General features: G+C 37.5%; 54 protein-coding genes, 1 pseudogene and 3 riboswitches. Of the genes and pseudogenes, 16 read left to right on the top strand and 39 right to left on the bottom strand.

The window, feature by feature from the left end; translation table 11 throughout:
• Nucleotides 1-33: 33 nt before the first annotated feature.
• Nucleotides 34-225: riboswitch (Lysine riboswitch) on the top strand.
• 141 nt (nt 226-366) lie between these two features.
• Nucleotides 367-1848 carry an amino acid permease gene (locus BIV60_RS19545; RefSeq protein ID WP_071357387.1) on the top strand — a complete coding sequence of 494 codons (1482 nt, stop codon included), beginning with the start codon at nt 367-369 and terminating at the stop codon, nt 1846-1848.
• 36 nt (nt 1849-1884) lie between these two features.
• Here BIV60_RS19545 and BIV60_RS19540 read toward each other — a convergent pair whose 3' ends face one another.
• The 4 genes from BIV60_RS19540 to asnS all read right to left on the bottom strand — a co-directional run bounded on the left by BIV60_RS19540 (nt 1885) and on the right by asnS (nt 4478).
• Nucleotides 1885-2154, bottom strand: coding sequence for a hypothetical protein (locus BIV60_RS19540; protein ID WP_071357390.1), 270 nt, complete (start codon nt 2152-2154; stop codon nt 1885-1887).
• Nucleotides 2155-2159: 5 nt separating this feature from the next.
• On the bottom strand, nt 2160-2543 hold the full coding sequence (locus BIV60_RS19535; RefSeq protein ID WP_071357386.1) for an SHOCT-like domain-containing protein: 384 nt from the start codon (nt 2541-2543) through the stop codon (nt 2160-2162).
• Nucleotides 2544-2915: a DUF2089 domain-containing protein gene (locus BIV60_RS19530; RefSeq protein WP_071357385.1), complete on the bottom strand. Its 372-nt coding sequence runs from the start codon at nt 2913-2915 to the stop codon at nt 2544-2546. It lies immediately after the preceding gene.
• A 171-nt stretch (nt 2916-3086) separates the two neighbouring features.
• Entirely contained in the window at nt 3087-4478 is a 1392-nt protein-coding gene (asnS, locus tag BIV60_RS19525; protein WP_071357384.1) for an asparagine--tRNA ligase, read from the bottom strand.
• Between the two features lie 402 nt (nt 4479-4880).
• Here asnS and BIV60_RS19520 point away from each other — a divergent pair, with 402 nt between their 5' ends.
• On the top strand, nt 4881-5111 hold the full coding sequence (locus BIV60_RS19520; RefSeq protein ID WP_071357383.1) for a hypothetical protein: 231 nt from the start codon (nt 4881-4883) through the stop codon (nt 5109-5111).
• Here the strand turns inward: BIV60_RS19520 and BIV60_RS19515 are convergent.
• A complete protein-coding gene (locus BIV60_RS19515; protein ID WP_071357382.1) occupies nt 5108-5578 on the bottom strand; it encodes a GNAT family N-acetyltransferase in 471 nt (156 codons plus the stop codon). The genes BIV60_RS19520 and BIV60_RS19515 overlap by 4 nt on opposite strands.
• Before the next feature lie 155 nt (nt 5579-5733).
• Between BIV60_RS19515 and BIV60_RS19510 the strand changes: the two genes are divergently transcribed.
• Nucleotides 5734-5877, top strand: coding sequence for a BA3454 family stress response protein (locus tag BIV60_RS19510; protein ID WP_071357381.1), 144 nt, complete (start codon nt 5734-5736; stop codon nt 5875-5877).
• A 45-nt stretch (nt 5878-5922) separates the two neighbouring features.
• On the opposite strand, the gene helD is transcribed toward BIV60_RS19510, so the two are convergent.
• Nucleotides 5923-8241: an RNA polymerase recycling motor HelD gene (gene helD, locus BIV60_RS19505; protein WP_071357380.1), complete on the bottom strand. Its 2319-nt coding sequence runs from the start codon at nt 8239-8241 to the stop codon at nt 5923-5925.
• Nucleotides 8242-8619: 378 nt separating this feature from the next.
• Between helD and BIV60_RS19500 the strand changes: the two genes are divergently transcribed.
• Both BIV60_RS19500 and BIV60_RS19495 read left to right on the top strand, forming a co-directional pair.
• Nucleotides 8620-9153 carry a YceI family protein gene (locus BIV60_RS19500; protein WP_071357379.1) on the top strand — a complete coding sequence of 178 codons (534 nt, stop codon included), beginning with the start codon at nt 8620-8622 and terminating at the stop codon, nt 9151-9153.
• A 603-nt stretch (nt 9154-9756) separates the two neighbouring features.
• A complete protein-coding gene (locus BIV60_RS19495; protein WP_083402337.1) occupies nt 9757-12159 on the top strand; it encodes an immune inhibitor A domain-containing protein in 2403 nt (800 codons plus the stop codon).
• Nucleotides 12160-12246: 87 nt separating this feature from the next.
• Here BIV60_RS19495 and BIV60_RS19490 read toward each other — a convergent pair whose 3' ends face one another.
• The 3 genes from BIV60_RS19490 to BIV60_RS19480 all read right to left on the bottom strand — a co-directional run bounded on the left by BIV60_RS19490 (nt 12247) and on the right by BIV60_RS19480 (nt 14765).
• Nucleotides 12247-12735, bottom strand: a complete 489-nt coding sequence (locus BIV60_RS19490; RefSeq protein WP_071357378.1) for a L,D-transpeptidase family protein — start codon at nt 12733-12735, stop codon at nt 12247-12249.
• A gap of 59 nt (nt 12736-12794) precedes the next feature.
• Nucleotides 12795-14297, bottom strand: a complete 1503-nt coding sequence (locus tag BIV60_RS19485) for an aminotransferase class V-fold PLP-dependent enzyme (protein WP_071357377.1) — start codon at nt 14295-14297, stop codon at nt 12795-12797.
• Nucleotides 14298-14417: 120 nt separating this feature from the next.
• Complete coding sequence (locus BIV60_RS19480; RefSeq protein ID WP_071357376.1) at nt 14418-14765, bottom strand: hypothetical protein; 348 nt, start codon at nt 14763-14765, stop codon at nt 14418-14420.
• A 374-nt stretch (nt 14766-15139) separates the two neighbouring features.
• Nucleotides 15140-15217: riboswitch (glycine riboswitch) on the top strand.
• A gap of 84 nt (nt 15218-15301) precedes the next feature.
• Between BIV60_RS19480 and BIV60_RS29235 the strand changes: the two are divergent.
• Nucleotides 15302-15391: pseudogene (locus BIV60_RS29235) on the top strand (ACT domain-containing protein); the annotation flags it as partial.
• A 196-nt stretch (nt 15392-15587) separates the two neighbouring features.
• On the opposite strand, the gene BIV60_RS19475 reads toward BIV60_RS29235, so the two are convergent.
• From BIV60_RS19475 to BIV60_RS19460, 4 genes are all read right to left on the bottom strand, one after another.
• Entirely contained in the window at nt 15588-16322 is a 735-nt protein-coding gene (locus BIV60_RS19475; protein WP_071357375.1) for a polysaccharide deacetylase family protein, read from the bottom strand.
• 165 nt (nt 16323-16487) lie between these two features.
• The gene (locus tag BIV60_RS19470; RefSeq protein WP_071357374.1) at nt 16488-16994 is read right to left on the bottom strand and encodes a GNAT family N-acetyltransferase; all 507 of its coding nucleotides are present in this window, start codon (nt 16992-16994) and stop codon (nt 16488-16490) included.
• 39 nt (nt 16995-17033) lie between these two features.
• Nucleotides 17034-17630 carry a TetR/AcrR family transcriptional regulator gene (locus tag BIV60_RS19465; RefSeq protein ID WP_071357373.1) on the bottom strand — a complete coding sequence of 199 codons (597 nt, stop codon included), beginning with the start codon at nt 17628-17630 and terminating at the stop codon, nt 17034-17036.
• A 21-nt stretch (nt 17631-17651) separates the two neighbouring features.
• Nucleotides 17652-18293, bottom strand: coding sequence for a VC0807 family protein (locus BIV60_RS19460; RefSeq protein ID WP_071357372.1), 642 nt, complete (start codon nt 18291-18293; stop codon nt 17652-17654).
• Nucleotides 18294-18463: 170 nt separating this feature from the next.
• Here BIV60_RS19460 and BIV60_RS19455 point away from each other — a divergent pair, with 170 nt between their 5' ends.
• Nucleotides 18464-19252: a Cof-type HAD-IIB family hydrolase gene (locus BIV60_RS19455; RefSeq protein ID WP_071357371.1), complete on the top strand. Its 789-nt coding sequence runs from the start codon at nt 18464-18466 to the stop codon at nt 19250-19252.
• A 48-nt stretch (nt 19253-19300) separates the two neighbouring features.
• Here BIV60_RS19455 and BIV60_RS19450 read toward each other — a convergent pair whose 3' ends face one another.
• Nucleotides 19301-20137: a DMT family transporter gene (locus BIV60_RS19450; protein ID WP_071357370.1), complete on the bottom strand. Its 837-nt coding sequence runs from the start codon at nt 20135-20137 to the stop codon at nt 19301-19303.
• A gap of 242 nt (nt 20138-20379) precedes the next feature.
• Between BIV60_RS19450 and BIV60_RS19445 the strand changes: the two genes are divergently transcribed.
• Both BIV60_RS19445 and BIV60_RS19440 read left to right on the top strand, forming a co-directional pair.
• Complete coding sequence (locus tag BIV60_RS19445; protein WP_071357369.1) at nt 20380-21345, top strand: MerR family transcriptional regulator; 966 nt, start codon at nt 20380-20382, stop codon at nt 21343-21345.
• 45 nt (nt 21346-21390) lie between these two features.
• Nucleotides 21391-21903 (top strand): MerR family transcriptional regulator, encoded by a 513-nt coding sequence (locus BIV60_RS19440; RefSeq protein WP_071357368.1) that lies wholly within the window; start codon nt 21391-21393, stop codon nt 21901-21903.
• 44 nt (nt 21904-21947) lie between these two features.
• On the opposite strand, the gene BIV60_RS19435 is transcribed toward BIV60_RS19440, so the two are convergent.
• From BIV60_RS19435 to BIV60_RS19425, 3 genes are all read right to left on the bottom strand, one after another.
• Nucleotides 21948-22967, bottom strand: coding sequence for an acyltransferase family protein (locus BIV60_RS19435; RefSeq protein ID WP_071357367.1), 1020 nt, complete (start codon nt 22965-22967; stop codon nt 21948-21950).
• A gap of 291 nt (nt 22968-23258) precedes the next feature.
• Entirely contained in the window at nt 23259-24515 is a 1257-nt protein-coding gene (locus tag BIV60_RS19430) for a DHH family phosphoesterase (RefSeq protein ID WP_071357366.1), read from the bottom strand.
• 137 nt (nt 24516-24652) lie between these two features.
• Nucleotides 24653-25138 (bottom strand): nitroreductase family protein, encoded by a 486-nt coding sequence (locus tag BIV60_RS19425; RefSeq protein WP_071357365.1) that lies wholly within the window; start codon nt 25136-25138, stop codon nt 24653-24655.
• Between the two features lie 157 nt (nt 25139-25295).
• On the opposite strand from BIV60_RS19425, the gene BIV60_RS30550 reads away from it, so the two are divergent.
• On the top strand, nt 25296-25424 hold the full coding sequence (locus tag BIV60_RS30550) for a hypothetical protein (RefSeq protein ID WP_256218470.1): 129 nt from the start codon (nt 25296-25298) through the stop codon (nt 25422-25424).
• A gap of 54 nt (nt 25425-25478) precedes the next feature.
• Here BIV60_RS30550 and BIV60_RS19420 read toward each other — a convergent pair whose 3' ends face one another.
• The 5 genes from BIV60_RS19420 to BIV60_RS19400 all read right to left on the bottom strand — a co-directional run bounded on the left by BIV60_RS19420 (nt 25479) and on the right by BIV60_RS19400 (nt 29781).
• Nucleotides 25479-25880: a hypothetical protein gene (locus BIV60_RS19420; protein ID WP_071357364.1), complete on the bottom strand. Its 402-nt coding sequence runs from the start codon at nt 25878-25880 to the stop codon at nt 25479-25481.
• On the bottom strand, nt 25864-26574 hold the full coding sequence (locus BIV60_RS19415) for an ABC transporter ATP-binding protein (protein WP_071357363.1): 711 nt from the start codon (nt 26572-26574) through the stop codon (nt 25864-25866). The genes BIV60_RS19420 and BIV60_RS19415 overlap by 17 nt, the downstream gene beginning before the upstream one ends.
• Entirely contained in the window at nt 26574-27656 is a 1083-nt protein-coding gene (locus BIV60_RS19410) for an ABC transporter permease (RefSeq protein ID WP_071357362.1), read from the bottom strand. The genes BIV60_RS19415 and BIV60_RS19410 overlap by 1 nt, the downstream gene beginning before the upstream one ends.
• Nucleotides 27657-27729: 73 nt before the next feature.
• Nucleotides 27730-29109, bottom strand: a complete 1380-nt coding sequence (locus BIV60_RS19405) for a sensor histidine kinase (RefSeq protein ID WP_071357361.1) — start codon at nt 29107-29109, stop codon at nt 27730-27732.
• Nucleotides 29110-29781: a response regulator transcription factor gene (locus BIV60_RS19400; RefSeq protein WP_071357360.1), complete on the bottom strand. Its 672-nt coding sequence runs from the start codon at nt 29779-29781 to the stop codon at nt 29110-29112.
• Nucleotides 29782-29964: 183 nt separating this feature from the next.
• Here BIV60_RS19400 and BIV60_RS19395 point away from each other — a divergent pair, with 183 nt between their 5' ends.
• Complete coding sequence (locus tag BIV60_RS19395; RefSeq protein ID WP_071357359.1) at nt 29965-31089, top strand: ABC transporter ATP-binding protein; 1125 nt, start codon at nt 29965-29967, stop codon at nt 31087-31089.
• Nucleotides 31089-32648 (top strand): ABC transporter permease/substrate-binding protein, encoded by a 1560-nt coding sequence (locus tag BIV60_RS19390; RefSeq protein WP_071357358.1) that lies wholly within the window; start codon nt 31089-31091, stop codon nt 32646-32648. Before BIV60_RS19395 ends, BIV60_RS19390 begins: the two co-directional genes overlap by 1 nt.
• 58 nt (nt 32649-32706) lie before the next feature.
• Here the strand turns inward: BIV60_RS19390 and BIV60_RS19385 are convergent, their stop codons facing one another.
• Nucleotides 32707-33327 carry a GntR family transcriptional regulator gene (locus BIV60_RS19385; RefSeq protein WP_071357357.1) on the bottom strand — a complete coding sequence of 207 codons (621 nt, stop codon included), beginning with the start codon at nt 33325-33327 and terminating at the stop codon, nt 32707-32709.
• 171 nt (nt 33328-33498) lie between these two features.
• Between BIV60_RS19385 and BIV60_RS19380 the strand changes: the two genes are divergently transcribed.
• Nucleotides 33499-34065 carry a DUF2238 domain-containing protein gene (locus BIV60_RS19380; protein ID WP_071357356.1) on the top strand — a complete coding sequence of 189 codons (567 nt, stop codon included), beginning with the start codon at nt 33499-33501 and terminating at the stop codon, nt 34063-34065.
• A 156-nt stretch (nt 34066-34221) separates the two neighbouring features.
• On the opposite strand, the gene BIV60_RS19375 is transcribed toward BIV60_RS19380, so the two are convergent.
• The 6 genes from BIV60_RS19375 to BIV60_RS19350 all read right to left on the bottom strand — a co-directional run bounded on the left by BIV60_RS19375 (nt 34222) and on the right by BIV60_RS19350 (nt 39230).
• Nucleotides 34222-35253 (bottom strand): ATP-grasp domain-containing protein, encoded by a 1032-nt coding sequence (locus BIV60_RS19375; RefSeq protein ID WP_071357355.1) that lies wholly within the window; start codon nt 35251-35253, stop codon nt 34222-34224.
• Nucleotides 35250-35936 carry a WbqC family protein gene (locus BIV60_RS19370; RefSeq protein ID WP_071357354.1) on the bottom strand — a complete coding sequence of 229 codons (687 nt, stop codon included), beginning with the start codon at nt 35934-35936 and terminating at the stop codon, nt 35250-35252. The genes BIV60_RS19375 and BIV60_RS19370 overlap by 4 nt, the downstream gene beginning before the upstream one ends.
• Nucleotides 35937-35942: 6 nt before the next feature.
• A complete protein-coding gene (locus tag BIV60_RS19365) occupies nt 35943-36785 on the bottom strand; it encodes a UDP-3-O-acyl-N-acetylglucosamine deacetylase (protein ID WP_141770495.1) in 843 nt (280 codons plus the stop codon).
• 19 nt (nt 36786-36804) lie between these two features.
• Nucleotides 36805-37767, bottom strand: coding sequence for a CgeB family protein (locus BIV60_RS19360; protein ID WP_071357352.1), 963 nt, complete (start codon nt 37765-37767; stop codon nt 36805-36807).
• 5 nt (nt 37768-37772) lie between these two features.
• Nucleotides 37773-38612 (bottom strand): GNAT family N-acetyltransferase, encoded by an 840-nt coding sequence (locus BIV60_RS19355; protein WP_177177344.1) that lies wholly within the window; start codon nt 38610-38612, stop codon nt 37773-37775.
• Between the two features lie 336 nt (nt 38613-38948).
• Nucleotides 38949-39230 carry a hypothetical protein gene (locus tag BIV60_RS19350; RefSeq protein ID WP_071357350.1) on the bottom strand — a complete coding sequence of 94 codons (282 nt, stop codon included), beginning with the start codon at nt 39228-39230 and terminating at the stop codon, nt 38949-38951.
• 114 nt (nt 39231-39344) lie between these two features.
• Here BIV60_RS19350 and BIV60_RS19345 point away from each other — a divergent pair, with 114 nt between their 5' ends.
• From BIV60_RS19345 to BIV60_RS19335, 3 genes are all read left to right on the top strand, one after another.
• Nucleotides 39345-40448 carry a DegT/DnrJ/EryC1/StrS family aminotransferase gene (locus BIV60_RS19345; protein WP_071357349.1) on the top strand — a complete coding sequence of 368 codons (1104 nt, stop codon included), beginning with the start codon at nt 39345-39347 and terminating at the stop codon, nt 40446-40448.
• The gene (locus BIV60_RS19340) at nt 40445-41398 is read left to right on the top strand and encodes a Gfo/Idh/MocA family oxidoreductase (RefSeq protein WP_071357348.1); all 954 of its coding nucleotides are present in this window, start codon (nt 40445-40447) and stop codon (nt 41396-41398) included. Before BIV60_RS19345 ends, BIV60_RS19340 begins: the two co-directional genes overlap by 4 nt.
• A gap of 380 nt (nt 41399-41778) precedes the next feature.
• Nucleotides 41779-42321, top strand: a complete 543-nt coding sequence (locus tag BIV60_RS19335) for a metallophosphoesterase family protein (RefSeq protein ID WP_071357347.1) — start codon at nt 41779-41781, stop codon at nt 42319-42321.
• Nucleotides 42322-42661: 340 nt separating this feature from the next.
• Here BIV60_RS19335 and BIV60_RS19330 read toward each other — a convergent pair whose 3' ends face one another.
• The 10 genes from BIV60_RS19330 to BIV60_RS19285 all read right to left on the bottom strand — a co-directional run bounded on the left by BIV60_RS19330 (nt 42662) and on the right by BIV60_RS19285 (nt 53130).
• Complete coding sequence (locus tag BIV60_RS19330) at nt 42662-44023, bottom strand: aspartate kinase (RefSeq protein WP_071357346.1); 1362 nt, start codon at nt 44021-44023, stop codon at nt 42662-42664.
• Between the two features lie 183 nt (nt 44024-44206).
• Complete coding sequence (locus tag BIV60_RS19325; RefSeq protein ID WP_071357345.1) at nt 44207-44821, bottom strand: NUDIX hydrolase; 615 nt, start codon at nt 44819-44821, stop codon at nt 44207-44209.
• A 122-nt stretch (nt 44822-44943) separates the two neighbouring features.
• Entirely contained in the window at nt 44944-45528 is a 585-nt protein-coding gene (locus tag BIV60_RS19320) for an O-methyltransferase (RefSeq protein ID WP_071357344.1), read from the bottom strand.
• Nucleotides 45529-45649: 121 nt separating this feature from the next.
• A riboswitch (SAM riboswitch) is annotated at nt 45650-45758 on the bottom strand.
• Between the two features lie 256 nt (nt 45759-46014).
• Nucleotides 46015-47178: a homogentisate 1,2-dioxygenase gene (locus BIV60_RS19315; protein ID WP_071357343.1), complete on the bottom strand. Its 1164-nt coding sequence runs from the start codon at nt 47176-47178 to the stop codon at nt 46015-46017.
• 21 nt (nt 47179-47199) lie between these two features.
• Entirely contained in the window at nt 47200-48117 is a 918-nt protein-coding gene (locus tag BIV60_RS19310) for a fumarylacetoacetate hydrolase family protein (RefSeq protein WP_071357342.1), read from the bottom strand.
• Nucleotides 48114-48737, bottom strand: coding sequence for a flavin reductase family protein (locus BIV60_RS19305; RefSeq protein ID WP_071357388.1), 624 nt, complete (start codon nt 48735-48737; stop codon nt 48114-48116). Before BIV60_RS19305 ends, BIV60_RS19310 begins: the two co-directional genes overlap by 4 nt.
• A 113-nt stretch (nt 48738-48850) precedes the next feature.
• Nucleotides 48851-49966 (bottom strand): 4-hydroxyphenylpyruvate dioxygenase, encoded by a 1116-nt coding sequence (hppD, locus tag BIV60_RS19300; RefSeq protein WP_071357341.1) that lies wholly within the window; start codon nt 49964-49966, stop codon nt 48851-48853.
• A gap of 231 nt (nt 49967-50197) precedes the next feature.
• The gene (locus BIV60_RS19295; protein WP_071357340.1) at nt 50198-50992 is read right to left on the bottom strand and encodes an ABC transporter ATP-binding protein; all 795 of its coding nucleotides are present in this window, start codon (nt 50990-50992) and stop codon (nt 50198-50200) included.
• On the bottom strand, nt 50967-52028 hold the full coding sequence (locus BIV60_RS19290) for an ABC transporter permease (protein WP_071357339.1): 1062 nt from the start codon (nt 52026-52028) through the stop codon (nt 50967-50969). The genes BIV60_RS19295 and BIV60_RS19290 overlap by 26 nt, the downstream gene beginning before the upstream one ends.
• A gap of 103 nt (nt 52029-52131) precedes the next feature.
• Nucleotides 52132-53130 (bottom strand): ABC transporter substrate-binding protein, encoded by a 999-nt coding sequence (locus BIV60_RS19285; protein ID WP_071357338.1) that lies wholly within the window; start codon nt 53128-53130, stop codon nt 52132-52134.
• Nucleotides 53131-53226 lie beyond the last annotated feature (96 nt).

Below are 53226 nucleotides of genomic sequence, written 5' to 3'. Positions count from 1 at the left end.
TATATTAACTTAATATTTAAATCCTCATCAAACCGATGGGGTAGAGGTCGCGGATTTTAATAGTAAGACGGACGAGATGTGAGAGACATCTTTGACTCCGTTTGAAAGGAAAAGCCGCCGAAGCATGCTTTTGTCTCTTAAAAAAACATGCTGGGTCTGTCTCCGAATAGGAACAGAACTGTCATGATTAGACCTACCAGCTAATCATGTTGAGCTATCTTTCGGAAGGTATGATGCGGGGTATTGATATGCCACTGAATCTGCTTCGGTGGCATTTTTTATATTCCAAACTCCTTCCCAACTAGAAAAGTGACTGCTTCTTTGTTAGAGCCATCACTTAACTGTAAAAGAAAAGGAGTTAAGATTATGCAAACCGCACGTGTATTAAAAGAAAATACGAATGCTGATATTCTTATTTCAAATGAAGAAAAATCAGGATTAAAACGCAGCTTAAAAGCTCGTCACCTTACCATGATTTCTTTGGGAGGAACCATCGGAACGGGGTTATTCCTTGCCAGTGGCGGTGCAATTGCTTCTGCTGGTCCTGGTGGTGCACTTCTTTCCTATCTAGTAATTGGTTTAATGGTTTACTTTTTAATGACAAGCCTTGCGGAAATGGGCGCCTATATGCCGGTTGCCGGCAGTTTCAGTACCTATGCAAGCAAATTTGTCGATCCTTCATTGGGATTCGCACTTGGATGGAATTATTGGTACAACTGGGCCATTACGATTGCCGCTGAATTAGCAGCTGTAACAATGATTATGAAGTTCTGGTTCCCGCACACTCCCTCGATTTTATGGAGTGCCATTTTCTTAGCCATTATGTTTCTATTAAACTTTATTTCTGTAAAAGGCTTTGGCGAGGCTGAATATTGGTTCTCCTTAATCAAAGTTGTTACGGTTATTATCTTTATTATTACTGGTACCTTAATGATTTTTGGTATTATGGGTGGACATGTGATCGGCTTTAAAAACTTTACTGTCGGTGATGCTCCATTCCATGGCGGTTTTATGTCCATGCTTGGGATTTTCATGGCAGCAGGCTTCTCCTTCCAAGGGACTGAACTTCTTGGAGTGGCAGCCGGCGAAACAGAAAATCCTGAAAAATCAATCCCTCGTGCTGTTAGACAAGTTTTCTGGCGTATTCTATTATTCTATGTGTTAGCGATTTTAGTTATTGGATTCTTAATTCCTTACACGAACAGCAACTTAGCAAATAGTGACGTTACAGTTAGTCCATTCACTCTTGTATTCCAAAAAGCAGGTATTGCGTTTGCAGCATCTGTCATGAATGCAGTTATTTTAACAGCAGTTTTATCAGCAGGAAATTCAGGTATGTACGCTTCAACCCGTATGCTTTGGGATTTAGCCCGTCAAGGTAAAGCGCCAAAATTCCTTGGAAAGTTAAATAAAAATGGTGTACCTGTTAATGCGTTAATTGTTACTACCTTAGTCGGTTGTCTTGCCTTCCTTGCCTCCCTTTTTGGAGACGGCACTGTATATGTTTGGTTATTGAATGCTTCCGGTATGTCCGGGTTTATTGCATGGCTTGGAATTGCGATTTGTCATTACCGTTTCCGTAAAGCCTATGTTGCACAGGGTAAAGACTTAAACAATCTTCCATATAGATCAAAGTTTTTCCCATTTGGTCCAATCTTCGCCTTTGTCGTTTGTGGAATTGTTGTTTTAGGACAAAACTACTCAGCATTTATGGGTAACCACATCGATTGGAATGGTGTCTTAGTCTCCTATATTGGATTGCCTTTGTTTATCATCTTATGGCTTGGGTACAAATTTACGAAGAATACAAAATTAATTCCTCTAAAAAAATGTGATTTGAATAACTAAAAGCACGCGTGCGTGCTTTTTTTATGCATATAAATATTACAGCCTCACAGTTACTTCTGTTCCATCCTTTAACCTAGTTTCGACCAATACTAATCCTTTTTGTTCAGAAAGCGCACGCAGCAGCGGCTTTAAATCTTTTCTGTCTATTTTCGGAACTTTAAAATGTTTGCCTTCTTTTTCTATAACTTTATTTACATACCTTAATATTCGTTTTGAGGTAAGGATTGCACTAATCATGGTTAATAAGGCGTAAGGTACCGGTACAGAAAAATTGCGGTCTTTTGTTTTAACTTTTACTTTTAGCATGGGCATCACTCGATCGTCACAAATACTTTTTCACCTTTGGGCGAGGTGATATCGACAATCTGACCATCCACTTCATTTTCAATTGCATCGATTAAAAGGTCAACATTTATATCCTTTACATATTTCTCTGCTTCGGGGATTTTTTCAGCAATGCTTGTTCCCACTTTTAATACAGCCTTAACTAGCTTAATTGTCAGATTCACATTCACATTGTCCCCTTCTTCGGAGGTAACTCTGATTTTGAGCATTTTATTAAGGTAGGCTGTTTCTTTTCTTAAGTAAACGGGAGTTTCTTTACCTTGCAACACATTAATTAATTCCGTTGCCTTCTCTTTATCCAGCTTCCCTTCCTCAACCATTGTTAACACCCGTGAAATTTCCTCTTTCATTTATGACTCCCCCTCTTTAATTAACTGAATGGCTTCTTCTGCGGAAATTTCTCCTTTTTCAAGCATTGAAACAATTTTTTTCTTATCAATTTGGGTGTTCTTTGCTGCGCTATAACCCAATGAACCTATTATTTCATCCAATTTTCCACGAACGGTTGGATAAGAAATCCCCAGTTCCTTTTCAACTTCTTTAATGTTTCCACGGCATTTTAGAAATATTTCAATGAAATGTAGCTGTTCCTGAGGAAGTGCAGCAAATTTTGATAACTGAAATTCATTCTCCACCGTAGTATGGCAATGAGTACATTGTAGTTTAGTTATGGTTAATTGTTTACTGCATACCGGACAATTCGAAATCAGTGGATAAGGCATATTAATCCCCTTTCCTAATTTAACCTTATCATACAACACCTTTTTTAAAAAATAAATTAATCAATTGAATTTATTTATAAATTTTAAAATATAAATTGATTTATTTAATATCATAATTAATTTTATTTTTGCTCCCCAAAAAAATAAGGAGCCAAACGGCCCCTTTTGCTATTAAAAATCTGCATTTCCTGTTGTTCTTGGGAATGGAATGACGTCTCTGATATTGGACATACCTGTTAGATACATGATTAAGCGTTCAAAACCTAAACCATATCCGGAATGTTTGGTTCCACCGTACTTGCGAAGCTCTAAATACCACCAATAATCTTCTTCATTCATTCCCATTTCCTTAATTTTTGATGAGAGAATTTCTTCTCGCTCTTCACGCTGACTTCCGCCAATCAGCTCGCCGATTCCGGGAACTAGTAAATCAGTTGCAGCAACCGTTTTTCCATCTTCATTCAATCTCATATAGAAAGCCTTAATTTCTTTCGGATAATCAGTAACAAATACTGGTTTCTTAAAGACTTTTTCACATAAGTAGCGCTCATGCTCAGTTTGTAAGTCAAGTCCCCACTCAACCGGATAATCAAATTTTTCTCCTGATTTTTGTAAAAGCTCAATTGCCTCCGTATAGGTTACACGGCCAAATTCAGCAGTATGAGCATTATTTAAACGATCTAACAAGCCCTTTTCAATAAAACTGTTAAAGAAGTTCATTTCTTCCGGTGCATGCTCAAGAACATAGCCAATCACATATTTCACCATTTCTTCGGCAAGATCCATAATATCAGGGAGTTCAGCAAACGCAATCTCCGGCTCAATCATCCAAAATTCAGCAGCATGCCTCGCTGTATTGGAGTTCTCTGCTCTAAATGTTGGTCCAAATGTATACACATTACGGAATGCCAACGCAAAAGCCTCCGCAGATAACTGACCACTTACGGTAAGATTGGTTTCTTTACCAAAGAAATCCTGAGAGTTATCTGTCTTTCCTTCTTCATTTTTTGGAAGGTTATCCATGTCCAAGGTTGTTACTCTAAACATTTCCCCTGCACCCTCTGTATCACTGCCGGTGATAATTGGCGAATGGACATAGACAAAGCCTTTTTCCTGGAAAAATTGATGTACCGCATGTGAAGCCAAAGAGCGAATACGGAATACCGCTAAGAATGTATTTGTTCTTGGGCGTAAATGAGCAATGGTTCTTAAATACTCAAATGAATGCTTTTTCTTCTGCAATGGGTAATCTACATTTGACGTCCCTTCAATTGTGATCTCAGTTGCCTTAATTTCAAATGGCTGTTTAGCCTGTGGAGTATGGATAAAATTACCGACAACCTTGATAGAGGAGCTTATTGGAAGCTTGGCGATTTCTTTAAAATTATCCAATTGTTCGTCAAATACAATTTGAACCCCTTTAAAAAAACTTCCATCATTTATTTCAATAAAACCAAAGGTTTTTGAATCACGGATTGTACGAATCCAACCGGATAATTGGACTTTTTGATCAATATAGTTTTCTGTATTTCTGTACAAATCCTTAATTAAGGTATTTTTCATTGCGTTAGACCTCCTGAAACTTGTATTAAGAAAGGCATAAGTGCCTTGGTCAGGGGCGACAAGCATAAGACGAGCCAGCGGGAAAGTTGCTCTTTAACCTTCTTGCCGGATTGGCTTATGACCTAGAGCCCCTGGACGCTTGCGCTAGACAAGTAAAAAAACCTCCCATCCCAAGCGGGACGAAAGGTAAATCCACGTCAAAAGTTTTTCTTTTATCCCTTCAATATTATATAAAATATTCCCTCTAAAAAACAACCTTCAGGAAATTTACCGAAAAGTTTTTAAATAATCAGATTCATATCGTCGCATTTTTTGCAATTTTCCTAAAAATCAGCAGGAGTTTTTAGTTTAAAGTCGAAATAGTAAAGAATCATTCGATTCTTGATTTGAGGAGTGGTTCTTGTGGATAAAGTTACGAGTATTTCTTTTCTTCTTTATGAATCTACAAATAGTCAAGACATCAAAGAAAAAGCCATCCAATTATTGAATGGCGATGTATCACTGAGGGAATTGAAAAAAGATCGTTCCATCAAGCATTACCTTGTCATTGCAGAATCATTATTAAAAAAAAATAAAATCGACAAAAACTTAGTTCATAAATTTGCCGAAGAGTTTATGATACTAGAGGTTTAGTCTAATAAATTCTTTTCATAGCAGAAAATTTCTATGTTGTTTTTCCAATGTTTTATTTTTAAAAAAGTAAATCCTAATGCTTTCCAAAAAGAATGTGCCCTTATATTATCTTTTATTACACCAATGCGAACAATTTGGACACCTCGTTTAATCATCTCATTTTCATACAGTTGAAACGCCTGTAAACCAAAGCCATATCCTTGATAATCATTGTGGATTATTAATAGTCCCAACCAAGGGAAATGATCTTTTGGATTTTCCATCAAGTAATCTAGGATACCGATATACGTGTCATCTAATTTAATAAATACACTGGTTGATTGAGGATTTAGAAATTCAATTTCCATATCATCAATTGTTCTTGAGACATTGCCGTTTTCAAGTCGATTATAATCTGGATTTGAGTTGATAATCTCAAGCGCAATATAAAGTGTTTCTCGGGTAATCTCTTCAAAATACATCGACATAATCCAACCTCCGTTCCAATATACTTTATCAATCATTATAACAAATCTGTCAAAAACAATTCGAAATCTCATGTCATAACGGACAATCCACCAACATAAAATGATTTGTTTTGATTTTGCCAGAGTACTATTCCAGATTAAGAAAGGTGATTTTTATGCTACAAATTAATGTTATGGTAACTTACCAAGGAAAAAACTATTTAACCAATGTAATTACAAACCGAAATACATCTGATGAAGAAATATTTCGGTTAGCATATGAACAAGTACAAAAGCAATACGAAAGAAAAGATACGTAAAAGGAGCAGCATTCAAAGCTGCTCCTTTTATATTTGGCTTATATACTAGTCAATGATATAAGCGGACTTGGGTATGTCTTTCATCAGCGGACAAAGACCTTCGGTTGCCAATAAGTGAAGTTCATGCATCGCCCTTGTACAAACCGTATAAAAAAGCTTTCGTTCTTGTTCATGTTTATATTGTGAGCTATCGTAAAGAATGACAGCGTCAAATTCAATTCCTTTTGCCAAATAAGAAGGAATAACCAGGATTCCCTTCTCGTACGAAATCGTGCCTTTTTCGATTAAATGAAGTGGTATTTTGCCTTTCAACGCTTCGTATGCTGCCCTGCTTTCTTTGTCAGTCCTGCAAATAACGGCTATTGTCCGGTGACCACCTCTTTGTATTTCTTTAATTTTTTCGAGAACGAATTCATGTATCCTTGCTTTTTCCACGTTCCTAACCACTGGTTTTTTCCCTGATCGGTTAAAGGGTTCGATTTGTTCTCCCCCCTCGATCAACGCACGAGTAAACTCAACAATCTCCTTGGTCGAACGATAGGTTTTTGTCAAAAAAATCCGCTCAACCTCATCGTTGCTAATATTATGGTCGGTCAAAACCGTCGCTGAACCAGTTGCGCCAGAGAAAATGGCCTGATTAAAGTCACCTAGGAGCGTCATTTTACTATAGGGAAATAACTTCTGAAGAAAGGCAAATTGAAAAGGTGTATAGTCCTGAGCTTCATCAATAAAAATATGCCGAATCGATGTGTTCGAAGTGCGTCCCTCAATCAAATCCTGCAAATAGACAAAAGGCGTGGCGTCTTCATATGCAATTTCTGACTTTTTCAGTTTTTTTACCGTTTGAGTACAAATTTGAGTCCAAACATCAGGAACAGTCCCATCAGAATTTTCTTCAAAAAGCTGCTCATATATGGCAGGCATATCAACAAATTTCATTTTTTTGACTTTAGCAAAAATAGGTTTAAATTTTTCTTTCACCACCATATCCGCAAGCAGCCTTTTCTCCGAATCATAATCATCAAAGCTGTTTTCGGAAAAGCGATTGTTCGCTTGTAATGTTTTGAATGCTTCGAGAAAATCTTCCTTATCCAAAAATTGCATTTCCTCTTCGACCCAGCTTTTTGATCGTTCTTTTCTCACTTTTCTCTTCAATTCTCTTAGCAGCCATTCCTTTACTAACTGCATGCGGTTGGGGATAGAGTAGGATGGATCCAAGGAATAAAAGTAATCGTAAATTGCCTCTTTTGAAAATAGCACGTCACCTCTAAAGGTTAGATCCCGGAAGATTAAACCTTTCTTCGACAGTTTTAACGCGTATAAATCAATGGCTTTTTTAAAAGCTAGGCTCGCTTTGTAGCGAATGCCTTCGACCCTTGCCGAAAATTGCTTCCTATCTCCCCCATTAAGCAAATATTCCATTTGGGAAAATGGGTCTTCCACTTCAAATTCTTTCGTAAGCCGGTGGTTCAAATACTCCTGAAAGGTTACCTGCTGCATATTTTCTTCCCCTAATTCAGGAAGGACGGTAGCTACATAGCTATTAAATAATGGATTGGGAGAAAACAGCATAATATTTTCCGATTTTATTGTTCCGCGGTAACGGTAAAGCAAATACGCCACCCGTTGCAAGGCTGCAGAGGTTTTTCCACTTCCAGCAACACCCTGAACAATCAACAGTTTGCTCCGCTCACTTCGGATAATTTTATTTTGCTCCTTTTGGATGGTGGCAACGATACTTTTCATCTGTGTACTCGCATTATTCCCAAGCACTTCTTGGAGCATTTCATCGCCAATGGTAACACCGGTATCGAACATTCCTTTAATTTCCGATGCTCGAATGATGAATTGCCTTTTTAACTTCATTTCTCCCTTAATGGTTCCTTCAAGTGTTTCATATTCAGCAGGGCCAGGGGGATAGTCATAATAAAGACTAGAAATGGGAGCACGCCAATCATAAATCAAAAAATTTTCATCTTGTTCATCCATAAAGGAAGCAATTCCAAGATATACTTGGTCAGGGGACTTTTCCCCTGTCTCCCAAAAATCAATCCTGCCAAAATAGGGAGAATATTTTAATCTCGCTAAGGTATTTAACTGTTTATCTATTTGCTTATGTGTCCGCTCTCGTTCTGATAGTAATTCAGCTTGCTGCTTCATACTTGCGGCTGTCTCTATAACATCATCAGGTTCATCTAAATTAACGGTCACATCTTCCCAGAAAGTCTTACGTAACTCGAGTACGTCCGAGCTGACATTACCGGAACTTTGTTTTAACTTTTTTGCCTTTTTTTCAACTTCTTTTACAACAAAATCTACACGGTCCTGTTCCGTTTGCCAGTCCTTGTTTCGTAAATCGCTCATCGAACCACTCTCCAGAAAAAATTTGGCCTATTTCTTTGACAATTACTTTAAAATGTGATAATGTTATTATAGGATATTTATATATAATTATTATTTTTATTAAATAGACCAATAATTATCTTAACATGCAGCTTTTTAATATTCAACCTATATTTCTAACTTAAAACGCCAAATTGGCGTTTTTTTTTGTTTCTCTATAGTATTTGAATTTCCTCCTCTTTCATTCTCCGTTTCCTTGTTTGGTTCGATTGAAAAATCGCAAAAAATTTTGAAAAAACCAATTGACAATTAAGGTTGACTCAACATATAATTTATCTTGAATTAAGTTATTATAATTTCAAGATAAATATTTTCAAATGAAATTGGAGGAGAAATAAAATGACAAAAACAAAATGGTCTCTCGATCCAGTACACAGCAGTGTAGATTTTTCTGTTCGCCACATGATGATTGCAAATGTGAAAGGTACTTTCAACAAATTCAGTGCAACAATTGAAGCAGATCCTGCTGACTTAACAACTGCAAGCATCGAATTCTCAGTTGAAACAGCAAGTGTAGACACTCGCAATCAAGATCGTGATGGTCACTTAGTATCTGCTGACTTCTTTGATGCAGCAAATCATCCAAATATGACTTTCCGTGCTTCAAAAATTGAGAAAACTGATGACGGCGAATACAATGTTACCGGTGATTTAACATTACGCGGTGTAACTAAACCGGAAACTTTCGCGGTGACATTTGAAGGACAAGGAAAAGATCCATGGGGAAATGAAAAAGTCGGTTTCAGTGCACAAGGCACTATTAACCGTTCAGACTATGGTTTGGTTTGGAATGCAGCACTTGAAACCGGCGGCGTTCTTGTCGGTGATAAAGTAAAAATTAATTTACAAATCCAAGCTGCAAAAGCTGAATAATATAAAAAGATAGGGCAGTTCAGTTGATGAACTGCCCTTTTTAATATTAAGGCTGTGGTAAATTTGTCTGTTGATTTCCGCTCCAGGCACTTCGCGCATCTTAGGGGGGGCCGGGGATCCTCCTCGTCGCATGCGCTCATGTGGGGTCTCCCCTGCCCCGTACTCCCGCAGCAGTCTTCGTGCCTTCCGCTCCAATCAACAAAGTTAAAAATCAATAATGTCATTTAACAGAACCAAAATTAAAAACCCTCCAATTTTTAACAACTATTTCTATAATAGAATAATATTATTGCCTATTTCAAAATTATCCACTGCCAAAATTTAATTATATGAACACCCTATTCACCCATACTTTAAAGCAAAAAAGTGTTTTTTATAAAAACTCTTCGGTTTCAGCACATTTCTCCTTTTCTTTAAAATATATTATCCCGACAAATTAATAGTGTTTAACCAAAATTTTTAAATTTCCCGCTAAAACTAATTCTAATTTCCCATTTTTTGTTACTAAATGAATAAATTTGGGGAAATTTTCTTATTGTCTTGTCCTAATTTTCAAAATATTATGGAATTGTATCAAAAAAAAACAGTTTAGGGGGAATTTGGTTGAAAAAGCTTTTAAAGACTGGTCTATCTACAGCAGTGATTGCTGGTACATTGTTTACCGGTTTTCCGGGAAACTATGCTAGTTCTTCTAGCATAGAAATACTACATAAAAGCCCTAGTGTTGCCTCACAGTCACATAGTTCACTAGACTTATCTGTAGTAAATGAAGACAAATTACTAGATTCACTTATCAAACGTGGAGTGATTTCTAAAAGTGCCTCTACTGCTGAAAAGCAAAAGGCTTTGCAAAACTATTTAGAATTAAAAGGCAAACAAGACAAAGTAACTCAGGCTGATCCGCTAGCTGCTAAGGTCAAAGCAGCCGATGCAAAAAAACAGCGGAAATTTAAAGATTTTAATAACGGGCTTTTAAAAGGGAAAGGGAACAAATACGGACAGTTAAAAGGAAATCCTGATCCAGTAGAAGAGGAAGCATCTCCTGGGATACAGAAAAAAGGGAAACTATTAACTTTGATGGTTGAATTCTCTGATGTTCCTCACAACACTCTTAAACCGAGTGAAACTGATAACTATTATAAAGATTATAATACCGAACATTATGAAAATATGATATTTGGCAAAAAGGGCCAATATAAAGGGCCAAATGGTGAAGATCAAGTTTCACAGAAGCAGTTTTATGAAGAACAATCAGGCGGTACTTATACAATTGAAGGAAAAGCCTATGGTTGGTTAAAATTACCTCATACAGCAGCATATTATGGTGCCGATAATCCTTCAGGTGGTCATGATAATGTAACACCAGGTGGTTCTAAACAACTAGTTAAAGATACTCTTGATGCGGCAAAAGCTGCAGGTGTCCCTCTCCAAGACTATGATTTAGAAGATCCACATGATTTAAATGGTGACGGTAACTTCTGGGAGCCAGATGGATTAGTAGACCACTTACAAATCATCCATTCCGGTATGGGGCAGGAAGCTGGCGGCGGTTCCTTAGGTGATAATGCGATTTGGTCGCATCGCTCAGCGGTTTTCTATGATCCGGATGGGCTGGGAAAAGGTTTGCCTGGTTTCTATGACTATACAGTAATGCCTGAAGATGGAGCAACCGGCGTATTCGCTCACGAATATGGACATGATTTGGGACTTCCAGATGAATATGATACTCAATATTCTGGAACCGGTGAAGCAATCGGCTACTGGTCCATCATGGCGAGTGGTTCATGGGCTGGTAAAATCCCAGGTACAGAACCGACTGGATTCTCTCCATTTGCGAAACAGTACTTCCAATCTACACTTGGTGGAAAATGGACAAACCCTGCCGTTGTAAATTGGGATGATGTTTCTACCAAGGGAACTCAATTCTTACTTGACCAGGCCAATTCTCCACTTGGAAAAAATAATCAAGCAATCCGTGTGAATCTCCCTAAAAAAATAACACCGATTAACACTCCTACTGGAAGCTATGAGTACTGGGGTGGGCAAGCGGATCTTTCTGATACAAACATGGTTACCGATGTTGATTTAACAGGTAAAAACTCGGCGACATTAACGTTTGATGCTTGGTATGATATTGAACCTCGATGGGATTTTGCTTTTGTTCAAGTTTCTACTGATAACGGTGCAACTTGGAAATCATTAGGGAATAATAATACCCGTTCTGACGTAGTTCCAGAGGGTTATCCAACCATTTTAAACTCTATGCCTGGTTTTACCGGAAGTACCAATGGCAAATGGCAGCCACAGTCATTTGACTTATCAGGGTATAAAGGTCAGAAAATCAAACTTCGCCTTCGCTATGCAACAGACTGGGGAAGTTCGTATACCGGATTCTTTGTAGATAATATCAAGGTTGTTGCCGATGGTCAAACTTTAGTAGATGATGGTGCAGAAAATACAACTTCACCATTTACATTAAACGGATTTACAAAAGAAGATGGAAACAAATATAGCGACCACTACTATCTATTAGAATGGCGTAACCAAAAAGGGGTTGACGAAGGTCTTGCGCACATAAAACGCGGTCAATCATTAATGAGCTATGATGGAGGTTTAGTGGTTTGGTATGTTGACGGCAGCTTTACTGATAACTGGACAGGTACTCATCCAGGTGATGGATTCCTTGGTGTAGTTGATGCGCACTTGGGTAATGACCTGCAATGGCTGTTAAGCAACAGTACCACTGCAGAAGCAAGCACTCGCTACCATATTGCCGATGCAGCCTTTAGTTTAGATCCTACATCTGGTCTAAATATTGATTATCCAGGGGTACAAACATTAACTGCTACAAGTCAGCCAGCTGTATCATTATTTAATGACAGCAACTCTTTCTTAAACACATTTATGCCAGATGCTGGCCGGAATATCGGTAAGTATGGGCTGAAAGTTCGTGTTAACGGTGAATCCAAAGACAAATCTGTCGGTTCAATCGTAATCTACAAATAATTTAGTTATCCTGCCTTCATTTTTGGAGGCAGGATTTTTGTAAAAAAGGCCGATTCATTGTGAATTGACCTTTTTTTAAGCTTTTTATTACTGATGAATAACCACACGTGTCCCATTCGGAATAGTGTCGGCAAGTTGCAGAACATCCCGGTTGTACATTCTTACACTGCCGTGGGAAACTGCCTTTCCAATAGAACTTGGTTTATTTGTCCCATGAATTCCATAACCTTGTTTTGATAGCGAAAGCCACATGACTCCAAACGATCCTCCCGGATTCATTTGCCGGTTTACAATCACATACTCACCCGTTGGGGTAATAGTCAAAATCTTCCCAACTGCGATTGGAAAGATTTTCATTAACCTTCCATTATGATATAATGCTAGTCTTCTTTTGCTAACTGAAACATCAATTGAATATGGAATCGTATTCGGGTCAGGCAGGCCTGGGATTTGGACTTTTTGACCGATTTGTAAATGTCCAATTCCAGGGTTTGTTGCATAGAGCTGTTGAAAATTTACCCGGTAGTCCGCGGAAATAGACGCAAGTGTTTCGCCGCGCTTTACTGTATGAATCATGACTTCCCACCTTTTTTCATTAGCATATGCCCGGACAAGGAAGCCGTTGCCTGAAAAAATTATTCCATTCGAAACAGCGGAGCCATATCCTCACGAATGTGGTGGATGTAAAAATAATCATTGCTTGCTGAATCATACACATAATCCTTTTTCCAAATGTCAATATTCGCGATGATTTCTTTTATTGCATGAATAAACAACCAAATTTCCTCATCTTTCATAATCGGGTGTAACGAAAAACGGACCCATCCAGGTTTTGAAGATAAATCTCCTTGGTCAATTTTTTCTGTTATTTGCTTTGATGCAGGCTGATCAATTTGATATAAATAATGCCCATAGGTGCCTGCACAGGAACATCCACCTCTTACTTGAAATCCATATCGGTCATTTAGCAGACGGACAATTAAATTATAATGGATATTTTCAATGTAAAAAGAAATGATTCCTAAACGGTTCTGTATGTGACCGTCTAATATGTGGAAGGTTGGAATTCTATCAAGCTGCGGAAGAAGGATTCCGAGCAACTCTTTTTCTCTTTTTAATATGTTTTGAACACCCATTCGATTTTTTAAATTCAGACAGAGAGCAATACGGATTGCTTGCAATATCCCGGGTGTTCCCCCATCCTCTCTAAGTTCAATCTCCGGAAAATAGTGATGTTCCCCCCAAGGATTGGTCCAAAGTACCGTTCCTCCCCCTGGATGATCAGGTACCATATTTGTATAAAGTTTTGAATCAAAAACGAGTACCCCGCTAGTGCCCGGTCCCCCCAAAAACTTATGAGGCGAGAAAAATATTGCGTCCAGTTTTTCCAAAGGATCATCCGGATGCATATTGATTTTGACATAGGGGGCAGATGCGGCAAAATCGACAAAACATAATCCCCCATGTTTATGCATGATTTTTGCCAATTGATGATATGGGGTTTGAATTCCCGTGACATTCGAACAGGCCGTGAAAGACCCTATTTTCAATGGCCGGTCACGATATTTGTTGAGAAGCTGTTCCAATTGTTGCACATCAATATCTCCTGATGTGGTAGGTGTTAATAGGACAACTTCACCAATTGTCTCTAGCCAAGAAGTATGATTTGAATGATGCTCCATATGGGAGATAAAAATTATGGGTCTCTCTTTTTCCGGAATTTGCACATTCCCCTTCAATTTTTCAGGAATTCGTAATCCTAAGATGCGTTGAAATTTATTCATTACCGCAGTCATTCCAAAGCCGTCAAGGACGACTGCGTCCTGTTCATCCGCGTTGACATGCTCTTTTATGATCTTTTTTGATTGTTTATAGATGGCGGTCATCATTAAACTTGTTGTATTGGATTCCGTATGGGTATTCGCCATAAATGGACCAAATACCTCGGATATTTTCCGTTCGATTGGGCGGTAGAGGCGACCGCTTGCCGTCCAGTCAGTATAAATGATTTTCTTCATTCCATAGGGTGTTTCAAATTCATGATTAATTCCGATAACTTGGGAACGAAATCGCTGAAAATATTCCTCCAGGTTTTCTGGCAGCTTGTAGGTTTTACTGCCAATCTTGGCGGTGATCATCTACTTCACCTCTCCTCTATCCTGTTAATCAATATATGCAAGGTGAATTAAAGCGGGTTCCCGTTTCTTTGGCATGAAAAAAAGCAGCTTTATTCTGACCAAGCTGCTTTAACGATATATTTATGAAACATTTAATTTAGCAGTTTCTTTCCGGGTGACTTCGTCAATTTTTTGGATAAACATTTGAAAAACTCTGCGTTTTTCTTCGAGGTCACGTATGTATTCTTTTAATTGATTATAACTTTCTTCAAATGGCTTATGGTACATTTGCCGGATATTTTCAATAATTTCTTCGTTTACAGTGGATTGAATGACTTGTTTGGTAATGTTATATTTATACGAATAAACCTTTAACTCCTGTGCAACCTCTTCATATTCTTTATCGATTTCACCAAGGAAATTAGATATATCATCCTTCCACTCATCTAATGATTTTTGCAAATAGGATTTTACCATTGTCTCTTCCATAAAAAACCCCGCCTTTTAGCATTTTATTTAAGTATAGCTTTGTTTGTTTACATAATAATTTCCGTTCGTTTACAAAAAAATTATTTTTAAATCATCATAAACTTACGAAATTGTTAACATTTTTTTCATCTGTTTTTAATCATTGCGGTTTATGATGTGTATTGTAGGTCACAGTTGTCCGGGCTTAAAATACTCTGGTTGAGAGTTCACATGATGGAATGAGTTTTTGGCTATGATGCTAAGCTCGAACAACGGCCACGCCAATTTTCTACTTTTAAGTGGGAAATTTTTTTATTGACTGAAATCTTTTTCCTGGTTTAGATTTGTTTAATTCAATAAAGCAGGCGATGATGGTTGTGGGTCAAACTATAACCGGAGCAGCTTCTAGAGAGACCGCTTATTCGCGGCGCCGAAGGATTCACAATCTCAGGCAAAAGGACAGAAGAGAACGTTGTACATAAAAACTACACACTCTTCTTACCCGTGAGATTGGAATATTCCAATCTTTTTTAATTTTATTCATAGAGATGGAAGAGATGGAACGAAGACGAGCAGTTGTAAGTGTAATCGGAAAGGATCAAGTAGGCATTATTTCAAGAGTAACAACCATACTGGCAAACAACAAGGATCCCGGCACCATTTACAGGCATTGATTAACTAAAGTAAAAATAGTTGAGGAGCTGACAATTGGATGTTCCCTCACTCAATTGTCGGTTAGCCTTCTCCTAATGTCGTAAATCTCAATTCCATTATCGTTTACCACTGTCCAATTGTCGTATATCCCCCTCCTATTAAAAAAGCGATTACGTTTTCCGTAACCGCTTAATCAACCTTTACAATTTTTTCAAAATCTTCTAAGGTAGTTGAATATTTAATGTACGTCCTTGGTAATAAATAGTGCTCGTTTTCTATCCCTTGTTTAATATATGGGCCAGGTGTGGTGGTTAATCCAAAAAGATAATACTTTTTCGTTTCATTCACAACCCTTTGATTAAAATTACCAAAAGGATATGAGATTGCAATGATCGGCTTACCGACTATTTTTTCTAGCACCCTTTTCGAGTCTTTTAATTCTGCGTCAAGATTTTCTGTTATGGTCAAATCAGGATGAGTTACTGTATGAGACTGGATAGAAATTAATCCGGATTTCGAGATTGCTTTTAAATCATCTTCTGATAAACGGTTCGTGCGGCTAATAAAATCTGTAATGATAAAAAAGGTACCGGTTGGTTTAAACTGTTTCGTTTGAAGTTTTTGAAAAACCTTGAATGCATTCAAATTATTTTTATATCCATCATCAAAAGTAAGGAAAATTGGCTTTTTTACACGATCAACCTCCTGCCATTGCTCAAAAGTTAATAAGGTATAGCTGTGGTCACGCAAGTAAACCATTTGCTTTTCAAAATTCTCAGGGGTCACATATAACTCCTTTTGACCGTGCCCTTCAAATTTTGCAATGGAATGATACACCAGGATGGGTACTTTCTTTTGTGCAAACACTTCAGTTGGAGGGACGATAAGTAATAAAACAAGGAAAAAAAACAATAATTTATACATAGAATTCCTCTCTTCTCTCTTAATATCTGCATAATTATTATCCCTAAGAGAGGAAGTTCTATGAACCTGACTGTGTTAAATGACATTGTTTATTTTTTAACCTTGTTGATTGGAGTGGAAATCAACAGACAAGTTTAACACCGCCGAAAAAAACTATTGAATTATTTAGCTAACAATTTCTTTTTCAAAACATTTATACGGTTCTTTTCGAAAAGGAAAATAAATCTCTCCCCTCTCAACATAACCTGCTTTTTCATAAAACATAACAGCACTCGGATTCCCGCTAAAAACATCCAGCCGAATACTTGTATGACGATTTTTGCTTGCAAATTCTTCGGCATAGGATAGAAGTGTTTTACCATAGCCCTTTCCTTGGAACTTGGGATGAACCGCTAATCGGTGAACAATAAGTGGGGACCCTTGAAAATCACCCCATTGAATTTTGTCATACTCTTTACTCGCATTGGTATCAAGAGCTACTGCCCCTGCCAATTGATTTACTTCGTAAATTCCAAAGAGGTTTCCTTTGTTTATATCTTCTTTAATTACAAATCTGTTCGGGTAGAAAAGATCCCATTGTTTTATCTTCTTTTTTTGAAGGTCTTCTGTAATTTCTGAATATAATTGTCGTACCTTTTTAAAAGAATCTAAGCCGATCGAAACAATCTCCATTCTTATCATCCTTTATTAAACCGACTGTTGGTATATACTTTAGGACAATGTTTTCATAATGAGCTGAAAAATATCGCTTAATTCAACTTTATCCTCTTCAGATGTTGTTAAAATTTGCGTCACCCGTAACCCATATGAAAAAGTCATCAATAATGATGCCATTTTCGCCGCATCAATATTGGATGGGATCACTCCATTTTCCTGACCCATTTTAATCCATTGAGTCCCCGTCTCTTTACTATATTTAAAAACATCATGAAGAATCTGTTTTACCTTTTCATTATCCTGACTTAACAGATAAATAAAAATTAAATTTCCAATATCTTTTGTATTTTGTCGTGAGTGAAAAAATTGGCTAACTACCCCAAAACGGCTGTCAGGAGAAATCTCCTCAAGCGAGTGTGTAATTGTCTTATGAAATTTCTCATTCATTTCGGTTATTTTGGATTTCAGGATTAAACCAAATAATTCATCTTTGCTGTCCACATAATGATAGATAGCCCCTTTTGAAAGTCCAGATTTTTCAATGATGTCTTTTAACGTAGTATTTCGACAGCCTTTTTCCAAAATAATTGCTTCTGTAGTGATTAGGATATGTTGAAAGCTCGGATTATCATAAATTGTTGAATTGGCCATTTTACTACCTTCCCTGCCTGTTTAAAGTTGAATAATTAAGTCTAATCGTTTTTTTGCATACCTGCGATAGATTATGGTAAAAAGAATCGCTGCCCCAATGACACCATAAAAGATCATTTGTGATACAGCTAAAAACGTTGAAATCGAAAGTTCATATACGAGAATGACCCTAAGCACCGCATCCCCAAGTAACGCTATGCCCCATATGGCAGTCATGAGTCGAAGGACAAAGCGAAAATAGGGAACTTTCCAGTTTTTAATAAACTGTCCCTTTTTTTCTGACTCGTCACCAGCACTAAAACGAATCGCAAAATGATAGATTAATGGTTTTCCAAAAAACAATGACCCAATAAATATAAGCCCTAATAATCCAGTGACCACTGACTCTCTTAATAAAATAAGCCGCTCATTCCCGCCTAAGACAAATGCTGCCAGACTTAGCAAAAAACCAATGAGCATAAATAATCCGAAGGCATCTGCTTTACGAAACTTTATAAGATGATATAAATTATCCCCTAATGGAATCAAGGTTGCTATGAGCAATGAAATAAAGCTTGAAAAGTGGTCTAATAGCAGATTGTAAACCAATACTGGAATGGCCCCATTTACAACAATACTTAAAGCAATGTTTAATATTAATTTCCTTTTGGATGAAACCTTCATAATCGCTTCCTCCTTTTTCCAATTTATAGGATTATTTTATAAACCGACCGTCGGTTTGTCAATGTTTTTTTTCCAATTCCAGCCCAATTTTTATGATTTTTCGACTTATGTGACTTCATCTGTATGAAAGTGGTAGACTAATACATATTTACAATAAAGGAGTACCAATCATGCCTGAATACAAAGTTTTATTTCTTGATGTTGATGGAACTATTTTAAGACCTGATGACACCATCGAAGAATCAACCAAACTAGGGATTGCCAGCGTCCAGGAGAAAGGAATTGAAGTGTTTTTAGCAACTGGCAGACCACTTCACGAGCTTGATAAGATTTCTGAGGAATTAAATATTCATTCTTTTATAGGCTATAATGGCGCCTATGCCGTTTACAATCAGGAAGATCTTTTTAAAGAGTACATGAACGAGAGAAATGTCAGACAATTTCTAAAAATAGCAGAAGAAAATCATCATGAAGCCGTCCTTTATACAAACGAGAGTAACGCCTTCACAAATTTAGAATCGCCGCTTGCCGCACAGTTTATTGAAAAATTCCACATCCATAAAAATAGCAGATACACCCCCTCATTGGTCAATCAGATTTTAGGAATCACACTGATGAATTTACAGGAATGCGATGTTGAGCTATATAATAATGATGACGGAATTCATTTATCCCAAGTTCATCTGGAAGGGTTAAGGCATTGTTATGATGTCATCAGGGACAAGGTAAACAAAGGGATTGGAGTCCAAATGGTATTAAAACATCTTGGAATTGAAAAAGAGAGCTCGATTGCTTTTGGTGATGGTATGAATGATAAGGAAATGCTGATGAGTGTCGGCGAGGGTTTTGCAATGGGAAATGGCCATCCCGACCTTTTTCAATATGCAAAACATAAAACGACTGAGGTGACAAACTCAGGGATTTATAATGGCTTGAAAAAACTTGGTTTAGTAGATTAATTTTTCAATCATAAAAAGCAGTGGATTTAAAGGTCCACTGCTTTTATATTAGATTTTGGTCAAAAGGATTCCCAGTACTGCTGAGAACACACCAATGATTTGATACAATTTTAATTTTTCTTTATAAAGCCAGCAGCCCGCAAAAACAACGATTAAACAATTTAAACTGACAATTGGAAAAACAATGCTGGCTGCTCCAAACTGTAAAGCAAAGAAATACGCTGCATAACCAAGCACACTAATTAAACCTACTAATGTACCGACACCCGCCTCAGGCCTGCGCCATTTTTCCTTTTGCATTAAGCTGCAAATCGCCATATAAAAACAGCCTCCCCCATACATAGAGATTAGAATATTTACAGAATTAATGTGTAGGTAGGTAGAGGTTTTCATCAAAATTCCTAAAACTCCGAAAGATAATATGGCTAGGATAACTCTGAGAATCCAAGGCAGATAACTTGTATTCCGTTTGGAAGTTGGCGAATATTGAATGAGCATCGCTGATCCCAGCATAAATACAATACCCAGCCATTGCAGGAGGCTGATTTTCTCGTGAAAAATAAGTCCGGCGCTTAATATTGGAAATAGCGCATTTGTACCGATTAAAGGAGAAGTCAAACTAGCAGGTCCCTTTTCAAAGGCTTTCGACATTTGAATATTGCCATTAGCATTTAAAATACCAATTAATGAACCAAGCAAAACCGTAAAATAATTAAAATGCAGAATGCCATTTATCATTCCATATCCAAACGACACAATAAATGCGACAAAATAAAAGAAAAATTGGATATGAATTTTTGATAGACCGTTCCCTGTACTCCATTTAAAGATTGTGTTATTCGTACCAAAGCTGATCATGGTTATAAATGCAGCTGCAATCCACATGATGATCCTTCCTTCTCTCGTTCAAATTCTCTTAAAATTTTATTCCTTTTTCTGCATTTTCTCAATCCTTTTTTGTCAAATTTCGATTTTTACGCTCTTTTTGCAGAAACCTGTAGGGTTTTTAAAATTTCCGTCTTGTTTTGATAGGTTTTGTCAACTAGCAGGAAAAGCAGGTACTTCTTGGTGAATTATAAGAATAAGAGATTTATTCGTAGATAAATAGAGGAAGGAATGAATTTTTTATGAAAGCTTACACAATGAAAGAAGCTGCTAAAAAAATTAATATACCACCAAGAATTATCCGCCAATGGGAAAAAGAATATGATAGTCTGTTAGAAATTCCCCGAACGAAACAAGGGGCAAGAATCTATACTGAGACCGAAATTAAACTTTTGCTAGAGCTTAAGCGAAAGTTTTCGGATAAAGAAAGTAAAGAATCGATACGGGAATGGCTGAAAATGAAGTATGAGCCCTTGACTGAAACAACACCTGAACCTGGAGAGGAGATTGCTTCAAACGATAGTGAACCTTTATATGCTGCTCATGAACCGGAAGAGAATCGTAATGAAAATGCAAACGTTGAAATGCAGGAAATCTCATTAGAACTTGTTTCGAATCCTGAGCCTGAGACTGCAATAGCGACACATGACCATATGAATAATGCCGATTTATTTTTTGAGGCGATGGATACCTACAAGCAAACCTTTTTAAGTGAGGTAAAGAATGAAATTCGCAGTGTCGTTCGTAAGGAAGTGCTGGATGAAGTAAAGAAGGAGATTCAAAAAGGAAGTTATATAACTGTAAAATCCCTTTCTGATGCCGTTTATAAGTCATCAGAAAACACAAAGGAAGAAATAAAAGAACTATCCGCCGCTATCGATAAAAGCGCTGAAGTGACAACAGATTCATTAAAATACCTGTCTAACAGCATTGCCAACGTATCGATTGAAACCTCTGAAGAGATTTACAACCTTTCCAAGCAAGTTGCTGAAACAACAGAAGGACTTTCTCATTATATGGATGTGACGAATGAGGAAATCACCAATTTAGCGGCGGAAATTTCGAAGGAGCGGGAGATCCACTTAGAAGAACGAGAACAATTGTCCCGTGAAATTATCAAGAGAGAGGCAGCCTTTCAAAACATGTTAAACAGCTTTCGAGATGTTGCCGCCACAAAAGAGAAGAAATGGTGGAAATTCTGGTCTTAAATTCATTTTGTCTTTGGGAATTAATCATTTTTAGGAGGGAGTATAATGAATACTAGCGAGGTTGCAAAATTATTAGGGGTATCCTCTAGCACCATCCAGCGCTGGGTAAAACAGCTTGACCTTCCAATGGAAAGAAATGACCGCGGACACTATTTTTTTAATGATGAGGACATTGAAGTATTAAAAAAAATCCAAGCACAAATCCAAAACGGTGCACTCCTGCAAGAAATTGCTCCAATCCATGAAAAAACAACAAGAAGAGGCACCGTAAAAGCAGTGGAAAATAATCAGGCAATGGAAAAGCTTTTTAAGAAAATAAGTGAATTGGAAATCAGCCTAAACGAGAAAGCGGACTCCGTAGCCTCCTATCAACTCCTGCAGCATCGTAGAGAAATTGAAGAACTGCAATCCCAGGTTAAAGACTTAAACCTTCAGCTAGAAACACTTCAAAAACAGGTTTCTCAATTAACCACCCCTGTACAGACTGAAGCCGATCATTTTCAAAAAAAGAAGAAAACCAAAAAGAAAAACCTTGTAAGCATGTTGTTTGGCTTTTAACAAAAATGGTCGAACGTGGAAATCACATTCGACCATTTTTAGATTTATCGGCTTAATCCTCTTTGCTCATGACCTAATAAAAGATCAAATTCAACAAGCGGACTTGTATATTTTTTTATCAAATAGCTTCCAAGACTTATACAAATGATAAACGAGAAAATGATAAGTAAAAGATAGTTATTGGAAATTATATTTAGACCCTCATCTGGTAAAAATGTTTGGAACGATTTTAAAATAAACCCATGAAATAAATAAACATAAAGGGTTCGTTCCCCTATCTTCGTTAATTTAAACCGGTTCGACGGGATTAGCGCAAAAAAGCCAAAGACAACGACTAATGTCAGTGCATATTGACCGGCACGAAGTAAACCATCTGTAAATTGCTTAATACCCATATTTGCATAGGAGGTATCCCCTAACAACCATGGGACCGCGTCCTTTGGAAATTCAATTGCAAACAATACAATAATCGAAATCATGACCCCCAAACCAACAGGCCGGGAAAATTTTGCACGTATAAGCCGTCTTAGCAATTCCTTGTCTAATAAAAAACCTAATAAGAAATATGGAAAAAACACAAAGGTTCTCGAAAGGCTTAAAAAACTGCCAACGGAGTCAATATAACCGATAGCAATTCCCAGTAAAACGGAAAAAATAAAACCGTACCATTTATATTTTGCAAATAGATACAGCATGACATTCCAACAAAATAAACTTAGTAAAAACCATAAGGTCCAATGGGGGTGAAGAAAATCAATTTCAAAAGATTGTTCCTGACCGCTTAAATAATAAAAAATGGAATAGATAACTTGAAAAATGAAATAGGGTATTAATACTTTTTTTACTGTTTTTAATAGGTAGCCTTTTTTCCGGAATCCTTTAGCAAAATATCCTGAGATCAAAATAAAGGCCGGCATATGGAACAAGAATATGACTGTATATAAGGTAAATAGGAAGCCATCATCATTTTTTAATGGACTGATCATATGACCAAAAACAACAAGAAAGATTAATACAAACTTCGCGTTATCAAAAAACATACTCCTTTTTGAAGCTGAAGCCATTTTATCACCTCAAATATAATCTTACAAAAAGGTATTTCACCATACTATTACCATTTTAATTATATTAACCTAAAATCATTATACCCTATTTTTATTACAGGGATATGTAGGTGTTTTTTCTTTCTGTTTCATCATGTTTACAATTTTACAATAATAATCAAAAATACCTACGATAAAACTACCATAAAAAGCTTAATTCAATCTTAAGATTTTGTACAAAATTTCATTATGCAACACGAAAAAAGCAGATGAATCATAAGGTCATTTTCGACCTTTTGATTCACCTGCTTCTTATTTTTCTTTTTTTTCAAATGTATCGAGCAGTTTTTTTACAAGGTGTTGGTAGGCTGGCTTGACCTCTTCAATTTTCTTTGAAAATGTTTCTGCAAGCTGCTGCAAACACTCTTGGTCATAACGCAGCCATGACCCATAGGTCCGCTTAATATATCGTTCCGCTTCCTCATAACTTGTAAACAAGGACTCATGTTTCTTTCCATTATGGAAAACAACATACATATTTTCATTTACCGGACGAATAAAGGAAATTTCCCCTTTTACACTTTTATAGCTTGTGCCGCTTTTTGCTTCCTTTATATTAAATTCATTACGGTCCGTATCTGGTTTTAATGTAGGTAAATTGAATACCTTAATGACAAATTTATCAAATGCTTCTGCCGACATATCTGATCCGGAAGCTTTTGGATGGCCGCCGCCTCCAAAACGTTTTGCATATTCAGCCACATTTACGCTGTCATGAATGGTTCGATAACCAACCTTTTTGCCGCTTACATTTAGAAGAAGGATCATATCTAAATGAGGATAAAGCTTATTTAACGCATTCCCTAATTCTGACAAATATTGTTCTGCATGGACAATCCCTATGTAATAATCATCAATTACGGCTTGTACCGTTTGTCTGCTTTTCGAATGAATATAGCGGTTTATTTTCGCTTCTTCCATATCTAGCAGCATATTTTCTGTTTCCGTTAAATAGAAAGTTTGCGGATTCTCGGCAAAACGCTTCAGCATCGCTTCTTCAAAATTTTCGCGATTTAGTATATAAAACAAATCATTCAGGCGTTTGGCATCAATATTATTATTTTCATCCCATTCCCATGTATCATATTGCCTTATTAAATCGATAAATTCCTCAAGTGCTTGATTTCGCTGGATTAACCCTTGTTCAATTAAATAGTCGTAAAATAATGAGGTAGCACATGTTTTTTTACCAGAATCATATTCCGGTTTAACAGAAGCCCATTGATATTCATTGAAATGCAGTGCTGTCACATGATGATCAATCATCCTAATATGCTTCCCCTGTTGGTATCGGGCTGCCAATTTTTTCTCATTGGTCTCATTGACCGCCAAATCTGTAATATAGATTTGCGCATCACGATTTTCGGAAATATCAATAAATGCTTCTACCTGCTGGTTCAAGGTCCGATATGAACAATACGAAACATCGGCATTTTCACCAAAAGCAAGTTTGGCAATGATTCCGCAGCCAAGTCCGTCCAAATCAATATCGGTAAATAATTTTACCATTTTCCTACCACCAATCTTCATTTTATCCATAGGCTATAGTTTGTTTATGGTTTTATCTTCTTATACAGTTCCATTAGTCTAAAAAAGTGGAGCCAACTGCAAAATCGCAATTGGCTTTTGTCTTTATTTGTTTAAATCTATGGAAGTTCCTTTACCTTATTGTTAATGGGTGTCCTTGGTTTTGGCTCATGGATTTCTTCAGGGTACCCAACCCCGAATACTCCAATAACATCATACTCTTCTGGAACTCCAAGAATCCCCCTGTTTTTTGCTGTTGCCGCAATAGAGGACCAAAATGTCCCGACCCCCTCTTCCCAGGCAGCCAAGTTAAAATTTTGCACAAAGCAGGCCGTTGCAAGAGCATTTTCTTCTGTTTCGATGGATGTTGCCCCATGCCTTGATAAAATAGCCATAAGAACAGGTGCATTACCAAAATTAGTTTTATGGTTCAGCTTTGCTCTTGTTTCTTGTCCGATTAAATAGATTTCCCAAGGTTCTGTCATCCGGTGATTTGGTGCCATGGCCGCAGCCTCCAGCCAGGACATGAGTTGTTCGGAACTGACCAGGTCTGTTTTGAAATTTTTTATCGTACGTCTTGACTTAATGGTTTCTAAAATACTCAAAAGACTTCTTCCTCCAATTCCAAAAACAGTTAATGAATACACGTTATACTATCATATGTTAGAGATATTTTCCAGGTTCTTATCTTGTTGGATATAGGGTATTAAAATTTGCTGCTTGTGCACAATAATTCTCGGGATTAAGAAAAGGGGTGAGAACATGACAAATCGTAATGATAATCGTGAACGTAAAAACAAGTATCCAAATAATAAAAAACAAGACAGCGAATTTGCAAAGGAAACGAATATTCGAAGTGAAATTACTCAAAAAGATATGCAAAATAAATAAGAAAAGAAAAGAAACTCATTCCTTTACGTGAGTTTCTTTTCTTACTTAATTCTATTATTCTTTCACTGAATCCATATCATTTTGTGTAAAAGTCAAAATGCAAAAAAGCAGAAAGCTGAGGAGCAGTACCGCCCCGCCTCCGATATAAAAACCTGTTTCCACAGCAGCTGGAAAAAATGCTGGTCTAAAGTTGTATAACGCCATTCCTCCAGTCAAGCCAACGGCACCAATAATTGCACTATAAACATGCAGTCCTGCCAATACTCGGCTCTTTGGCTGAAATAGCCGGTAATAAACCGCCCATGAAAACATCGTCAACCAGCCAACTACTAAAATATGAGCGTGAATTGGGCGAAATGCATAATCCCCCGACCCGGCCATATGACCGCCAATCGCTGCACCTGCCAAAGCAAAAACGGAAGATACCTTTAACAATAAATTACTGTACTTTTTCATACTTCACATTCCTTTCTTGCTCAATCAACTTTCCATCCTTCTTGACAAATACCCGGTCACATAATGGAAGAATTTGCTCATCATGCGTAACAATAATAGCTGATTTATTTTGTTCCTTCACAATTTTCGAAATCAATTCAATTATGGCCATGCTCCGATTGGGGTCTAGGCTTGCTGTCGGTTCATCCGCCAAGATCACTTCCGGATCATTAACAAAGGCCCGGGCAATCGCCACTCTCTGCTTTTCACCGCCAGACAGCTGTTGTGGAAAAAACTTGGCCCGATGATCCATCCCCACTGCTTTTAACAATTCTTTAATTTTAAGTTTTTCCCCTCTTGACCATTTACCGGCCATCTTTAGCACCAAACTTAATTGTTCTTCTACCTTTAAATATGGAACAAGATTTGAGGTTTGAAAAATATAACCTAGATGATTCAAGCGAATATTTGCTTTTTCTACATCACTAAAGGAGGAAATATTTTCTCCATTCACAATGACTTTCCCTTTATCCGGAGAAAGCAATGCACCCGCAATCGATAAGAAAGTCGATTTCCCAGAACCGGATGGACCGATAACGGCCACTACCTCTCCTTTATTCACGCTGAACGATAAATTTTTTACAATATGATTAATCCGATCTCCGTCCTTAAAGGATTTTTCAATATTTTCAAGAACCAATGTCTGCTTACCCATTATTCAACCCTCCCCATTGCTTGAATTGGATCTGCCTTCACAATATTAAACACTGATAATAATGAACCTAGAATCGACACAAGAAATAAAACCCCTGAGAATTTTGCAATTTGCAGCAAATCAAAAATAAATGGTATATCTGATGGTAATACAGCCTTAAATAATATCGTAAACCCGATAGCTGCAGCGATATTTATGATTGTCAAAATCATCACTTGAAAAATGGTTGATTTAACCAAGAAGCTGGATTTTGCACCTATTGCTTTTAAAATGCCGAATTGTGCTGTTTTTTGAATGGTCATGATATAAAAGAATGCGGCTAGAACGAAAACGGCAATCACAATTAAAAATGTCAGCATCATCATTAAGGAGTTTTGCTCCGCATTATATCCGGGAATTCCTTTAATCACCTGATTTTTTTGAACCCATTCGCCGCCTTTAACCAATTTGCCAATTTGATTTTTCAAAGCTTTATTGTCTTTATTAAGGACAATGGCGTTATACTCCCCTTTTTGCGCTCCGCCGGATAAGTTGTCCCAGGTTGCAAAAGATACAATTGCTGCAGGTGTATGACTGAAGGTTTGGTCTTTCATAAATCCTGAAACCGTTAACTTTGTTCCTGTCCGGGAGTCTTCAACAATACTTCCCACCTTAATTTTTTCTGACTTTAATGATTGATCGAGTAAGACGGAATTCTTTATACCAGGATTTTTTCCTTCGACCACTTTTGGTGCAAAAAAAGCTCCCCTCTCGATTGCCATATACGTTACATCGAATTTATTCTCAGAATTCAGCTTCGAAATCGACCCCATCTGGATGCCAAGTGGTTGAACCTCATTTTTATCAGCTAATTTCCCCATATCCACTTGAAAATGGGAGCGGTCAATCCGTCCATCTGCCGTTTTCTGCAAATAAAAAGAATCGGCTCGCATGTTAATCATCGAAGAGGCATTGTTCATCGAAAGACCATGCGCCAACCCGGTAATTATAAAAACCAGCACGGATACAAAAAACAAAATAAAGCTTATTAATAAATATCTGACTTTAAAAAATGTCATCTCTTTGAACGGTAAGAAATACATAAAAAAATCACCTTCCTTGTTTCATTTCGTAAATAGAATACGTTACGAATATGAACGGAAGATGAACGATAGTTTACATTTTCGGCAGGATGACCTTAATAAAGGTTCCTTTGCCTTTTTGACTTTCTGCTACGATTTTTCCATGGTGTAAATCAACAATGGACTTAACAATTGACAGGCCGAGGCCGGTTCCTTCAACCGAGCGTGTTCTGGAAGTGTCTGCACGATAAAACCGGTCAAAAATTCGCTGCAATTGCTCTTGTTCCAAACCAATTCCGCTGTCCTTAACTGTCACTTCAACGAATGAACCGGAATCATTTAAATCAATTTCAATATTTCCATTTTCATAATTATACTTAATCGCATTAGTCAGCAGATTTTCCCAAACAGAGTAAAGTAATGATACATCCCCATTAATCCAGGTATCAGGAAGTGCATAACTCATCATAATCCCTTTATCACCAATACTCCACTGATATTGATGAATCACATTTTTTAACTGTTCAGCAAGATTAAACCGGCTGATTTTCATTAAATCCTTTTTGCTTTCAATTGAAGCGAGCAAAAGAAGCTGCTTTGTAATCGTCGATAACCGTTCTACTTCTGACTGGACAACCTGAATATAGTGTGTTTTCTCCTTCATGCCAAGATGTTGATCATCAAGTAAATTTAAATATCCCTTTATATTGGCAAGGGGAGATTGAATATCATGTGAAATATTTGAAATTAATTCCCTTCTCAATTGTTCCACTTTATCCAATTTCTGAGACATATTCGTGAAGCTGACAGCCAAGTCTCCTAATTCGTCACTCCGATCGATGTCCAATTTAATGGAGAAATTACCTTCAGAAATTTCCTTCACAGCCGCGGTAAGTTTTCGAATCGGTTTCACTAAATAATTTGTGCTGACTAAGACTAAGATGATACTTAATAAGATAGTTAGCATGAGAAGCCAGCCAAATAATATATGCATTTCGTTGAACATGAGTTTAATATCTGGACGAATAAAAATCGCATATGGTTTATTCTGATATGTAAACGGAACGCCGACCGTATTCTCTAATTCATTAGCAAAAAAACCTGTAACAAACGTCTGCTTCGGAAAATTTCGAATCCCATGATAGATTTCGCCATTTAGAACTTTTTCAGGAACATCATCAGGAAGATTTTTCAATCGGAAGGCTGATCCAAAAAACTGCTTATGGCCTTTAGAATCAACCAAAAAGATTTGATAGCCGATCGCGCCAATATGGGTGAAATAATCGTCCAAATTAATCGTTTTTTGGCTGCTGGCAAAATCAGCGATTTTCATGGCAAAGCTGGTGATTTTCTCATCATTCTTTTTTTTCAATGTCACCTGATAATAATGATTCGAGACAATAAACGAAATAACCCCGCTTAAAATCATAATTAAGATTGTGGTGATTGCAAACTTACTATAAAGAGATTTCATTTATTGAGCCTCCAGCGAATAGCCGACCCCTCTAATCGTCTTAATCGAAAATTCCTTTTCAATTGTATTAAAACGTTCTCTTAGTCGTTTAATATGAACATCTACCGTTCGTTCATCCCCTTCAAAGTCAATTCCCCATATCTTTTCAATTAATTGGCTGCGGCTAAAAACCTGGTTTTGATGCTCTGCAAGGAAAGAAAGCAATTCAAATTCCTTCAATGGGAGCATATAGGTTTTGTGCTTAATTTTTACCTCATATCCTTTTTTATTAATATAAAGAGAACCAATGCTGATATTGGCTTCACTTGTCTTTCCATATCTTCTTAAAAGGGCATTTACACGAAAAATCAATTCCTTTGGCTCAAATGGTTTTACCAAATAGTCGTCAGTACCCGCTTCAAAACCTTTCTCTTTATCCTCAATTTGACTTTTTGCTGTTAATAAAATAACCGGGATATCATATTGTTTCCGTATTTCTTTTGTTAAACGGTACCCATCCATTATAGGCATCATAATATCAACAATGGCCAAATCGCATAGCTCTAAACCAAGAATCTTTAGTGCTTCTGCTCCGTTGTCTGCGGCAACCACCTTAAATCCTTCCTTTGTTAACAACCCCTTAATCAAATTAAGGATATTTACATCATCATCCACTGCTAAAATAGTTTTCATTTTAACACCTTCTATTAATTAACATTATTTTACCCTCCAATTGTAAACAATCCATATGTTAAAGAAAAGAATAAGTTCTTAATTCCGGGATTTCGATCTTCATTCGACAAAGTAACAACTTATGTGTTATGCTTAGGTTGTTACATCAGAACTGGCTAAATTCAAGCAAAAGGAGGAGGCAACATGATCCAGTTTAAACATATCATCAAAAAATATCGTACGAAAACGATTATTAATTCATTTTCCTTGGATATCGAACCGGGACAATTAGTCGTATTTATTGGTCCAAGTGGATGCGGTAAGACTACTTTGTTAAAAATGATTAATAAATTAATTCAACCGACATCTGGAAAGATTTTTGTAGATGGTAAAGACATCTCGACCATGAATACGATTGAACTGCGCCGAAACATCGGCTATGTCATCCAAAACACGGGGTTGTTCCCGCATATGTCGATTAAGGAAAATTTGGAACTGATTCCGAAGCTTAAGGGTGAAGATCCTACAGCAATTGCAAAAAAAACGGAGGAATTATTGGAGACCGTTGGATTAAATCCGGAGGAATACCTTCATCGCTATCCAAATGAACTGAGCGGCGGTCAGCAGCAAAGGGTAGGCGTAGCTCGTGCATTCTCCACTAACTCCGATATCATCTTAATGGATGAACCATTCAGTGCTTTAGACCCCGTGACTAGAAGCTCCCTGCAGGATGAATTATTCCAAATGCAAAAGGAATTTAACAAGACGATTATCTTTGTTACCCATGATATGGATGAAGCTATTAAAATAGCAGACAAGATTTGTATTTTAAAAGATGGCGATATTCTTCAATATGATTCACCGGAAAATATCTTAAAAAATCCGGCTAATCATTTCGTCGAGGACTTCATCGGAAAAAGAAGAGTATGGAATAATCCTGAATTATTGATGGCTGAAGATATTATGATTCATCATCCTGTTAAAATCACCGGGAAACGAAATGTTCTTCAAGCCATTGAAATTATGAAGGATCATAAAGTAGACAGTCTGATGGTTACGGATAAAAACAATGTTCTCATTGGTCTCGTAACGTTGAAAGGAATTAAATTGCAGAACCGAAATGATTCAATTGAAGATGTAATGGAGCAAAATGTTCTATCTGTTTCACAGGATGCAAATTTAATCTCCGTTCTTGCAACCATGAATGAACATAAGATCGGTTATGTTCCTGTCGTTAACCATATGAATCAATTAACTGGGCTGATTACAAGAAGCAGTATTTTATCTGTATTAAGCAGTCAACTTATTGACTTGGAGGTGGCCTTTTAATGGGTGTATTTTGGAATTATCTACAATCAAACTCTGAACAAATTTTTAGTTTAATCGGGGAACATTTATATTTAAGTGTGCTTTCTGTTGCCATTGCCATCATTATCGGTATTCCACTTGGAATTTTGATTTCCAGGGAACCGAAGTTATCTAAGCCGATTATTGGAACAACCAATGTCATTCAAGCAGTTCCTAGCTTGGCCTTACTCGGATTCTTAATCCCCTTTATCGGGATTGGGAGCACCCCGGCCATTGTGATGGTTGTACTTTATTCTTTACTTCCAATTGTTAAAAATACCTATACAGGTTTAACGAATATTAATGCAGACATTCTGGAAGCCGCCAAAGGTATCGGTTTAACCAAGAGCCAGACGATGAGAAAGGTTCAGTTGCCGTTAGCTTTCCCGATGATTATGGCGGGAATCAGAATTTCAGCTGTTACAGCTGTCGGTCTGATGACGATCGCTGCCTTTGTCGGTGCCGGCGGTCTTGGATATCTTGTCTTCTCAGGTGTGCAAACTGTCGATAATAACATGATTTTAGCGGGTGCCATTCCTGCATGTATCTTGGCACTGATCATTGACTTCGTTGTCGGGAAGCTTGAATCTTCCATCTCTTATACTAGTAAAACAAAAGCTTCTAAAACGAAAAGAAATCCGCCAAAAAAATGGCTAATCGTAACAAGCGCAATTGTGCTTCTTGCAGCAGGAGGCTTTGGTGTTTACGCAAAAGCAACATCAAGTTCCGACGATAAAATTGTCATTGGTTCTAGAAATTTTAGTGAACAATTGATTTTAGGTAATATGCTTGCCGATGTAATCGAAGCTAAAACGGATTTGAAGGTCGAAAGAAAGTTAAATCTCGGCGGTACTCAAGTGGCCTTTAGTGCGATTAAGAAGGGCGACATCGATGCATATGTTGAATATACCGGTACTGGTTTAGTTGATATCTTAAAACAGCCGCCTGAAAGTAATCCTGATAAAGTCTATAACTTTGTTCAAAAGGAATTTAAAACTAAATACGGAATTGATATGTTAAAGCCGCTTGGCTTCAATAACACGTATGCACTCGCCGTCCGCCAAGACACAGCAAAACAATATGGTTTAAATACCATTTCCGATTTGGCACAGGTAAGTAATAAGTTAATTATGGGACCGACCATTGAATTTCCAAATCGTAAAGATGGGTTAATCGGCATTAAAAAAACATATAACATGAATTTTAAAGATGTAAAGGCTGTTGATGGCAGCCTTCGTTATACGGCTTTAGACCATCATAAAAGTGATGTTATTGACGCATTCTCAACAGACGGATTACTCGAAGCCTTTCATTTGAAGGTCTTAAAAGATGATAAACACTTCTTCCCTCCTTACTATGCTGTACCAATTGTAAAAGAGGAAACATTAAAAAAACATCCGGAGTTGAAAAAGGCACTAAATGCATTGGCAGGAAAAATAACAGATGCGAAAATGCGTGAATTAAACTATAAGGTAGACAGCTTGAAGCAGCCGCCAGCAAAAGTGGCAAAAGAGTTTTTACAAAAAGAAGGTATCATTTAAGAATAAAATTAGAAGACCGGTCCCTTTCTTTAGGGAACCGGTCTTTTATCGTTAAAATCTATTCTTCCTCTAAAAAATGGAGTACCCTTTGGTAGGTTGCTTCATTACCGATAACCAAAAGGATATCTCCTTCCAAGATTGAGGCATATGGACCAGGGGAAATAATCGTCTCACCTTTCCTTTTCATTCCAATGACCGTCCCTCCTGTGTTTTGCCAAAACTTCAAATCGGAAATTGTCTTGCCAATATGGCTGCAGCCCGGAAAAATTTCAACCTCGATTGGTGCAAATGGATTCGTATGACGCAGCTTGTCTGAATAATCCATGATCTTCCTCAATGTTTCATATAACTGCTCGTCCAGCTTCTCCCTCTCTTCGATTAAGTGGTTCATTTGTTTCTTCAGGTCTTTCACACTGGCTAGATTCGAAAATCGATGAATATATTTAAAGGCATTTTCCCTTGAAGAGATGACAATTCCACTGCCTTTCGTGGAATGAACAATTTCAACATCCTCTAAAATTTTGATTGCTCGTCGGACCGTTTCAGGCGAAACCTTGTATTCGCTGGCTAATGTAGATCTGCCATGAATTTTTTCTCCCACTTTAAATTTACCATCATAGATTCGATTGGCTAAATCAATTGCAATTCGTTCATATGTTGGGATTTGTGTCCTTTCCATAACAAAACCTCCGACACCATCATTTTAAAAAAGTCTCGACTTAATTTTTTTGTTTCTAATCTCACTATACCCTTTTAGACGAAAGCGTGCGAGGGAAAAGGAAAAGGTAAAGACTTTATCCAAGAGAAATTGGACATAATTGTAAATAGAAATGATATTAAGGGTGAGAACGTGAAACGTAAAATCATCATTTTTTTAAGTGTTGCCTTCATGGTTTTTATGGCTGTTTTATTTGTTTTTTACCTTATAAAAGGAGACACCTCAAAATGGCAGGTAGCACTTGGCGGAATCCTTGTTAGTGCCTTACCGTTATTATTATTGCGATTAAAAAATAATCCTTTTAATATTTCACAAATTTTAGGTTATTTCCTATTTCTGTTTTGTACGACCTATTTGGGTTCTATAGCACTTTTTTATATCCATCATAAATGGTGGGATTCCTCCCTTCATTTCTACAAGGGAGTATACATTGGATTTATTGCCATCACACTTTTTAAGGAATTGTTGACTTCTCAAGTCCGAGAAGGCATGTCCCGATGGGTTCTCTTTTTATTTGTCCTTTCTTTTGGAAGTTTGGTCAGTGTGCTTTGGGAAATCTATGAGTTTATAGGGGATCTGACCTTTACCCATACCATGCAAAGAGGTGGCAACACCGATACCATGTATGATTTATTATTTGGATTTTTGGGCGGACTCCTGATTGCACTTTACTCTTTAGTCCGAAAACAACAGGTTTAATGGGAGGTAGCAGATTGAGATAGAATTTGATTAGTTTTTCTCCTATTTCTTCTAAACCCTTTACTTTCACAAAAGGGATATAATTTTACAAAACAAGAAGCTAGTACTCCGTCTGTACTTAGCTTCTTGTTATAGTAATGTGTTAACGAAATTAACCTATTCATTATGATCTTTAAATAAGAAGCTCTTATTTTGTAATGATACTATTTGTTCTGTCGGAACTAAATAGTCTGCGAATTGTCGAATCACGGATGTTTTTAGTATTTTTATTTCAGGAATTTTTTCTTGTAAAAGCTCTGCCTGCAGGAGAATTTCAGGTTCATTTACACCTAAAAGTGTGCGCATTCCTGTTGTACTGCTGAACCTAGGGTTAATTTCAAAAATATATGCTTTTCCATTCCACAAACGAAGTTGAAAATTGCAGGGTCCATAAGGTTTAAGGGTTTCTGCGACTCTTTCACAGTAGTCTGTAATATCCTTATAATCATCAGAGATGGCAGTTACCGTAATGCCATCCTGCAAATGTCTTTTTAAAGCAATTGATGATAAAACATTTCCATTTATACTGCAGCAAATTCCTACCGTAAATTCCTGTTGGTCATCAGGAAGGAATTGCTGCAGGATCATATCCGTTTTATTAGAAAGAACCTGGTTAAGGTGACTTGCGTTTTGAATTAAATGAATATCCTCAGAACCCTTTCCACGCCTCGGTTTAGCGATAAGAGGGAAGCCTGTTTCTTTAAGAAAAGCTTCGATTTTGTCTTTATCTTCTGGATAACGAATGGTCTTTGGATAGTGGAAATTTTGTTCTTTGAGAAAGTTAATCGTTTTCCACTTATCACTGCAGATGGATAATACAGGTACAGAGTTAGTAAATACCTTAGCCTTAGTTTCACGTTCAAGTAAAGCTTTGTAATGGCTGTAAAAGGATAGTTCTTGTGATGAGGCGATAAAAATTGCATCAATTTTTTCTGCTCTTATTATATCTAGTAATCTTTCTAAATAAAGCTGTTCCTCCTTAACCGGTGGAACAATATAGCCGCGATGGGCAAGATGGAGACCCAATGCAGAGGACTGGGTATCTGCTGCCACGAGTTTAACATTTAACTTGGATTTTAATAGGGATTGAATGACAGCGACACCATATAGGGAGCCCGAACCGGTTATGAGTACATTAAGTTTATTCATACAATCACCTGCTTGGGAATAAAATCTTTACTTTTTGGCCCGCAATTAAATAGTAAATCAATAGCGGATAGATTTGGTATAAAATCACCCCAAAGTTGTTGGTAAACAGGAGGCTCAAATTCCTGATACACTAAATGTATTTGATTTTTTTCAAATTCTTTTTCATCATTGTAGGTTTTGGCACCAATCCCAGATAAATAAACAGTTGCACTTAAAGCTTTACAGATGTTAATAATCTTTTCTCCTTTATGTCCAGTTACCCCTTGAATTTCGGAGGAACGGATGATAGGAGTAGTTATTCCTAGCTCGGTGCGAATGACTTCAATAAGGCGTATATTTAAATCTGCCAATTTTTCATCAGGATTTTCATAAATTGGCCGAAAAAGGTGTTGATAGAGTTTCCAGAAAGAGGCCCGTGTATAGCTTCTTTGAATAGAACCCCAATGTTTTTGGGGCCAATTACCGTCATTTAACGTTGTGACATCTTTTATTTGACCATTTTTATTTTCTAAAGGAACGCTTAAAACTCTCGGGCCATCTGGGCTTTTTATTTTATTTTTATTTGTAATCGCCCTTTTTGAAAATCCTACATCATCAAGAATTACAAACAGATCACAAGACAACATTTTGTGGAAATACCCGCACCAAGGGAGGTAGTTAGGTTGATGGATGGCAATGATCACCGCATATCACTCCCCGAAAACTTCCATTATTTTTTTGGCCATTTTGATATTGGTTTTATGTCCTGTCCGGATTCCAATAAAATGGCCTTTAACTGGTTTACCAATCGTGGTTAGATCCCCTAATAAATCTACTAGTTTATGTCTTGCCGGTTCATTATCCCACCTAAGGTTTGCTTCTCTTCCATCGGAAATTACTAGGCATTGATCCATTGCATTACCGATTAATTTTTTTACTAGATCAAACTCGTAATCCATAATATAAGATCTTGCAGATGACAGTTCAGAAACAAAGTTTACGTCTGTGGTCAGCTTGTAATGGGCCAGTTGTGTTGGCAACTGTCTACTTGGATAATCAAGCAAATATGTGTAAGTAGGAACTGACGCAGGTAATGCAATCAAGATACTGTCAAAGCGCTGCCCATTGTATTGGAATGAATCAAAAACCCATTGCGGCTCTGTTATCGTTCTATACTGTTTCGGTTTAGGTTGAAATACCGGTTCTGCTTTTATTAGTGCATCTACAAAATCCCTACAGCTGAATTGACTAACAACAGGAATATGCGGGGTGTCGAGATGAATTTTAAGGTTATCAATACCTAAACCACTGATAGCTGCTAAAATATGTTCTGTATGTTCAATCCTTTGATTATTTTTCACAAGTGATGTCCTACGGGAATCAGTTTGAGCATATTGTACGAGACACTCTATTTCCGGGTTCCCCTCTAAATCATCTCGGACAAATACAATACCAGTATCGGGGTGTGCCGGTTCAAAGGTCACCGTCGACTGGAATTGACCTGTAATGGATATACCGGTGCATTGGACGGAATTTCTAATCGATTTTTGCATCAATTAACGCACAACCTTATCATGATGATTTACCCACAACCTTTAATATTTCTTTAGCACGGTGTTTGTAGGTATGATTAGAGTAAACTTCCTGTTGACCTGCTTTGGCAATTTTTTTTCTTTCATCCTCATTTTTAAGATAATATTCAACTAACTTCAGAGTTTCTTCTGGTGAAGAAGAACAAACAAGATGCTTGCCAGGTTTAAACATTTCTTCAATGGCAGGGGTGCGCGGCGCAAGCAGTAAACCTCTAGCAGCTAGAACTTCAAATGTTCTTGAGTTTAGTTCTGTAAATGTGTTTTGAAATCCAAGAACGATTTTTGCAGAGCTATAAACATCATTTGTTTCCGTATATGAGAGCTTTTGCCTAAGTAATTTTGAAGGCACGTCAAAACCGATGATTTTAGGATCGACTTGATCCCAGCGTCCCCCCCAAATTGACACATCATATCCTTTTTGAATCAATGGTTTTAACAAGATCTGCACACTATTTTTACGGTAGGAATTCCAGGTCACACCAGCAGTGGCTACTACAGCAATGTCGCAAGTTAACGATTTCCGCTGCTCACTTGGTTTGTGAAAATCGGGATTACATGCCCATGTGAGATGATGGGCCGAGAAACCCAGTTTTTGGTAGTAGGGAATAGAAGCACGGTCAATTGTAAAAATATAATCAGGTTTAGTGGTTTCAACGTAATAAGTAGACCATTTTTCCCTCCAACGGGGATCCTCTGTTGCCCAATAGGCATGTTTCACACAATATTTCTTAAGAAGCCTGCGGAGTAATTGCAGTTTGGTACTGGTATGGATTTTTGTCCAACCGGCAGTAACCACCAAATTGGGCTTAAATTCCTTAAGAACCTTCACCAGCTCTTCTTCTTGAATATCTGTCAATACTTTGACCTTGCAGTCATTTTTTTCAAATCCCGAGGGAAGACCCAATAAATATTGTTTTGCTGCTTCTATAAACAGGATTTTCATATTCATCACCTTTTTTCTAAAGTTAATCTGTAGGTTTCACGTAAAACGCCCCGTCCTCCAAATCCTTCTTTAAACTTAAATAAACCGTTATTAACTGACTTTCCTTTGTTCTCAGTGGAAATACCCCAATCCACAAAGTGGAATCCAGCATTTAACCCCCAAGTAATGAGGCTGCTGAAGACCAGGTTCAATGGTCTTAAGTGCTGGAATTCTTCATCATGACAAATATAAAAACAATTTAATACCCGACTGTTTAAGATAAAAACCAAAACACCGGCAATCATTTTCTCTTGGTAAAAAGCGGAGAAAAGTTTTATATTATCTGGAAATCTTTTGATGAGATCAAGTATTTCATTATATGTGTGAGTAGGAAGGGTGTTATGTCTTTTTCTTAAATTGGATTCTAATAATCTCCAATAGTCAGCGATGTTATCAGTTTCCTTCACGGTAACTCCTCTTTTTATTGCTTGGTTTTTATTCCTAACTGTATTTTTCTCCATAATGCTCTCTATATTTTCTAAATTCATGAGCGGGAGTGCTGTCGCTAATTCTGATATGTGAGCAGAAAATCCGTAATACCTCAATGAAAAATCGATTTCATCTGAAGGCCAAAAATGGTAAATACGGGGAACCATTTTCATTTCAATCGCATTTACACCCATTTCTCGGCAATGTTCAATCAGGATGGGGATAAGCTTTAGCGATTTTGCAGTGTCAAACTTTTGGTTAATAATAATTCCACCGTGGGAGGCACCTGGATAAGAACAAAAAATGACAGATTCTCCTTCTTTCTTTATTGCTGCTGGAATCACAGCCAGGATTTGATCTTGATCATCAAATGCCAATAACGAACAATCTTGAAATTTCCCTTTGGGGTGATAATTGAGAAATTTACGTTGCTGCATAAAGGTACCATTTTTTGAATTTTGGACAAAATCATCCCATTGGTTTTCATATTCATCCGTGTACGTTTTTATTTTCATTTTATATCACCCGTTTTTATGAAATGTATTTAATGCTTCTAAACCTATTAAAAGGAACAAAATTTCTTAATATATTACTCTTTTATATATTCCATGGTGACATTAATTCATACCCATTTATTTATAGTAAAACGCCTACACACCAAAGAGTGTTAAGAATCATATTAGTATAATGACAAAAGAATTTTTTATTAGCTACTAAAAAGAGAGGTTATGGAAAAATGACAAAAAATCATCATCCAAGAAAGGGAAAAAGTCCAAAACCCGGAATAGTAACTTGGTGGGGAAAGCCAGTACCACCGGGAAAAAAAATACCGCCACACTTTCCAGTCCCATCTCATGCAGATTATCCACCACCATCTCATGCAGATTATCCACCACCATCCCATGCAGATTATCCACCACCATCCCATGCAGATTATCCACCACCATCTCATGCAGATTATCCACCACCATCCCATGCAGATTATCCACCCCCATCTCATGCAGATTATCCACCCCCATCTTATGCAGATTACTAAATAAACTTCCACTAGGATGTTTACATTTATAAGGTTTTTTCAAGGAATAAAATAAATAGAGGGGAGAGAATGAATGATTCCTCTTGTAGATTTAAAGACTGAATATGAAAAGTTAAAGGTTGAAATTAATCAGGCAATCAAGGAAGTTTTCGAAAGCAGCAGTTTTATTTTAGGATCAAAGGGAGAAAAACTGGAGGAAGAAATCTCTCAATATATCGGTGTTGCACATGCATTAGGGGTAGCTAATGGTACAGATGCACTATTATTAAGTTTAGAAGCATTAAATATTGGAATCGGAGATGAAGTGATTACAACTCCATTTACCTTTTTTTCAACTGCGGAAGTGATTGCCAGGGTCGGAGCAATACCTGTTTTCATCGATATTGATCCTAAGACATTTAATATGGATCCAGAACAAATCGAATCTGCCATCACAGAAAAAACAAAAGCGATTATCGTTGTTCATTTATTTGGTCAACCTGCAGAAATGGACGCTATTTTAAAAATAGCCCGTAAGTATAGACTTCGAGTAATCGAGGATGCTTGTCAATCAATAGGGTCCTCCTTTCAAGGGAAAAAAGTTGGCTCATTTGGTGATCTGGGATGTTTTTCTTTTTTTCCCTCCAAAAATTTGGGAGCGTATGGAGATGGGGGGATGATCGTAACAAATCATGATGATATATATAGAAAATTACTATCTCTGAGAAACCATGGCAGTTCAGAGCGTTATATTCACACACAGATTGGGTTAAATAGCCGGTTAGATGAAATTCAAGCCGCTATCCTTGGGGTCAAATTCAAACGGTTAGACGAGTGGAATAATAGGAGACGAGAATTAGCGCAAGAATATACAGCGAAATTGGCTGGAATAGTTCGTGTCCCAGATGTAGGAAAAGATAGGGAACACGTTTTCCATCAATATTGTATCGAGACCGCACCACGAGACGAATTGGCACAATTTCTGAAACAAAAACAAATTGCAACAGGAGTTTATTACCCCATACCACTCCATCTACAAGAAGTATTTGTTCATCTTGGTTATAAAGAGGGTAGCCTTCCAATATCAGAAAGCTGCTCCAAAAGAATACTTGCTTTACCAATCAATCCAATGATGACAAAAGAACAGCAAGACTATATCATTTCATCAATAAAAGAGTTTTTTGGTGAAATGATATGACCCTTATTAAAATAGGAGTCGCAGGCGTTGGAAGTATGGGGGTTAATCATTGTAAAGTCCTACAAACTATGAAAAATGTAGATTTTATAGGTGTATTTGATATTGACCAGAAAAAAAGTGAACAAATAGCAAAATCGTTTGAAGTTCAAAGCTTTTCATCTTATTCTGAACTCATTCATGCAGTCGATGCTGTCATTATAGCAGTCCATACGTCTCAGCATTTTTCTTTAACAATGCAAGCAATTAAGGCAGATAAACATGTTTTGGTTGAAAAACCATTTGTTTCAACATTAAAGGAAGCTCAACAAATAATAAAAATAGTAGATAAAGGATCGGCCATTGTTCAAGTTGGTCATGTAGAACGATTTAATCCAGCTTTCAAACAGCTTGTCGAACTTATCAACGCGGAAAATGTGATTTCACTAGAGGCTAGGAGATTTGGGGTGCCAAACCGAAATATTGAAACAGATGTCATTCTTGATCTAATGATTCATGACATTGATATCCTATTACAAATCGTTAATAGTCCGGTATCTTATGTTTCCGGTGTAGGTCATTTCATTGATGATGGAAAAAAATTAGAGGCGGCCTCTGCTTTGCTTTCTTTTGAAAACGGATGCTTTGCATCTTTATTATCCAGCCGTTTTTCTTTAGATAAAAAGAGAAGTATAAACGTAACTGAAAAGGATCGATATCTCAAAACGAATCTTCTAACACAGGAATTATACATTTACCATAAATCCGATATTTCTCCATTAGAAAACCATTCCTACCCTATTGGAAATACTCTGGAAAAAATTATGATTCCTCGAAAAGAAACACTCTACCTCGAAATTGAACATTTTATTCAATCGATCGAATCCAACCATTCTCCTTTGATAGGAGTCCATGAAGCCACTAAAGCGCTTGAAATAGCATTGAAAATAAAAAATCAGATAGAAAAAAAATAAAATTTAGATATATGAAACTGAGAGTAAGGAGACGGAGAAAAGGTTTTTTATGGATAGGGACTAAAGATAGAAAGCTAATGGAATGGATGTGTAGTATTGCGATAGCAAAAAGAGCATACCTGGAAACTGCGATAAATGCTAAAGGGCTTTCTCCTCAATAAATGGGAGAAGCTCTTTTGAATACTATAGCGATTGTTCAACCTCATACCAAAATAACAAATGGCTTCTAACATTTCAATAAAGTTTTCCATTTTAACATGCTCATTTGGCGCATGAAAAATTCTCATCCATCAGCTCAAATATCCGAGCCTGTATTAAATAACAAAAATATTTTCTAAAACGAATAATTGAACTGCTATATGACTTGGAGAGTGGAAAATATGAAAATACTCGCTATTTCTGACACCCATGGTTATTATCGAAATTACCCTGATATAACACCTGATTTGGTACTCTTGTTAGGTGATATTAAGTCTGTTGATATAAGAGAAATAGACAAAATATATAATTGCCCCAAAGTAGGTGTTTTGGGGAATCATGACGCTTCTGATTACTTTCAAGATACTAACATTATTTATGCTCATCAAAATTTAATTACAGTAAACGGTATAAAAATCGCCGGGTTTAACGGCTCAGTTGCCTATAATAAGAAACGTTCCCTTTTATACTTTGAAGAAGAAGTATACGAATTTGTAAAAGACTTGGAACCAGTAGATATTTTTATAGCACACAGTAATCCTACAACAGAAGAAACTTTAAAACTCGACCCAGCCCATCAGGGATTTGTGGCCTTTAACTATTATATCGAAACCAAGCAACCAAAATACTTTTTACACGGTCACATCCACAAATCAAAAGCTTATAAAATTGAGAATACAAACGTAATATCTGTTTATCCATTTCAAATTATAGATTACGAATAAAAGAAATCAAAATTAATAATCACCCTATTCATTTAGGGAGATTTTTTCATTACAAATGTGAGTTGTAGTTACGTTTGAATGGTTTCCTTTAATTTTAATTAGTGTATTCGGACATCTAAATGATAATAATCTAGTCATTTAAACTATTAAAGTTGCTTTAACAAAGAATCCTTTAAATGATGAGTTTAATAATGAAGAACGTTTACAAGCCAAATTTAATGGCCTTAGCCCGATAAAAAAACGAACTAAGGCCATTGCCTAATTTTATTTATACTGTCTACTTGAAAAGGTGCAGTTCATACATAGATCTGCTTTTATCTCAATGTGATGTATGTAACTTTTAAACCATCACAGCAGCAAAGAATTCATCATAAAGGGCTTGAACAGCTCTTTTTTCTTCGACTTCCTTTACACCAAACATCATGCTCACTTCAGATGAACCTTGGTTAATCATTTCAATATTAATTTCTGCCTTTGCCAAAGCCTTTGAGGCTCTCGCCATCGTTCCCACATTTCGGCGCATGCCTTCACCAACGACCATAATGAGAGCCAAGCTGTGTTCAAATTTAACCAAATCCGCATTAAGGTCAGTTTCAATTCTTCTTTTAATCTCTTCCTCCATTCCCGGTGCAAGCTGATCCTCTCTTAAAATCACCGAGATGTCATCGATTCCAGAAGGAGTATGTTCGTAAGATAAGCCGAATTCCTCCAAAATACCAAGAAGTTTACGGCCAAAACCAATTTCACGATTCATTAAATACTTGCTAACATAAATGCTGCAGAACCCTTCATCACTAGCGATACCAACTACAGGTCCATTCGTATTATCTCTTTCATAGACAATTCTTGTACCTGGTGCAGATGGATTATTTGTATTTTTGATATTTACGGGAATCCCCGCTCTAAATGCCGGAACAAGTGCTTCATCATGGAGAACAGTAAAACCTGCGTAAGAAAGCTCACGCATTTCCCGGTAAGTTAATTCCTTTATTTCCTTTGGGGTGCTTACCAATGTTGGATTAACGGAGTATACAGCATCCACATCGGTAAAGTTTTCATAAAGATCAGCCTTTAGTGCATTTGCAAGGATTGAACCTGTTATATCGGAACCACTTCGTGAAAAAGTAAACACATCCCCATCTTTGCTATAACCAAAGAATCCTGGGAAAATTAGGATTCCACGCCGGTCATGCAGTGAAGCTAGTTTGGAATAAGATTCCGGAAGCGTTTGGGCATTTCCCGGCTCATCGCTGACAAGGAGTCCTGCATCTTTAGGATTTACATACGAAGCCTCTACACCTTGTGACTGAAAATAAGCTGCAACTAATTTCGCGTTATTATCTTCACCGCTAGCTTTCATTAAATCCATAAACCGTTCAGGATGACTTTTATCGCTTGAAACTCTTCTTTCCAAATCATCCTCAATTTCCTTAATGACATCTGAAGGAATGGCTAATTCTTCAGCAATTTTTGTATATCTTTCAACCACTGCAGCTATCTTTTCCTTTGGATTCTGATTTTGTAAGGATAACTCAGCACACTCAATCAATAAATCCGTTACCTTTTCATCATCAGAAAATCTTTTTCCTGGAGCGGATACGACTACTACCTTCCGCTCGGAATCTGATATGACAATCTGGAAAACCTTCTGTAATTGTTTTCCTGATGCTAAAGACGATCCTCCAAATTTAACGACTTTCATTTTTTACAACTCCTAATCTCTCAAAATATAATCTTAATTTTATTCTAATTCTGAAAATAATCAATAGTTTTTTCCTTCTATTAAGGACATTTGTTTATTTACAGTGGACACTAATACCATTAGAACAAAAAAACAGTGAAATTTCAACAATTGAAACCCACTGTTTTCCTAAAAGGAAAAAATTTAACTGATGAGCTCAATAAAATGAAAAAGGATTTTAGCTGTCAATCCCCAAATAACTTTTTCTTCGTAAATATAAAAATATTCGTCCAATCCTCTTGTCCGCCATTTATAATTCTCTCCTCCGGGAATTAACTCCAAGGGAAAGTTTTTCTCCGGTTCTACCTTAAAATTTATATTATATATTTCTGGATTGTTATTTAGGAAAAAGGAAATCGGAACGGAAAATACTTCTCCCACCTCAGCTGGATTTGGCTGAATGGATTCAGGACAATCTATAAAGCCTGCAAAGGGATAAATAATCATCCCGAACTGTGACACCATATAATCCAGTGGATAAACCCGAGTGATATTTTCTTTTTTAATTCCCAATTCTTCAAGCGTTTCCCGTATTGCTGCCTCTTTTTCATCAAGATCGTTTGAATCAATTCTTCCACCCGGGAAACAAATTTCTCCCGGCTGTCTTCTGAGCTCCATGGACCGGACTTCAAATAAGACATGGATTTCATCCTCTTTTTGTATAAGTGGTAAAAGGACCGCATATTTGGAAAACTTCTCGCTGCCTAGAATAATTGGTGTATGTTTTTTTAATGTATTATTTATTGATTCCAAGTCCATAAATTTCACCTCTTTTATAACTCAACTTATGCTCGCAACTAACAAGTATGCCCGGTCATGGTGTAACAGTTCAACATTGTTGGACAATTCGTGGTTGAAATCACTAATTTTAAAAAAATCATCTAAATCGCATTGGTTTTAATTGCCAATAGCAGCCCGGTTGACCAATCCATTTCAGTTATAACCAAATCGGGTCTATTTCTTAGTGTATGGACTAGTTTAGGCGCTTTGATTTTATATTCTTCCGGCAATCTCCAATCTGGAAGCAAATCATGAATAACGTAAAATCCTCCCACATTTAAGTGATCCAATGTTTTATCGAGTAACTCAAATTTTCCCGGCCACGTATCCGCAAAGATAAAATCAAATTGCTCTGACAGATTTTCAATAAAAGCCGCGCCATCCTCACAGGAAAAGGATATTCTTTGATCATCCCCGAGGTACTTCCTGGCAATGGATTGGACATTTGAATCGATATCTACTGATGTAAGTTTGCTGTGTTCATCCATACCCTCTACAATCCATGAAGCCGACGCACCTGCTCCCGTACCTAGTTCTAAGAAATTCCCCCTAGGTTTAGAGGCTGCCAATCCCTTTAGCAAAAAACCTGTTTTTCTGTCACATGACTGCTCGAATCCAATCCGCTTTGAGTCTTGTAATATTTTTACATATGCATCAGGTATTTGCAAAACAGTGTTTTCTTCCACGATACTCCCCCCTTTTAGTTCCTGAATACTTAAGTTTGATTATTAAATACCTTCAGCATTTCCTTTATGCAATATAAAAAGGCCTCTTGTCATAAGAGGCCTTTGCATATACGAAGTCGACCTCTTATCTCCCAGAGTATGTCAACTCTGTTGGAATTAGCACCTTCCTGAAATCATCAGGGGTTGCTGAGGTTTCGCAGGGCCAGTCCCTCCACCTCTCTGGATAAGAATTAGAATTATGGAATTTCTTTTATTTCCCATTAAGTATCGCACATTTTCAAAAAAAAGACAATACTTTTAAATGAAGCACTGTTAAACTTAGTTGTTGATTTCCGCTTCAGGAGAGAGCGGTTCGTGGGCGGTCCGGGGAGCTTCCTACTCCCAAAGGAGTCTTCGCGCCTTCCGCTCCAATCAAAATTGTTTCAAAAATCAACATTGACATTTAACACAGCTTAACATTTAATTACATATAGCTGTTCAAAACTGTTATTGTTTTTTCTCCGCCCAAGAATACATATATTCGGCATCTTCAACATCAGCGGCTGATTTTACAACCTTTAACGGATGAAACGTATCAATCATGACCGCTAATTCCAATGTTTCTTTTTTCCCGATACTCGCTTCGGTTTTTCCTGGGTGAGGACCATGCGGGATGCCGCTTGGGTGAAGCGTAATCGACCCTTCTTGAATCCCCTTTCGGCTCATAAAATTTCCTTCCACATAATATAGAAGCTCATCGCTGTTCACATTGCTATGGTAATAAGGTGCTGGTATCGATTCAGGATGATAATCATATAATCTTGGAACAAAGGAACAAACTACAAAATTATTTCCTTCAAATGTTTGATGAACAGGCGGCGGTTGATGAACCCTCCCCGTTATCGGCTCAAAATCCTCGATATTGAAGACCCACGGATAGAGAAACCCATCCCAGCCTACGACATCAAATGGGTGATGCCCCATAATATGTGTATGGATAGATCCTCTTGATTTGGTTAATACCTCAAATTCACCCTTTTGTTGAAACGTTTGTAAGATTTCTGGTCCGCGGATATCCCGCTCACAAAACGGACTATGCTCCAATAGCTGCCCATATTCATTGCGATAACGCCTTGGAGTTGTTATTTGACTAAAGGATTCCACAAAAAACATTTTAGTCGGCTCGTTTTTATTTGGAATCACTCGAAAAATGGTGCCAATGGGTATCACCAAGTAATCACCGGGACGATAGGTGATGGTTCCAAACATCGTCTCGAGCTTTCCGGAACCATGGTGAATAAAAAGCATTTCATCGCCATCACCGTTTCGATAAAAACTTCCCATTTCTTCTGTCACATTTGCAGTTCCTATCAACAAATCCTGATTGCCGAAAAAGTATTTCCTTCCGGATAGGGCGTTTCCCTGTTTGGTTACGTTTCTGGTAATAAAATGACGATGCTGCAAATGTCCCCGTTCCTCATATTCTGGTAAATAATTTCCTTTTAATTCCGATTTTACTACATCAGTTGGCATATATTCATGATATAAAATCGATTGAGTTCCCGAAAACCCGCGTGTCCCCATTACCTGCTCTCGATAAAGGGTGCCATCCTCCTTTTTAAACATCGTATGACGTTTATGAGGAATCCTCCCCATCTGACGATAAAACATCCGTTCACCTCTTTTCTATCCCTATGTTATCGTATTTCTTAAAACACCCATATGTTCAATTTCAAGCTCTACCAGATCTCCTGCCATTAACCAGCGGTGCATCTTCTGTCCGAGTTCAAGAATACATCCTGTACCAACCGTTCCTGACCCGATGATTTCTCCTGGATAAAGAGTAACTCCTTGTGAGGCCCGCTCAATCATTTCAGCGAAGGAATAGTGTATGTCTTTCATATTCCCCTCCGAAAGAAGTACACCGTTAACATGGGCCCTCATGGAAAGATTAAAGCCCTTCCCTAGTCTAAGGTGCTCAAGTTCATCCTTTGTGACAATCCATGGACCAATCGAAGTTGCAAAATCCTTGCCTTTTGCAGGTCCGAGTCCTACCTTCATCTCTTTACGCTGCAGGTCTCTGGCGCTCCAATCATTTAGGATACAATAGCCAAAAATATACTTGTCTGCTTCTTCGGCAGGGATATTCCTGCCTTCTTTGCCGATAACACAAGCCATTTCCAGTTCATAATCGAGCCACTCGCAGTCAGCAGGTATCACAATCTCCTCCTCTGGTCCCTTGATGGCAAGATGATTGGAAAAATAAAAAACAGGAATCTCGTACCATTCAGGAATCATTTCAAGCCCCCTATTTTCTCGAGCCGTTTTTACATGTTGTTCAAATGCATAAAAATCACGAAAACTCTTCGGCACAGGAAGTGGAGCTTTTAACCGAATATCTCTTAATTGATATACGGAATGGTCATTGACCGGAATTGATAAAAGCTCCGCAGCCTTTTTCATATATTTATCATGGTGTTCGATAAACTCTAGTAAATGAGCAGGAAGTTCATTGCTTGCCGCTTCAAACATGTCAACAACATATTCATCGTTTACCAAAAGGCCGGCACGAATTGTTTTATCGCTTTTTTCAAAGGTTACAAACTTCATTTCCCTGCCTCCGTCTTCCTTGCCATATCAAAGGTTCTTGCTAACGGGTCCGTGAAGGTGTTACCCGCCATTCTGCCAATAGGCATTAATTTATCCGTATTGATTCGGCCGTTACTGTAAAGAGCATCGTTCACATGTACATGGACCACCTTACCAATGACAAGACTTCCAGCGCCTGGCTGATCCCCAAAATGGAGCACTTGGTACAACTCACATTCCAGATGTACGAGAGATTCCTTGATTCTTGGCACATTTACCTTTTTACTAGGTTCTTTTGTCAAACCAGTCTTATTTATTTCATCAATTTCAGGAGAAAATTCAATCGCACAGTCATTCATTTGCGCGGCAATCGTCTCACTGACGATATTTATGACAAACTGCTCCGTATTTTCAATGTTAACCAACGTATCTTTTTTCGCTCCCTCTGTCCCTTTTCGCATCGGAGAAAAACAAATCAGCATTGGATTGGCACAGATAGCGGTAAAAAAGCTAAACGGCGCTGCATTCGCTGTCCCATCATTCGCTATCGTTGAAACAAACGCAATGGGCCTTGGTAAAATGGACCCGACTAATAGCTTATAAGCTTCTTTCCATTCAAGTGTCTCTGGCATGATTTCCACTGCATCCACCACTCTTCCTAAAACTTTTCTTTGAAAAAAGGGAGAAAGCATTTCCTCCCTTTTACCGACCATATGGTGATTCCTTTAAAAATATTACTCTCTCTAATTAGTCTTTATAGATTTCCCCGCTTTTCCTGCTCACGCTCAATCGACTCGAATAATGCTTTGAAATTTCCTTCACCAAAACCGCGTGCCCCTTTACGCTGAATAATTTCCACAAACAAAGTTGGACGGTCAACAATCGGTTTTGTAAAGATTTGTAGTAAATAGCCTTCATCGTCCCGGTCCACTAGAATGTTCAGCTCACGAAGCTTTTCAATTTCTTCATCAATTTTTCCAATTCGCTCGCCTAATGCCTCATAATAAGATCCTGGGGTTTTCAAAAACTCGACCCCATTCATTTTTAACGTTGTAACAGTGGATACAATGTCTTCTGTCAAAATCGCTAGATGCTGTACACCAGGACCATTGTAAAATTCAAGGTATTCTTGAATTTGTGATTTCCGTTTGCCCTCCGCCGGTTCATTAATCGGGAATTTAATTCGTCCTCCATTATGCATTACTTTGGACATAAGCGCTGAATATTCCGTCGTAATGTCCTTATCAGTGAAATGCTTCATTTCCTTAAATCCCATCACCTTGGAATAGTATTCCACCCACTCCTCCATTTTCTCCACATTTCCAACGACATGGTCAAAACCGATTAAACCGGCATCCTTGATTGTCAAATCGCTTGTATATGGTTCAAAACCCGGCATGAATACACCTTGATAATTTTTCCGTTCTACTAACGTATGGATAGTATCCCCATAAGTACCAAGAACGGCCTTTTTTACGACTCCTTTTTCATCTTTGGTTTCAAAAGGTGCATTGATGGCAATAGCTCCTCTTTCTACCGCAGCGTTGTAAGCCCTTTCAACATCGTCAACCAAAAGCGCTACGTCCTTCACACCATCCCCATGTTTTTTTACAAAATGAGCAATTCGGCTGTTTTCTGTGTAGGATCCTGTAATTATTAAACGAATATTTCGTTGCTTTAGAACATAAGAAACGGTTTCCCGATTTCCAGTTTCTAAACCGGAATAAGCAACAGGCTTAAATCCAAAGGCCTTGCAAAAATAATGACAGGCTTGCTTGGCATTGCCTGTATATATTTGAATATAGTCAACGTCACGTACCGGAAAGAAGTCATCTACAAGTTGTTCCACTCTCACTCTATGTTCTCCCATACCAAAACCTCCAAGAAAAAATTTCTATTTTTCTGAATTCATTTTATCCGAGTGGTCTTCGTCCTCTCAAGAATAGGATGTAAAGCAATAACGCTTTTAGGTAATAAAGAAAACAATACAAATATAGAGATAAATCCTTTATAAATCAAAAAAGAAACAGCCAATAACCGGCTGTTCCCCTATTTTAAAGACAAATATTTTTTTATCGACAAAATTCTCACATGTCCATATTTAGCCTAAAATCGCCCTATCGCTTGCCATCTGCTCACCGCGAATCCGTTTAAATTCGAGTAACAAGCTTTCAATTGTTAATTGTTTCTTGTTTTCTTCATCGACCTCGAGGATAATTTGGCCCTTATCCATCATAATTAAGCGGTTCCCAAGGTCAATGGCCTGCTGCATATTATGGGTTACCATTAAGGTCGTGAGCTTGTATCGATCTACAATTTCTTTTGTAAGATTCGTAATAAGCTCCGCTCTTGATGGGTCGAGAGCTGCTGTATGCTCATCAAGAAGAAGGATTGATGGTTCTGTAAAGGTAGCCATTAACAAAGAAAGGGCCTGCCGCTCCCCGCCGGATAGTAGACCGACCTTTGCGGTTAGGCGGTTTTCCAATCCTAGATGCAATGTTTCAAGCACCTCGCGGAAATAATCTCGGCGCTTTTTGGTTACCCCTCTTCTTAGTGTTCTTGTTTTATTCCGAGAATAAGCCATTGCAAGGTTTTCTTCAATGGTCATACTTGGTGCAGTACCAGCCATTGGATCTTGGAATACGCGGCCAATCATCTTGGAACGATTATATTCTGTCATGGCTGTGACATTCTTGCCGGCAATATGAATCTCGCCAATATCTGGCGTAATCACACCAGATATAATATTCATTAAAGTTGACTTACCGGCTCCATTACTTCCGATGATGGTGACAAAGTCCCCCTGCTTCAGATTTAAATTGATTTGATCGATGGCAATCTTTTCATCTGGTGTTCCTTCATTAAAAATTTTATGAATCTGATTTAACTGCAGCATGACTTTCACCTCCATGTTCACCAGAAGCAGCTATGATACTTATTGAATCATCGGAAGCCCGTATACTATTCATCTTTTCCACTTTTCTGCGAGCTTTCCGCTTTTTCTCTTTTGAGCCGTCAATGATTTTTGGTGCAATTAAAGCAATTAAAACAATAACGGCTGTAATCAATTTCATATCCCCGGGATCCAGGAACTCAATCCGCAGTGCCAGTGTTACAACAATACGATAAACAATCGCCCCGCCTATTACGGCAAGTGTAGTTCTGGCAATGGTTTTCGTTCCAAACAACGCTTCACCAATGATAACCGATGCAAGCCCGATGACAATCATCCCAATTCCCATTCCAACATCTGCAAATCCACCCTGTTGTGCGATTAAAGCCCCTGAGAAAGCGACTAATGCATTAGAAATACCCAGACCTAGAACAACAAGAAGATTTGTGTTGGCAGAAAGACTTCGAATCATTCGCTTATTGTTACCTGTTGCCCTAATGGCGAGGCCGATTTCCGTCTGTAAAAACCAATCAGTAACCCCTTTAATGATGAAGGTAATAATGATCATCGAAATCAGAATTCCCCATGTAGAAGGAAGGCTGTCCCCTAAGCCGACATGTGTTAGTAAGTTGTTGAAAAAAGAATCAATTCCTGTTTTTTCAAAAAGACTGCTGATTTTTGTGAATGAAGTGTCCGAATTTAATAATGGTATATTCGATCTCCCCATGATTCGCAAGTTAATGGAATATAGAGCAATCATCATTAAAATTCCTGACAGTAAATTATTTATCTTTCCTACCGTATGGATCAATCCAGTCAAACAGCCTGCAATAAAACCTGCGAATAAGGCCATGATTGTAGCAAGAAACGGATTTGCTCCTCCCGCAATCATTACCGCCGAAATCGCTGCTCCTGTTACAAAACTCCCATCCACCGTTAAATCTGGGAAATCCAGAATTCGAAAGGAAAGATAGACGCCCAGTGCCATAATCGCATAGATGATACCTGATTCAAATGATCCAAATATGGCTGTAAACATTGAGTTCATCCTTTCTTTTTTAATAGGTATAGAAACCTATATGTAAAAAATTTTGGGAGTAGACCTAAAAAGGCCTCCCCCATTTGCACAATTTTAAAAGTGATTATTTTCCTTCGTAAAACTCTCCAAGCTTGCTCCATTCATCCTTTACCTTTAAGCCCTGCGCTTCTGCCGCTTTTTTGTTGATTACAAGTTTCAAAGACTTAGGAAGCTCAACCGGAATTTCTGAAGGCTTTTTCTTACCAGTTAAAATGTCCGCTGCCATTTCACCAGATTGATAGCCAATGTCAAAATAATTAAATCCGCTTGCTGCAACAGCACCACGCTTCATTGAATCAAGTTCGCCAACGAATAATGGAATTTTCTTGCTGTTTGCTACTGAAATAACCGATTCAAGTGCGGATACAACGGTATTATCCGTTGGAACATAAATGGCATCAACTCGTCCGACCAATGATTCAGCAGCCTGTTTGACTTCTGCAGAAGTAGATACTGAAACTTCAACTAGCTTGGCACCTTTAGACTCAACCAAATCCTTAACTGCTTTTACTTGGACTTCTGAATTTTGTTCACCGGAATTATAAATCACGCCGATTTTTTTGGCTTTCACTTCGTCTGTAATAAAGCTAATTGTTTTTTTCGTCGCATCCGGGTGATTATCCGTCGTACCGGTAATGTTTGATCCTGGTTGGTCAAAGGATTTCACCAATTTAGCCCCAACTGGGTCTGTTACAGACGTAAATACAATTGGAATCTCCTTTGTTGCATTCAATGCAGCTGTTGCACTTGGTGTTGCATTAGCAAAAATTAAATCCTCTTTGTTGCCGACAAAATTTTGAGCAATGGTTTGGGTATTATTCATATCGGCCTGTGCATTTTGATCATCATATTTAACCTTAATTCCTCGATCCTCAAGGGCTTTTTTAAAGCCTTTAGTTGCAGCATCTAAAGATGGGTGTACAGCAAATTGGCTAATACCGATTTTGTACTCCTTTTGACCCTCTTCTTTTTTCCCACTTCCAGCCGTATCCTTGCTGCCGCAGCCAGCAAGCATCAGCATCCCTGCTAACACAAAGGAAAGCGAACCAACTTTCTTCTTCATAAGATTAAAATCCCCCTTATTTGTTTTAAAAAATAAAATTCAAAAAATTCTTATATTAAAAATTATTCTAGTATTTCTTTGAACTAAAATCAATAG

This window comes from Bacillus sp. MUM 116 (assembly GCF_001866655.1).
GTDB lineage: Bacteria > Bacillota > Bacilli > Bacillales > Cytobacillaceae > Neobacillus.
The sequence above is the reverse complement of the archived record's forward strand: the minus strand, read 5'-3'. Positions and strand labels throughout refer to the sequence as shown.

Coding starts and splice junctions, on each gene's coding strand:
- BIV60_RS19510 (WP_071357381.1), top strand. CDS start 5,734: ATGCTACAAATTAATGTTATGGTAACTTACCAAGGAAAAAACTATTTA.
- hppD (WP_071357341.1), bottom strand. CDS start 49,966: ATGGGAGAACATAGAGTGAGAGTGGAACAACTTGTAGATGACTTCTTT.
- BIV60_RS19480 (WP_071357376.1), bottom strand. CDS start 14,765: ATGGAAGAGACAATGGTAAAATCCTATTTGCAAAAATCATTAGATGAG.
- BIV60_RS19515 (WP_071357382.1), bottom strand. CDS start 5,578: ATGTCGATGTATTTTGAAGAGATTACCCGAGAAACACTTTATATTGCG.
- BIV60_RS19400 (WP_071357360.1), bottom strand. CDS start 29,781: ATGAAAACTATTTTAGCAGTGGATGATGATGTAAATATCCTTAATTTG.
- BIV60_RS19435 (WP_071357367.1), bottom strand. CDS start 22,967: ATGGCTTCAGCTTCAAAAAGGAGTATGTTTTTTGATAACGCGAAGTTT.
- BIV60_RS19475 (WP_071357375.1), bottom strand. CDS start 16,322: ATGTATAAATTATTGTTTTTTTTCCTTGTTTTATTACTTATCGTCCCT.
- BIV60_RS19460 (WP_071357372.1), bottom strand. CDS start 18,293: ATGAAGGTTTCATCCAAAAGGAAATTAATATTAAACATTGCTTTAAGT.
- BIV60_RS19485 (WP_071357377.1), bottom strand. CDS start 14,297: ATGATCACCGCCAAGATTGGCAGTAAAACCTACAAGCTGCCAGAAAAC.
- BIV60_RS19365 (WP_141770495.1), bottom strand. CDS start 36,785: ATGCAAAAATCGATTAGAAATTCCGTCCAATGCACCGGTATATCCATT.
- BIV60_RS19385 (WP_071357357.1), bottom strand. CDS start 33,327: ATGGAAAGGACACAAATCCCAACATATGAACGAATTGCAATTGATTTA.
- BIV60_RS19535 (WP_071357386.1), bottom strand. CDS start 2,543: ATGAAAGAGGAAATTTCACGGGTGTTAACAATGGTTGAGGAAGGGAAG.
- BIV60_RS19540 (WP_071357390.1), bottom strand. CDS start 2,154: ATGCTAAAAGTAAAAGTTAAAACAAAAGACCGCAATTTTTCTGTACCG.
- BIV60_RS19440 (WP_071357368.1), top strand. CDS start 21,391: ATGAATACTAGCGAGGTTGCAAAATTATTAGGGGTATCCTCTAGCACC.
- BIV60_RS19325 (WP_071357345.1), bottom strand. CDS start 44,821: ATGGACTTGGAATCAATAAATAATACATTAAAAAAACATACACCAATT.
- BIV60_RS19465 (WP_071357373.1), bottom strand. CDS start 17,630: ATGGCCAATTCAACAATTTATGATAATCCGAGCTTTCAACATATCCTA.
- BIV60_RS19285 (WP_071357338.1), bottom strand. CDS start 53,130: ATGAAGAAGAAAGTTGGTTCGCTTTCCTTTGTGTTAGCAGGGATGCTG.
- BIV60_RS19450 (WP_071357370.1), bottom strand. CDS start 20,137: ATGTGGATTGCAGCTGCATTTATAACCATGATCAGCTTTGGTACGAAT.
- BIV60_RS19455 (WP_071357371.1), top strand. CDS start 18,464: ATGCCTGAATACAAAGTTTTATTTCTTGATGTTGATGGAACTATTTTA.
- asnS (WP_071357384.1), bottom strand. CDS start 4,478: ATGAAAAATACCTTAATTAAGGATTTGTACAGAAATACAGAAAACTAT.
- BIV60_RS19390 (WP_071357358.1), top strand. CDS start 31,089: ATGGGTGTATTTTGGAATTATCTACAATCAAACTCTGAACAAATTTTT.
- BIV60_RS19415 (WP_071357363.1), bottom strand. CDS start 26,574: ATGGGTAAGCAGACATTGGTTCTTGAAAATATTGAAAAATCCTTTAAG.
- BIV60_RS19490 (WP_071357378.1), bottom strand. CDS start 12,735: ATGATTCATACAGTAAAGCGCGGCGAAACACTTGCGTCTATTTCCGCG.
- BIV60_RS19445 (WP_071357369.1), top strand. CDS start 20,380: ATGAAAGCTTACACAATGAAAGAAGCTGCTAAAAAAATTAATATACCA.
- BIV60_RS19420 (WP_071357364.1), bottom strand. CDS start 25,880: ATGAAAAAGTACAGTAATTTATTGTTAAAGGTATCTTCCGTTTTTGCT.
- BIV60_RS19360 (WP_071357352.1), bottom strand. CDS start 37,767: ATGAAAATCCTGTTTATAGAAGCAGCAAAACAATATTTATTGGGTCTT.
- BIV60_RS19375 (WP_071357355.1), bottom strand. CDS start 35,253: ATGAATAAACTTAATGTACTCATAACCGGTTCGGGCTCCCTATATGGT.
- BIV60_RS19430 (WP_071357366.1), bottom strand. CDS start 24,515: ATGGTAAAATTATTTACCGATATTGATTTGGACGGACTTGGCTGCGGA.
- BIV60_RS19295 (WP_071357340.1), bottom strand. CDS start 50,992: ATGCTGCAGTTAAATCAGATTCATAAAATTTTTAATGAAGGAACACCA.
- BIV60_RS19340 (WP_071357348.1), top strand. CDS start 40,445: ATGACCCTTATTAAAATAGGAGTCGCAGGCGTTGGAAGTATGGGGGTT.
- BIV60_RS19410 (WP_071357362.1), bottom strand. CDS start 27,656: ATGTATTTCTTACCGTTCAAAGAGATGACATTTTTTAAAGTCAGATAT.
- BIV60_RS19315 (WP_071357343.1), bottom strand. CDS start 47,178: ATGTTTTATCGTCAGATGGGGAGGATTCCTCATAAACGTCATACGATG.
- BIV60_RS30550 (WP_256218470.1), top strand. CDS start 25,296: ATGACAAATCGTAATGATAATCGTGAACGTAAAAACAAGTATCCAAAT.
- BIV60_RS19310 (WP_071357342.1), bottom strand. CDS start 48,117: ATGAAGTTTGTAACCTTTGAAAAAAGCGATAAAACAATTCGTGCCGGC.
- BIV60_RS19395 (WP_071357359.1), top strand. CDS start 29,965: ATGATCCAGTTTAAACATATCATCAAAAAATATCGTACGAAAACGATT.
- BIV60_RS19530 (WP_071357385.1), bottom strand. CDS start 2,915: ATGCCTTATCCACTGATTTCGAATTGTCCGGTATGCAGTAAACAATTA.
- BIV60_RS19545 (WP_071357387.1), top strand. CDS start 367: ATGCAAACCGCACGTGTATTAAAAGAAAATACGAATGCTGATATTCTT.
- BIV60_RS19335 (WP_071357347.1), top strand. CDS start 41,779: ATGAAAATACTCGCTATTTCTGACACCCATGGTTATTATCGAAATTAC.
- BIV60_RS19500 (WP_071357379.1), top strand. CDS start 8,620: ATGACAAAAACAAAATGGTCTCTCGATCCAGTACACAGCAGTGTAGAT.
- BIV60_RS19470 (WP_071357374.1), bottom strand. CDS start 16,994: ATGGAGATTGTTTCGATCGGCTTAGATTCTTTTAAAAAGGTACGACAA.
- BIV60_RS19405 (WP_071357361.1), bottom strand. CDS start 29,109: ATGAAATCTCTTTATAGTAAGTTTGCAATCACCACAATCTTAATTATG.
- helD (WP_071357380.1), bottom strand. CDS start 8,241: ATGAGCGATTTACGAAACAAGGACTGGCAAACGGAACAGGACCGTGTA.
- BIV60_RS19290 (WP_071357339.1), bottom strand. CDS start 52,028: ATGTTTACAGCCATATTTGGATCATTTGAATCAGGTATCATCTATGCG.
- BIV60_RS19345 (WP_071357349.1), top strand. CDS start 39,345: ATGATTCCTCTTGTAGATTTAAAGACTGAATATGAAAAGTTAAAGGTT.
- BIV60_RS19330 (WP_071357346.1), bottom strand. CDS start 44,023: ATGAAAGTCGTTAAATTTGGAGGATCGTCTTTAGCATCAGGAAAACAA.
- BIV60_RS19350 (WP_071357350.1), bottom strand. CDS start 39,230: ATGGGGGTGGATAATCTGCATGGGATGGTGGTGGATAATCTGCATGAG.